Origin of the sequence: Formosa algae, from assembly GCF_001439665.1 — a bacterium.
GTDB classification, from domain to species: Bacteria; Bacteroidota; Bacteroidia; order Flavobacteriales; family Flavobacteriaceae; genus Formosa; species Formosa algae.
Window position 1 is genome coordinate 57672 of record NZ_LMAK01000019.1, and the last position, 57671, is coordinate 115342.

Sequence of the window (57671 nt, forward strand, 5' to 3'; positions counted from 1 at the left end):
GTTTTTGGTAATTTAGCGTTAATCTTTAAAGTATATTTGCAATCTAAATTACATCACTTAAAACGTTATTTCATTGATTTCAAAATCTTCCATAGACACTGTATTTGAAGCTTCACGATTAGAAGAAGTTATTGGCGATTTTGTTCAGCTTAAAAAAGCAGGGAGCAATTATAAAGGACTTAGTCCGTTTAGTGACGAGCGTTCTCCTAGTTTTGTAGTTTCTCCAGTAAAGCAAATTTGGAAAGATTTTTCTAGTGGAAAAGGCGGAAATGTTGTGGCCTTTTTAATGGAGCACGAACATTTTACCTATCCAGAAGCCATTAAATATTTGGCAAAAAAATACGGGATAGAAATTGAAGAAACGGAACAAACTAACGAAGAAAAAGAAAAGCAAGATACGCGTGAGAGTTTGTATTTAGTAAGTGAATTTGCTAATACACATTTTCAGAAAATTATGCATAAAACCGATGCCGGTCAAGCCATTGGTTTAAGCTATTTTAAAGAGCGTGGATTTACTCCTGAAACCATTAAAACATTTGGTTTAGGGTATGCTTTAGATGAGTGGCAAGGCTTTTCAGACGAAGCATTAAAGAAAGGTTATAAGTTAGAATTTCTAGAAAAAACAGGACTTACTATTGTAAAAGGAGAAAAGTATTTCGACCGTTTTAAGGGGCGTGTTATGTTTCCTATACAAAGTATGAGTGGTCGTGTGTTAGGATTTGGTGGTCGTATTTTAACTAATGATAAGAAGGCTGCAAAATACATGAATTCTCCGGAAAGTGAGATTTACTATAAAAGTAAAGTACTGTACGGAATTTACCATGCTAAGCAAAGTATTGCCAAAGAAGATAATTGTTTTTTGGTTGAAGGCTATACAGATGTAATTCAGTTTCATCAAACAGGAATTACCAATGTAGTTTCTTCTTCAGGAACGGCTTTAACTCCAGAGCAAATACGTTTAATAAATAGGCTTACAAAAAACATTACGGTATTATTTGATGGTGATGCCGCTGGAATGCGAGCTTCTGTTCGTGGAGTTGATTTAATTCTAGAACAAGGTATGAATGTACGTGTATGTACATTTCCGCAAGGAGAAGATCCCGATAGTTTTGCCAAGCAAAATACAGAGGAAGAATTGCGAGCTTATTTAGAATCTAATTCTAAAGATTTTATTCAGTTTAAGGCCGGTTTATTGGTTGAAGATGCTAAAAACGATCCCATAAAAAAAGCAGAGACCATTCGTGATATTATTCAGAGTATCTCTAAAATTCCAGATCGTATTAAACAAGAGGTGTATTTGCAAGAATGTGCCAGAATTATGGATATTAGCGAATCTGTATTGTTTAGCTCTTTAGCCCAAATAAGTAATAAGGAGACTAATAAACCTTCTGGAGGTAATAACAATAATAATAAAAGTAGTAGTGGTAGTAGTTATGGAGGTGGGTATGGTAGTAGTCAGGAACCACCACCAGATTTCTTTGAAGTTATTAGAAACGAAGATCAGCCTAAAAAGGTGGACGTACAATACCTTTTAGAACGAAAAATTATTGAAATCTTATTGCTTTATGGGAATAGAACTGAAGATTTTGAAGATTTAATTTTAAAAGAAAATGATAAAGGCGATCTTGAATTAGAACCCGTTGTACAGCAAGCCAAAGTTTTTGAAAAAATATTTTTAGACTTGCAAGAAGATGAAATGCAGTTTGGAAATGAAACGTTTAAAACCTTATATTATACTATAATTGAAAAATTAAATCTAAACCCAGATTTTGTTTTAGAGCAATTTGTAAATACGGTAGATCAGCAACTGTCACAAGAAATAACAAGTATTTTAATGGAAGACGAACGCCATACGTTACACGATTGGGAACGCAATAATATTTTTCCGAAAGCGAAAACAGAAGGTGTTGCGCAATTGGTAAGTGAAACTATTTTAAGTTTGCGTTGTTTTTTAATCGATCAAAAAGTACTTGAATTTCAACAATCAACTTTAGAACACAGAAACGAAACCAATAGAAATGTTCTAGAAGAGGTTAAAGATTACTATGGTCTAAAGATGTTGTTGTCTAGAAAATTAACACGTGTGTTATGATTCTAATAATTTTGCTTGATTTAGTAACTCGACTAAGTTAGACGCTTGTAATTTTTTCATTAAACGCGCTTTGTAAGTGCTAACCGTTTTTTCATTAATATCTAATTCCTTAGCGATTTCCTTATTTTTCTTTCCAATAGAAAGCAATTTAAGTACTTCGACTTCTCGTGTAGATAGTTTCTTGTAAAAAGAACCTGTTCTATGTACGCGTTCTCCAAAAGCTAAACGATGGGTTAAGTCGTTACTTAAGTAAATACCGCCTTGGTCTATTTTTAAAATAGCTTCTCTAAGGGTTAAAATATTAGCTGTTTTAGAAATGTATCCAGAAGCGCCAGCTTTAATAGAACTCATAGCATAAACCTCTTCTGGGTGTGTGCTAAACATTAAAACTTTAAGATTTGGATATTCTTTTTTTAAACGTCTTAAGGCTGTAATGCCGTTTAGTTTAGGTAAATCAATTTCTGATATTAATATATCTACAGTGTTCGATTTTAAAAAATCGAATATAGATTCTCCGTCATCTACACCGCCTTCCACTTTAATCACAGGCGATGTTAAGAACAATAACTCAAGTCCTTTCCGAATAATAGGGTGGTGATCCGCTACCAACAGTTTTATCATAATTTATATAGTTTGGTTTGTTTGCTTACTTGTAATAAAAACGACTGTAGGGGCGTAGTTCAATAAAGAAACCAGTCTATGTAAATATAGAAAAAAACTATTTTATAAGCTAGTGTTTACATTAAATTGTCAGGTATGTTGCACACGGGTATCGGATCCATTTTATGTTTGTTAGACGTATTGTATCTTTTATATATGGTAAAAACCTCTTTTTCTCTACCAGAGAAATCATCAACGGTTTTACCTGAGTCTGCCATTTTCATAGCCCATTCTAGTTCTGGATAAGATGCACCTATTTGATCTTCGTCACTTCTAGCATCTCCAAATAAACCATCGCTAGGAGTTGCTTCAATAATAGATTGTGGTACATTTAATACCTTTGCTAATGCATAGACTTCAGATTTCATTAAGTCTGCTATCGGACTCAAATCTACACCACCGTCTCCGTATTTTGTGTAAAATCCTACTCCAAAATCTTCAACTTTATTTCCAGTTCCTGCAACCAAAAGACCTTGTAATCCTGCATAATAGTATAACGTAGACATGCGTAAACGGGCTCTGGTATTGGCTAATGCCATGGCTACTGTGGCTTCTTTCCCTTCTAAAGAGACTTCTGTTTTAAACTCTTCAAACACAGGTGTTAAATCTACGCGTGTGTCTCTAACATTAGAAAATCTATCACGAAGTTGGTTAATATGTTCTACGGCTCTAGACACGTGGCTTGGTGCTTGGTGAATAGGCATTTCTACACATAATACATCTAAGCCGGTTAAGGCACAAAGTGTAGAGGTTACAGCAGAGTCTATTCCGCCAGAAATACCAATAACAAAACCATTTACGTTAGCATTTGTCGCATAATCTTTTAACCAATTTACAATGTGATCAACAATTTTTTCTGTTTGCATTTTTTGAAGGTTTTAATGCAAAGAATCTTACCTTTGCCTAACAAAAATAACAGAATCGTTTAAGTAATAAAAATTAACGGCATTTAGTTTTCTATGAAATATCTAAGTTTTTTCCTTTTAATAATAATCACTATAGTTTCTTGTAAAAATGATAGTAAAGTCACTGATGAAATTTCAAAAATTGAAATGCCAGTACATATTGAACGTTTCGATAAGGAATTTGCAACAGCAACGGCAGCAGATTTAAAAGGATTACAAGCTAATTATCCGTTTATGTTTTCAAAATCGTATCCAGATGCATTTTGGCTTGATAAGATTCAAGATACTATACAGCAAGAATTATCTGCAGCAGTATTAAAAACCTTTTCAGACACTGAGACTATCGAAAATGAGATTTCGTATTTATTTCAGCATATAAAATATTATTATCCAGAATTTAAAGCACCACGTGTGGTGAGTACAACCTCTTATGTAGATTATCGCAATAAAGTTATTGTAACAGATTCTATAGATATAATTGCACTAGATACGTATTTAGGTCCAGAACATGAGTTTTATCTTGGTGTTCAAGAATACATTAGATCTGGATTTACTAAAGAACAAATAGTGGTCGATTTGGCCAATGCGTATGCAAACTATTATATTTTACCCACAAAAAATAAAACCCTATTAGACGAAATGATTTCTGCAGGGAAGCGTCTATATTTTAAAGATGTGATGATTCCGTTTAAAACAGATGCAGAAAAAATAGAATATACTACGGCACAATTACAATGGGCAGAAACTAACGAGGCTTACATTTGGCAATATTTTGTAGAGCGCGAATTGTTGTTTAGTACAGATTCTAAATTACCATCACGGTTTATAAATGCCGCACCATTCTCTAAATTTTATTTAGCAGAAATAGATAACGAGTCTCCAGGTAGAATAGGAGAGTACATAGGCTGGCAAATTGTAAAAGCGTATATGGAACACAATACAGAAGTATCTTTTAAAGACATGTTTAACATGAGTGCTGAAGATATTTTTAATCATTCAAAATTTAAACCTAAGAAATAATGGCAAATCTTAAATCAACGATACAATTAACAGTAGAATTAGACGAAAACCGTGTTCCTGAAAAATTAAATTGGACAGCAGAAGACGGCGGTATTACAAACGAAGAGGCTAAAGCAATGATGCTTTCTGTATGGGATAGCAAAGCACAGGAATCTCTTAGAATAGATTTGTGGACCAAAGATATGCCGGTAGACGAAATGAAAGTGTTTTTCCACCAAACTTTAGTCGCAATGAGTGATACGTTTAATCGTGCGACTCAAGATGAAAAAATGACGGCAACAATGAAAGATTTCTGTGATTATTTCGCCGAAAAATTAGAATTGAATAAAGACTAAAAAAGAAAATAGTATTTAAAATGCCCTTTATGTTGAAGTGTAATTTCAATATAAAGGGCGTTTTACTATCTAGTGTGTGCTATACAGTGTTTAAAACGTCTCGTTTAAACGTAAATAAAATCCTGAAGTTCCGTAACTCCCCCAAGCATAATCTAACCCTAAATTAGTTCTTGCTTTCTGATTTATATTCAACCTTAATCCTACGCCATAACCCGGATTTATATATTTAAATAAACTAATATCGTTGTCTGAGGCATTTGCAGTTGTTAGATTTAAATAGGCTACAGCCCCTAAAAGACTTGGATTCTTTTTAGAAGCATATAAATGTTTCCTGTATTCTGTTTCTGCGTATAGCATGTTTTCTCCTCTAAAACGCCCTTGTGCATAAGGTCTACCGGATTTAGCAAATTGGTCGTAACCAATAGCAGGCAAACTCATATAGGGTAAATCTCCAGAAGTTGTAAAATTACCCCAAGCCCAAAAGCCTAAGATATTATGATTGTCTTGTGGGGTGAAATTTAAGTAGTCGCGATATTCTAACCAAAGAGAGGTAGAGGATTTGTCGCTACCTATAAACTCAGGGTTAATTTTAAAAGAAGCATATGCATAGCGGCCCGTATAAGGATTATTTTGATTGTCTCTAGTATCATAAATACCATTTAAAGATATGCCGACTAGGGTATTGTCTTTGTTATCGAAACCATATTTTTGGTTGTAGGCATAAAAACTAGTGATTAATGGGTCTTCGCTGTCAAGATCCAACAATTGGTCGTTCATATTATAAAATTTATCAAAATGAACACCAACTCCTGCATAAACACCGGTTTTTATCTTTTTTAAAGCAGTCTGATAAAAGCGAATAAAGTTGAATTCCATCATTTGAGCTTCATCAATGCCGTCTGAAAAACTACCGTCATCAAATTCAAATCCGTTACCCACTAATTTAGCAGATTGTGGTCCTGTTCCCAATCCCCAAGTTGGTTGAGAGGAGTCTAAATAGCGCCAATCACTAATTAAAAACCAGTTGTTATTTTCGGTAAAAACAACATTCTTTATGGTGAAAATAGTTTGACTTTTAGTTGTAAATGCTAAACCAGCTAATGAAGATGATAATCTAGTGGTTTCTGGATCTCCTAAATAACCACTAGTTGCAGCGCCTACACCATAGATAAATCCGAATGCTGGGTTAGATCCAATAATAGGGAGCGGTGAAAAGTAAATATCTCCTTTTTCTGGGGGTTTATTTTTCTTAGCTTCTTTGGCCTCTTTTTTAGCAGCCTTTTTTTCTACTTTGGTTAATTCCTGTCCAAAAGATTGTATTGAGAAAGAAATTAAGAGCGAACATGCTATAAAATATTGTATGATGTTAGCTTTTTTCATGTGGTTTAAATTGGGTGGTTATTTTATAAATGTATTGTATTTGCTGTGTTGTTTTTAATTCTGATAATGCATAGTACCTTTATGTAACTGCTATTTTATCGTAAATACATAAGATTTATATAAATGTAGTCTTTTTATTCGATTTATTGCAAGTGTAAAATTTTATTGTGGTAAGGGTATGTGCTTCAAAGTGTTTACGTTAGCTCTCATAATAGATAAAAAATTACCAGTATCTGGTGTACCCGAAAGCGGAGCAATTACCACACTCGTAATTCCCATTTCTTGAAGTGTTTTTATACTTTCAGCCTGGGGTGAAGCTTCCCAAATTAAGGTTTTTACAGCTTGTTTTTCAATAAGATGTTCTAAATCTTGAAGCTTGTCGTGGTCTAACGTATCTGTAGGTTCCCAATGTAAACTTTGGCCGTGTATGCCATAAGCACCCATAAAATATTGGTATACTGGATGCGAAAATAATACAGCATCATGCATTTGTTCTCCTACACTTTTAAATTCTTGATCTAATTGTAATAAATCGATGGATAAGCTTTTGAAATTAGTATTGAATTGCGATGCTAAAGCTGGAAATTTTTCAGATAAGGCGATTTTAATAGCTTCGGCCTGGGCATTTGCATATTGTAAATTTAACCAAGTCGTATAAGCTGTTTCTGTATGAGAATGCGCTTCTTCATCGCCATGAGTGTGGGTGAAAATTTCTCCGTTTCCAAGTAATTTGTCTTCAAAAGATGCGCCTGTGTTCACAATCAGATCTTCAGGAAGCGACACGTTCATGAGCCATTTTTCGTAAGTTGCCCCATTTATAAAAACAAAATCGGCCTGTTGCATAGCAGCGATGGTGTCGGTTTTAGGTTTCCAATTTGCAGGTTCGGTCATATTGGAAGCTGGGAAATGTAAATGAATGACGTCGCCACCAATACGATCTGCGAAATAGTATAACGGATAGTTTGATACATATACCACAGGAGTGTGTGCTTCTTCAGGAGTCGTTGCTGTGGCTTTTTTATTGTCTTTACAAGACGTAAAAGTAAAAGTGAAAATGATTAGAAAAATAGGTGTAATTCTCATAATAATTAGGCTAAAAAGGAGTCGTTTACAGACAGTCCATAATGATTTTATAAAACACTATAAAGTAAAGCCAAAAGTATATTAACAGCAATAATTAAAATAATTTCTATCGCTAAAAGCTGAAAAATAAAACCATTGGACGCATCAATACGTTTCATGGTTCTAAGCTCTGCGGTTCTCAACTGAGCCGATAGTATTAGTACTAAGCCATGTAGAAGAGTTGTGTTATATAGCAAAATCTTTTACATCTATTACACGTTCAAAATGTTCTAAAATATCGTGATCATGCGTTACTATAATTAAGGTTGTTTTTTCACAACCACTAAAAAAAAAGGCTTAAGTTTTAAACTTAAGCCTTTTTTCTAGTAGTTACATAAAATTATTCTTCGTCTTTAACTTCAACAATTTCGTACATGTCTTTACCATCTACTTGTACCGGTTGGTAGTAGGTGTCACCAAACTGAACGTAAGTCTGATCTCCAATTTTTGTTTCTTCACCACCTTCTGGTAAACTAGGAACAATAGTACCCGCAGTTGCTGGAACTACCGTATATCCGTTAGCATCTTTTTCGTAATATGCTCCGCCGTAGTAATAGTTGTTTGTGGTTTCATTAACCTCTACAGTTGTAGCTTCTTTAGGTAGCGTTTGTACAGTCGCACCTACAGGAGCTTGTACAACAGTATACCCATCGTTTTCGGCTACATAATACACGCCGTTGTCGTAGTGGTATTTTTGATTCTCTACGCTAACAATAATGGCTGTTGTTGCCAATGTTGTAATAAAGAATCCCCATGGGTGCCAAGCTGGTCCCCAATAAAACGGACGGTAAGGATGATAATAATATGGTCTGTGACAGTAATACCCACGACCTCCATATCTGTATGGCGGACGGTTGTAATGTCTTGGACTATGTCTAACAGCTGTATTTCTTCTGTTAACATTTGAATGTCTGCTGTTGTTTACATTAATGTTGACATTATTTTTACTATTATTAATATTAACCTTATTGCCAGATTTGTTTTTAATATTAGACGTTTTTTTGTTTCCTAAATTTGTAGTTTTCTTATTCCCTAAGTTTGTAGTCTTCTTTTTTATTCCAGAATTACTTGTTTTATTAGGTAGTCTAGAAGTTGAACCTGTTGTTTTTTTAGGTAAATTTCTAGAAGATGATTTATTAAAACCACCATTGATACTAGATTTTTGTCTGGTAGAAGTTGATTTAGCTCTAGACATGCTGCTAGATCTTGAAGGTGTAGAACGGTGTGTTGATGCTCCTCCACGAGATGCTCCACCACCACCGCGACTAAAGCGTTGTGCTTGTAAATCGATAGGGTTTAAAAATGCCAATAATAGCACGACTAAACCTATTTTTATATGAGTATGTATATTTTGAATTTTCATGAGATTAGTTTTTTAATTTGTTGTTAATGTTAAGATTTAGCAATTAAAACGCTAATTAGTCGAGCACTTGCAGGAGGTGTGAAATCAAAAATATCGTCATTTAATTCAGGGCTTAATTGCCAGTCGCTAAATGTGGCTTGAAACTTTAAATTGTCTTTCTTTTTGTAAGTAATTTCAAACTGCTTTGGAAGGGTGTGTGCTTCATCTGAAATCCAAATTTTTACAATAACATTTTCATTTTCTATTTGTGTTAAATTACATTCTTCTCCTCCTAAAAGGTCTAGTCCGATGTAAGTTATAGTGTCAAAATTTTCAATAATATCGTCTGTAAACGTTGGGTAAAAGAAATCTGCTGCAGGAAAATCCATAGAGAAATTATCGTGCATAAAATCAATCATGTCAATAATATTATCTGGAGCATCTACTGTAATGTAGTTATTCTCACTAAAAGAATAATAGGTAATCACTTCGCCGTTGTAGTAGTATGCACTATGCTTGTCTTTACTGTGTTGCTTCACAGATAATTTATCTGGACCAACCATTTTAACATCGCATTCGTTGTATTTATTTACTGTTTTTTTATCGGCATCAAATTCTTCAGTGATGGTACTTAAGTGAAAGGATACGGAGCTTAATTCTCCGATGGCTTCTCCCATTTGATCGTAAAGCATTATAGCATCAAGATCAATTTTTTTGTCTTCGTTTTGTGCAAACGTCGCGTAAGGCAAAACACTTAGAACAAATAATGTAATGTATTTTTTCATTGTTTTCATTTTATATTGGATTGGTTTGTTAAAAGATTTAGCGTCTAAAGCCTCCGAATCTGCCAGAGGATCTGCTCATACTACTAGGTCTAAAAGAAGATCTGGTTCTAGTTGGCGAAGTAAACGGTCTGGTTGAGGTTCTATTGAAATTTTTAGAATTAGTGCGATTAAATTTCGCATTGTTATTTAAATTAATATCACGCTTATTAGTCATGCCTGCATTTCTTTTTGCAAAAGATTTTCCAGGATTTTTTTTCTGAAAATCTTTATGACTCACAGATTTTTGTAAACGTTTAGCGTTGTGGTTGCGTTTTACGTGATCGTGATTATATCTATTATGGGCATTAATATGTCCATGTACATTATTGTGATAAATATGTGGAGGAAAAGGTCTCCAAGGACTAAAATAAGGCGGATAAAACCCCCAATACCAAGGTGACATCCAAGGGTTATACATTGGCCCCCAAAACCATCCAAAAATAGGAGGTGTTATGCCAAAATAAGGCGAGATAAAATAGTTGGGACCGTAAATATAAGCATCTCCTGTAATAATAACTTGAGTGTCTTCTCCAGATTTTTCAACATCAATAGTTGCTACATCTTGATACTCATTTTCGGCTAGTACAGATTGAATCGTTACTACATGTGTATGGTCTTCCGAAACTTCAAGAACTCTTAAATAATCTACATTGCCGTCTTCGTTTAAGTCTAAATTAGAAATTTTAGATTCCGGATTATTTAGTCGTGTTTCAAAATCTTCTAAATCTTTAGATTCTCCAAAAACAGAAGCAACGGCTTCTAAATCTAGATTAAGACTAATATCTGTACTTGTTGCAGATACTGTGGTTGTAGTGGTTTCTTGAGCTTGAATACTAATAATAAAGAGAACGCAAATTGAAGCTAAAAATCGTTCTTTAAAATTCATAAATGTTTAGTTTTTAATGTTTTGTTGTAAATTTTGAGTAAATATAAATTAAATATTTAGTTTCGCTATGCATTGAGATTTTTTTTGTCTCACCTGTTCTAAAGTTAATGTAAAATGAATTAAAATTATAAAGTTTTAAAAATGTTATGTATTTGTAATTGATTTTATTGAGGTTTTTATACATTTATTTCCATTAATTTTAGCCAAAATTGTACTCTAATAAATATGTAATGATTCATAAATTACAACATGCAACACCTTGTTTTCATAGCGAATTGAAAAGTTATGTACTTCAGGTTTTATGTGTGATTTGTTTCTTTTTCTTTAATAATAAGATCCATGCACAAGTGGACGACGAAAGTGTTATTAGTGATAATGATTTTACTAGTCAATTGTGGTTTGATCTTAATCCGAGTTGGGATGTTGGTTCTGGTCAAAAAATAAATGGTGAGTTTGGGTATAGAACCATTTGGCCTAAAAGTTGGCAGAGGTTTATTGTTAGAGGATCTTTTCAGTCGGTTTTAGAAAATCCGCTATTATTTAAAAACACAAAACATACAGAAACAGTAGTTTTTGGTACAGGACTTTTTTTATTAACGAGTAAAACATCGCATAATTCTTTCGAGGTAAGACCTTTCCAAGGCTATAAGTTTGCCTTTAATATTAGTCCGCGATTTGTATTACAGCAATATTTTAGAGCCGAACAACGGTTTGTGTTTTCTGGCGCAGAGGATAATCAAATAGTAGGTTTGCGAATGCGTTATCAGGTTAAGGGAATCATTAATTTAGAGGGTGTTTTTTTTGAAGATGATATGGGTTTTTATTTACCCGTTTCTATCGAAGGATTCTTTAACCTTATACAAGCCTCTCAGTTTAATGATGTTATTCGTGTCACTCCAGGTTTAGGCTATCAGTTTAATTCAGATTTTAAGTTAGAAGGCAGTTTGGCTTATCACTATACCCGACAAGATTCTGAAAAATTAGTACGTACAAACGATATTGTTTTCAGATTTAGAATTATTAAAACTTTCCGTTAGCTACTTGTAGAATTTTGTGCTTATTGTGCTTTTATCGTATTTAATAGTGGAATAAACTCATCTGGTCTACTTAAGTAATGTATCTGTTCCGAGATTGAGGTTAGACTTTCCGCATTTTCAACATATCCAGAAACGATGATAGGAACGTCTAATTGGCTACTTAAGTTTCTAAGTCTTGTTTCAATAGTTTTAGCAGTTTGCACAATAAACATAGTAACCAAAACATCGGGTTTTGTAATGTCTGCAACCATTTTTAAATTTTCTATGGGTACATTTTGTCCAAGGTAATACACGCGCCATCCAATTTTTTGAGCAATGTAAGAGGCTAATAAAAGGCCTATTTCATGATTTTCATTTTCAGTTAAAAATAACACCGCCTTTGGAGCATTGGCTAATGGTTTTGGAAGTAGCTCTATGGCTGTGAAAATTTTTTGTCTAATTAAATTAGATATAAAATGTTCCTGCGCCGGCATAACTTTGTTAACACCCCAAAGTACACCAACTTGTGCTAAAAACGGATAAATTAGCCCTGTAATTGTAGATATTAAGCCGGTTTTAATGATTTCTGCATTTACCGTTCTATCAAATTCATCTTCATTTAAGGTCATTACGCTTAGTATTAATGCGCTAATCTCATCTTCTGGAGAACCTTCTAATAAAATTTTAGAAACTTGTGCATGCATGTCAGCTTCAGACATGCCGTCTATTTTAGAGATCCTATATCCATTACGTGTGAGTATACCAATGTTTAATAGCTTCTTAAGCTGCTCATCGGTATAATATCTAATGTTTGTGTCTGTACGTAATGGTTCAAGGAAATTGTAACGACTTTCCCATTTTCTTAACGTATGCGATTTTATGCCTGTTAAAGACACAATTTGCGCCATAGTATAATTACTCATGTCTAAGTATTTGTAAGGCAAAGTTAAACAAAAAAAAGACTTTTAAAAATTTTACACAAAATACATTTGTCTAAATATTTTTAAAATAAGTTGGACAAAAGAAAATAATAACATAGTTTTGTATAACATTAACTATAAAAAACATAGACATGAAAACAACATTAAAATACGTATTAGCATTTTTTAGCTTAGTTTTAATAGTCGCATCTTGTGATAGTGATGATGACGGCGTAGAGATGACAGCCGACCAAAATATTGTTGAAATAGCTCAGGAAACGTCAGAGTTAAGCAATTTAGTTGCCGCATTAACTTTAGCAGATTCAGGTACAGACAGTAATTTAATTGCCACTTTAAGTGGAGACGGACCATTTACAGTTTTTGCTCCAACGAATCAGGCCTTTGTAGATTTATTAGCCCAATTAGATGATTATAATAGTTTAAGTGACTTTGATACAGATGAAGGAAAAGCCATGTTAACTACAATCTTACAATACCACGTTGTAGCCGGTGCAGCTGTATCTTCTAGTGCATTGACAGATAATCAGGAGATTACAACCGTGCAAGGAGAAACCGTAATGATAGATTTAACAGATGGTGTATATATTGAAGACGCTACAGAAGTTTCGGCCATGGTTACTACAGCAGATATTGAAGCAAGTAACGGAATCATTCATATTATAGACAAAATTTTATTACCACAAGAAATTATTGATATGATTAATGCTGAAACTTTAGTTGAACTTGTTTCAGGCAACGAGGATTTATCAATTTTAGAAGCCGCAGTTATTAAAGCAGATTTGGTAGATACCTTAAATAGTGATGGACCATTTACTGTATTTGCACCAACAAATGATGCGTTTGTAGCTTTACTAGATGCATTAGGAGATGATTATAATAGTTTAGACGATTTTGATACAGATGAAGAAATGGCATTGTTAAAAAACATTTTATTATACCATGTTATTCCATCAGAAATTTATGCCGCAGATCTCACAGAAACTTCTGTAGAAACGGCTTATACTGGTAATAATTTAAGCGTTGTAGCGTCTGGAAGTAGTTTCGTTATTCAGGATGCCACAGGTGAAAATGCTAATATTTTGGCAGCAGATGTTATGGCATCTAATGGTGTTGCGCATGTTATAGACCGTGTGCTTTTGCCAAATTAATATATGTGTAGTAAGAAATATATTCTTATATTGAGTTGAAATACAATTAATTAATAGGTTAGTTAAAGGTGAGTATTCCTGCAGCTCATTTTAGTAGTTGCAGGATTATTTAAAGATTTTAAAACATATGCAAAACAAAAAAGTTGTTATTATTGGTTCGGGATTTTCATCGTTAGCTTCTAGCTGTTACTTAGCTCAGGCAGGCTTTGATGTTACTATTCTAGAAAAAAATAATACCATTGGTGGTCGTGCTAGACAATTTAAAAAAGACGGTTTTGTCTTTGATATCGGACCAACATTTTACTGGATGCCAGATGTTTTTGAGTCTTTTTTTAATGATTTTAAAACTGCGACAACCTCATATTATAAGTTAGAGAAATTAAATCCTGCTTATAAAATTTATTTCAATAAAGAAGAATCTATTGCTATCGAAGATAGTTTAGAAAAAATAAAATCAACGTTTGAAGCGGTAGAGCCTCATAGTGGTAAAGCGCTTCAGAAGTTTATAAATAAATCTGAAGACAATTATAATATTGCAATTAAAGATTTGGTATATAATCCAGGAGAAAGTGTTTTCGAGATTATAAATTGGGATACTATAATAAAATCAGGTGCTTTTTTAACGACCATTAAAAAACAAGTGGCGAGCTATGTAAAGCACGAATCACTTCAAAAAATATTAGAGTTTCCAGTATTATTTTTAGGAGCAAAGCCTAGTAATACACCTTCGTTTTATAATTTTATGAATTATGCCGATTTTAAATTGGGTACCTGGCATCCTATGGGAGGCATGTACGAGGTGGTAAAAGGTATAGAAAAATTAGCCTTGAGTTTAGGAGTTAAATTCGAAACACAGAGTGCTGTAACTTCCATTAATTTAGAGGGTAAACAAGTTAAAAGTGTGTCTACTCAGAAACAAGATTATGTTTGCGATGTTTTACTAAGTGGAGCAGATTATCATCATACAGAAACGTTATTACCACAAGCGTTTAGACAATATTCTGAGCAGTATTGGGATAAAAAGACTTTTGCGCCTTCAGCCTTATTGTTTTTTGTCGGTTTCGATAAACCTTTAGAACATGTAACACATCATACTTTGTTTTTTGATACTGATTTTGAAGCCCATGCAGAAACGATTTACGATACGAAAACATGGCCAGAGAAACCTTTATTTTATGCTAGTTTTCCAAGCAAAACAGATCGTGTTGCAGCTCCAGAAGGTAAAGAAGCGGGTATCTTTTTAATGCCAATAGCACCTGACTTAGAAGATACACCGGAAATACGAGCGCAATATTTCGATAAACTGATGTCTAGGTTAGAACAAACAGTTGGAACTGAAGTGAAATCGCACATATTGTTTAAAGAATCATACTGTGTTAATGATTTTAAAGAGGATTATAATTCATACAAAGGTAACGCTTACGGATTAGCAAATACATTAATGCAAACGCATGTGTTACGTCCAAAATTAAAAAGTAAAAAAGTAGATAATTTATATTTCTGCGGACAGTTAACTGTGCCTGGTCCAGGAGTGCCTCCTTCTCTTATTTCAGGTAAAATTGTAAGCGAATTAATTTTAAAATACTCTAAATCATGAAGGCACTTTTCGACACATCTAGTTTAAAATGTAGTAAAATAATTACTAAAGAATACAGTACTTCGTTTTCTTGGGGTATACAATTATTCGCACCGTCTATTCGTCCACATATATATGCCATTTATGGTTTTGTACGTTATGCAGATGAAATTGTAGATTCTTTTGAAGGGTACAATCAAGAGGAATTGTTTTATGAGTTCGTAGCAGATTATCATAAAGCTTTAGAGCGAAAAATTAGCTTAAATCCTATTATTAATACATTTCAAGAAGTAGTTAGAAATTATAATCTAGAGACTTATGTTGAAGATTTCCTTAAACGGATGGAATGCGATTTAAAAGTTACTGAATACGACACCGACGAGGCGTATAAAAATTACATATATGGTTCTGCAGATGTTGTAGGATTAATGTGTTTACGTGTGTTTGTTAATAACGATGAAGCGCAGTTTAATGCATTAAAAGAATCGGCTAAATATTTAGGTTCAGCGTTTCAAAAGGTGAATTTTTTAAGAGATATAAAAGATGATACCGAAGTTTTGGGACGGTCTTATTTTCCTAATGTGAACAAGAATGGATTAACAAACTTAGCTAAAGAAGATATTATAAAAGATATTGAATCTGATTTTGATGAAGCTTATAAAGGTATCGTGCAATTGCCTATGGAAAGTCGTCTGGGTGTATACTTAGCCTATAAGTATTACTTGAAATTATTGCATAAATTAAAAAGATTAGATTCTAAACACTTATTATATGAACGAATTCGTATCTCAAATCCGTTAAAATTGGTTATTTTAACCAAAGCATATATAAGGTATAAACTCAATGTTATTTAAATCGATACTCATATTACTTTTTTTTACAATGAATTCAGGAACAGATTGCAATAAAATGCCTAAGGTAAGGTCGGAGTTCCATGCCATAATCACCGAAGATGAGCTTGACTTATTTTTGGATAATGTAAAAACAGTAGATTGCGATTTAAAAACACCATATCTAGCATCTGCTATTATGAGACAAGCAGAATTTACTAATTGGCCTTTTAGAAAATTGAATTATTTTAAAGAAGGTAAAGATGTATTAGAAGATTATATAGCAGAAAATCCGAATAATATTGAAGCGCGTTACATGCGATTACTTTGTCAGCTTAATGCACCTAGCTTTTTAAATTATGATGATAAAGAAGAAGATAGAGACTTTATTAATACGCATATAAAAACCGCTAACTTACCAGAAGACTTTAAACAAACCATGTTGTTTAATATTAAAAAACATACAAACAAATAATGATTCAAATCCTATTATATATAGTTGTTACGATAGTTACATTTCTAATTATGGAAGGTATCACTTGGCTAACGCATAAATTTGTAATGCATGGATTTTTATGGTATTTACATGCAGATCACCATCAGCCTAAATATCCACATGTGTTCGAAAAAAACGATATATTTTTTGTCATTTTTGCAATTCCGAGTATTGCATTAATGTATTTTGGAATCGAACCAGAGTTAAACGTCTTATTCTTTATTGGTTTAGGAATTATGTTTTATGGTATGGCCTATTTTTTAGTGCACGATGTCTTAATTCATCAACGTTTTAAATGGTTTAGTAAGACTAAAAACAAATATTTAATCGGACTTAGAAAAGCACATAAAGTACATCATAAACATTTAGGTAAAGAAGATGGAGAGTGTTTCGGCATGTTAAATGTACCTAAAAAATATCATGAGCAATACCAAAAGAAATGAAATCACTTACCTATCTTTTAATCGATTTGGCTTGTGTTTTTGTTCCGTTGGTTGCTAGTTTTTATCCTAAACATGCTTTCTACAAACGTTGGATGTCTTTCATTAAAGCAAATTGTATAGTCACTATACTATTCTTAATTTGGGATTATATTTTTACAGCTATTGGCGTTTGGGGTTTTAATCCAGAGTATTTAACCGGTATTTTTATTGGGAATTTACCGCTGGAAGAGGTCTTGTTTTTTATTTGTATTCCGTTTTGCTGCGTATTCTCATACTTTGCTTTTACTTATCTTGTTAAAAGAAGTCCTTTTACTTCGGTACAGCATCATATTACAACTATTCTAATCGTTGTTTTTACTATTCTGGCTGGTCTTTATTTTAATCATTGGTATACGGTTACTGCCTGTGGTTTTACAGCATTGTACTTAATGTACTTAAAGCTTAAAAAAGTAGATTTAGCGTTTCACTATTTAACCTTCCTATTTATATTACCGTTCTTTTTTGCAAGTAACGGTTTACTTACGGGTTCGTTTTTAGATGCTCCAATTGTTTGGTATAATGATGCAGAAAATATGGGAATTCGTATGTTTACAATTCCTATTGAAGACAGTATCTATGGCTTGCTACTTATCTTTTTAAATATAGAAGGCTTCCGTTATTTTGAAAACAAGCGTATTTAAGATCTTATACCTTCTTTATAAACATCTAATGCACGAAGACGTGCTGTTTTATGATCGACCATAGGTTCTGGATAGGAATCTGTACCATATTCTGGAATCCATGTTTTTACATATTCTAAATTTTTATCGAACTTTTCTAATTGAGTAATCGGATTGAAAATCCTGAAATAAGGCGCAGCATCGCAACCGGTTCCAGCAGACCATTGCCAGTTGCCGTTGTTAGAGGCTAATTCATAATCTAATAAATGCTTTGCAAAATAGGCTTCCCCCCAAGTCCAATGCACTAACAAATGCTTACATAAAAAAGCTGCAGTTACCATACGTACACGATTATGCATATAACCGGTTTTGTTTAATTGGCGCATACCTGCATCAACCATCGGATATCCGGTTTTACCTTCGCACCATAATTTAAATTCATCTTCGTCATTTCGCCATGCGATATCATCGTATTTATTTCTAAAGTTATTGTGCACAACATGTGGAAAGTGAAACAAGATTTGCATGAAAAATTCACGCCATATTAATTCACTTAAAAAAGTACTGTCTTCAGGTTTTAATTCTGAAATAATTTCTCGAATACTCACTGTTCCAAACCTTAAATGCGGACCTAAATAGCTACCAATATCTTTATTAGGGTAATCTCTAAACTTAGCATAGTCGCTAACTTGGTCTAATTGAAATGCTTTTACCGCTTTGTTAGCGTTTTTAAAATCTATAGATTCTAAACTAGGAAAATCAAATGCGTTTTGGTATAAATTTTCAAATTCTGGTTTGGTGTGTAATGCGACACCTTTAAAGTGTTCTAACCATTTATTTTTAAAAGGAGTATAAACCGTATATGGATTTCCGTCTTGTTTTAAAATGTCGTGAGGTTCAAAAATAACTTGATCTTTAAATGTGTGAAAAGAAATGTTATTCTCGGATAACAGAGATTCAACTTCAGCATCACGTTGTTTTGCGTAGGGTTCATAATCTGTGTTGGTATAAACGGCTTCAATATTATAATCTGAAATAAGCTGTTTCCAGAGTTCTAAAGGGTTTCCTTTTAAGCACAATATGGAAGATTTATAGTTTTTTAGTTCATTATTTATGTGCTCAAGACTTTGATGAATAAATTGAACACGCGCATCGTCAGCTTCCAACTCATTTAAAATCTTTTCATCAAAAATAAAAATAGGAAGTACGTTTGTATTACTTTTTAAAGCTTCAAAAAGTCCAGTGTTATCTGTTAGTCTTAAGTCGCGTCTAAACCAAAAAATGGTATGTGTCATAAATAATTAAATTATAATAATTGTGTGTTTAAGCTGTCAGGTGTTTCAACATGTTTTTAAAAATAAAGCCGTGAAAAGGAAGTACGCTGTACCAATATAAACGGCCAGATATGCCTACAGGTCTAAAGGTTGCGGTTTGCACCAAAGTGTTATCTTTAATTTTAAATTCTAACCATGCATCTCCAGGCAATTTCATTTCGGCTAGTAAAAGTAATCGGCCTTCAGCTTTATTAGCATAAAGTACGCGCCAAAAATCTAAGGCATCTCCAGCATGTAATTCGTTTACATGTGTACGGCCACGTCTTAATCCAACACCGCCATAAAGTTTATCTATAAACCCTCTTAATTTCCATAAACCGTTGCCGTAATACCAACCAGTTTCTCCACCTATACGCCAAATCCGGTCTATACATTCTGCTCTATCTGTAAATTCACGTTCGCGTTTATCGATAAAGCAACCGTGTGTAGGGATTTGAATAAAGTCGGACATATTAATTGCCATTGTACCACTACTTAAAGCATCTTTCCAACTGGATATTATTTCATTAGTTTCAATTTTTTTAAATGCTTTATCTAAGGCTTCTTCATAAGAAATAGGAGTCACATCTAAAATTTTATTGATTTTATGGTCTCTGCAAACTACTTCAACTTTCATACTATTTACTAAAGCGATTGCCAATTTGTATGATGTAGAGGTTACAAAATATAACCAATATGATGATAAACGAGGCGTCATGACAGGTACAATGTAAATGTGTCGTTTTAATCCGCGCGCTTTCGCAAATTTAAGCAGCATTTCTTTATATGTTAAAATGTCTGGACCTCCAATATCGAAATTTTTATTAAATGTTTCAGTATTGTTAAGCGATTTGCATAAAAACAAAATAACATCTGTAATACCTATGGGTTGGCATTTGGTGTTAAGCCATCTAGGCGTAACCATAATGGGGAGTTTTTCCACTAAATCTCTAATAATTTCAAAAGAGGCACTTCCAGAGCCAATAATTATTCCTGCTCTTAAAGCGGTTAAACTGTATTTGCCTTTATCTAATTCGTGTTCTACCGTTTGTCTTGAACTTAAATGTTCAGACAACGTATCGTCATTCACAATACCGCTTAAGTAAATAACTTGTTTGGCTTGCGTTTTATTAATGGCTTCTCTGAAGTAGACTGCAGATTGTTTCTCTAATTCTTGATATTTGCTAGATGCCGACATAGAGTGCACCAAATAGTAAGCAGCTTCTATATCTTTAGGAATGTTTTCTAAGCTTTCTTCGTCTAAAAGATCTATGGTAACTACACTAATTTTAGGAGCTATTGATTCCGGCGGATTAAAACGTTTTGGGTCTCTTACGCCACAGACAACATCGTGACCTTGAGCTACCAAAACGGGTAGCAAGCGTTTTCCAATGTATCCAGTAGCACCAGTTAAAAGTATTTTCATGAAATGGTATAAAATATGAGAGTTACTCTACCATAGAGTGCTATAAAGATAAGAGAAAAGTTTCTTTGTCTTTAACACTAAAGCTACATAAAAGTGCTCAATTCATATATTATTTAGAAACTTTTGCTCAATTTTGAAAATACTTGTGTTTGCATGGATTGCTGACCAATAATCGGGTTTGTCATGGTTTTAACACCTGTTTCTAAAAGATAAGTTTTCATTTCGGTTTTTATTCCAGTTCCAAATTCTGATTGTAAAAAGAATGGATTCAGTCGTAAATTATCTGGGTTATCACCTAGAGGTTTGCTTAAATGTTGATTGTAAATGTAGGGCTGAATATAATCTGTGATAGCGTAAGATAATTCGGCGCGATAATATAAATGTAAGTTTGGTGGCAGCGGACTAAAAAAAGACTGTTGTAGGGCAGGTCCACCTTCTACAGTTATTTTTAAATTTGGTAATGGCTCTGCAGTGAACGCATTACTAAAAATGGAATACTGACCCAACGCATAATTATTCCTAACCGTAGTATGTTGTGTGTAAGTTAAAACCTTAAAGGGATTGTAAGTTGTAGTTCCCGTAGCAATATCTTGTGATACACTTTGTTTGTTTTCAGAATTTGTGTCTGTGTTTTGAGCGAATACACTTGTAGAAAAACTTGTAATTAATACATATAAATAGTACAACACATGTTGTTTTGTGAGAATGGGAACGGTGTAGTTTTTTAACATAGACATTATGGTGGTTAATACGGTTATAATGCTCTACAAGATAGTGTGTTAAAGTGTTTTGTATGTTAATTTATTTATGTTTAACATTTTATTATGTTTAGCGATAAGATTGGACTACACGTGTTGGTCTATTAAAATGGGGTTACCGTCTGGATCCATAATAATGATGTTGCCTGGTCCTGTAGTTGTTTCATCTACTTCAGAAGATAAAGTAATGCCTTTTGATTTCAGTTCTTTTTGTATGTCCCTAACATCGATAAACGATTCTAGTGTTTTTGCGTCTTGGTCCCAACCCGGATTGAATGTTAAAATGTTTTTATCGAACATATCCTGAAACAATCCAATTAAAGTGTCACCATTTTTCATGATGAGGTAGTTTTTTTCGAGATCACCTGCGAAAACAGTGAATCCCAATGTTTCATAAAACAATTTGGATATTGAAAGATCTTTTACATTTAAACTAATAGAAAAAGCGCCTAAAGCCATAAGAGTAATTTTAAGTTGAATTTTTAAACTTAATAAAAAAACCCTGAAATATTCAGGGTTTTACATGCTTTTTATAATTGTAAGTATTTTACAATACAACTTCGTTTTCTAGAGATTCCTCGTTTTGATAAGCTAAAAGATTCCCTAAAGTAACTTCTGCAATTTTATCTAAAGCTTCATGAGTTAAAAAACCTTGATGCGATGTAATAATAACGTTTGGAAATGAAATTAAGCGTGAAATAACATCGTCCATTATAATGTTTTCAGACAAATCTCTGAAGAATAATTTTTCTTCCTGTTCGTAAACATCAATTCCAAAATATTCTAAAGTTTGATTTTTTAAGGCTTCAACAGCATCTATTGTATTTATTAAACCACCACGACTTGTATTAATTAACATGGTTCCTTTTTTCATTTTAGAAAAGGCTGCTTCATTAATTAAATGATGCGTGTCTTCGGTTAAAGGGCAGTGTAACGAAATTATATTAGAAGATTTTAATAATTCATCTAAAGAAAGATACGTAACGCCTAAGGCTTTTAGTTCTTCGTTTGGATATAAATCGTATGCAATAATTTTACATCCAAAACCCAACATAATTTTGCTGAAATATTGTCCAATTTTACCAGTACCAATAACACCTACCGTTTTGCCATACATATCGAAACCTGTTAAACGCTCTAAAGAAAAGTTTCCGTCGCGTACACGATTGTAAGCTTTATGTGTCTTTCTATTTAAAGTCATAATTAAGGCGGTTGCATGTTCTGCAACAGCCATTGGCGAATAGGCAGGGACACGTACAACTTTTATATTTGCAGCTTTAGCCGCTTTTAAATCTACGTTATTAAATCCGGCACAACGCATTGCAATAAGTTTTACGCCATATTCACTAAGTAACTTTATCGTTCGCTCATGTAAATGATCGTTCACAAAGGCGCATACCGCATCGCAACCTTGTGTTAATTTTGCGGTTTTTGTATTTAAAGTACTTTCATAAAAAATAATATCATGCGCACCTGTGTTGTGTTTCTCGAAAGAAGTAATGTCGTATGATTTTGTGCTGAAAAAGGCTACTTTCATAAGATGTAATTTTTAAACTTTTAAAGACTAAAGATACTTTAAAAATGCCATTTTATAAACAAAAATCAATGTAGAGTTAACCTAGTAAAATCAAGGATTCATGTGGTGAAATTAACAGTTTTTTATAGTTAAAAAAGTATAAATAGTAGTATAGTATTATTGCACAAAACAACTTTCAATAAAATCTATAAAAGTCTGTTTTCCTTTAGTTAAAGTGCCACGAGGTATGCGTTCGTTTACGTTGTGTATATATTCTAAATAATGACGCTCTAATGCAATTGGTGTAAAACAGTACGAGCTAATGCCTTTTTCTCTAAATAAACTAGCATCGTTGTAATTAGGTACAGACGCACTTAATGTATTGGCTTCTGGATAGTTTTTTTTGATTGCATTATTAATGTTGACGAAGAATTTGGATTGATCATCTGAAGGCGGAACAATAGGAGACTCTTTTATGACTTTAATTTTGATCCGTTTATTTTTTAATTGTTTTTTAACTGAAGCAACAAATTCGTCGTTGGTTTGATGGGGCAATAACCTGCAATCTAATAGTGCGGTAACTTCATCTGGAATTACATTTATCACATTGTTATGACTGTCAACACTTGTTAGGGTGATAGAGTTTGAAAATAATGAAAAGAGTTCGGGTTTGTTTCTTAAAACAGGTGCCAATAACACTTTAAAAAGTCTAGGGTGTTTTAGGACTAAAGATCCCATGCCTTTTTCTAACCGCCCTAATTGTTTTAAAATATTAATATTTGTTTCGTTATATACCGTTTTCTGTTTCTTTTCTATAAGATTATCTAGGGCTTTTATCATGCCTTTATTCGCATAATTTATTGGCGTGATAGAACCGTGTGCAGATGTTTTAACTTTTAAAGATAGCTCTAACCATAATGGTCTTTTGTTTGTTACAGAAATACCAAATAAAATCTGATCGGGATCAGATTTTAATATGCCATTAAAGCCAGGAGGTCCTTCGCCTAACACAACAATAGGGTTTAAAGTATCCAAATAATGTTCTAATACATATTCCGCACCGCCACCATCACATTCTTTTTCTTCGCAAGATACAGCAAGAAGTGACACATTATAAGGCATTTTGTCTTTGCCATATTTATTTAAGATTTCAATCAGACTAAATAAATGCATGATGCCATTACCTTTATTATCGAAAGCTCCACGACCCCAGATTTCTGTATCGGTAATATCTCCTGAAAATGGTGGATGTTCCCATTTTGTAAGGTCACCAGTAGGCACAACATCAATATGATTTAATAAAATTATATTTGGAAGATTGCTGCTTAACGGATAAACAGATGCTGTGAAATTATAATTGCCATTAGTGTCTCCCATTTGTTCAACATGCAAACCATTTTCTATGCATATTGATTTAAACCACTCTCCAGCTTCTATTTCATCACCACTTATAGACTCAAATTGTAAATATTTACTGAGAGCTTGTTCTATATTTAAACTTTTACCATGATCTTGAATTATCGTTTTTGAAGACGGATTCTGACTTTGAGTCTGAAAAGTAATACATAAAAAGAATAATAAGTATCTAAGCTCTTTGCTCATAATAGCACGTTTATAAAACAATAATTTTGTCAGTAAGATGTCTTAAAATTAAGATATTGCTATTAACAAACAATTAATAATTATTGTTTTTTTTAAGCTATTGTGTTTTATTTTATTTAAAATAAGAGTTAAAATTTTAAGAATTAATAATATGCTACCATTCGTTAATTCTATTAGAATCTAATTTTATAAAAATGAAAAGTAAAATAGTAAAGCCCCAAAGACCTGAACCTCCATAACTAAAGAACGGCAGCGGGATACCAATTGTTGGGATAAGTCCCATAACCATTCCTATATTTATCATAAAGTGAAGAAACATAATTGATGCTACTGCGTAACCGTACATGCGACTAAATTGCGATTTCTGGAGTTCTGCAAGATGGAGAACCCGAAGCATTAATAATATAAAAAAGATAATGACGAACGCGCTACCAATAAATCCCCATTCTTCGCCAACGGTACTAAAAATATAATCGGTGTGTTGTTCGGGAACAAATTTTCCGGTAGTTCGTGTACCTTCCATAAAACCACGTCCCTTTATACCTCCCGAACTAATTGCTTTTTCAGATTCGTATAGATTGTATAAAATATCACGACGCATTTCCGCAATTTTTGTCGGATCTTTTTCTAATCTTAACCATAAACTTATTCGGTCTTTTTGATGCGCTTGAAGTACATTACTATAAAAGAATTGTACACCAATAGACATGGCAATAGCAATAATTGTGATGATTATTGGCTGGACAATAATAGGCTTTTTTTTGTTTAAAAAATATTGTGTAAACACAATTAAAGCGGCTAAAATAGAGGTGATTACTGGTCCGAATTTTAAAGATAAGATGGATATAAAAACGACACTTACAGCAAGCGTTAAGTAAATTTGAGGTAAGCCTTCTCTATACAATACAAAGAAAAAGGCACCATATACAATCGTACTTCCAGCATCGTTTTGTAATAGTATTAAAAACGCAGGAATTAATATTATGATAAAGGTTTTAATCTGGTCTTGAAACTTGCGAATATCTGTTTGTAAATCGCTTACATATTTAGCAACCGCTAATGCCGTGGCAGCTTTAGCAAACTCGCTGGGTTGTATAGTCATACCACCTATGCCGTACCAAGATGTCGCTCCGTTTACATTCTTTCCAAATATAAAAAGTCCAACTAGGGATAGCATAGATATAATATAAATTACACTGGCAAAACGCTCGTAAAATTTAGCCTCTATAGCTAGAATAATAATGATTAAACCTATTGTTAAACCAATAAACATAAGTTGTTTGCCGTAAGGTTGTGAAAAATCAAAGTAATCTAAAGTTTCTCCAACATGAGAAGATGATATTATATTTAACCAACCAAAACCTACCAATAGCATAAAAATAATGATGGTTATCCAATCGAAAGAAAAATGTCTATTAGTTTCTCTAATCATAGTTAAGATTTAGCAGGTAATAAATGGTCATGATTAATTACTGTTGGTTCTACAAGTTCTAGAGTTGTACCACGATTAATTTTAAATGGTTCTCCAGAATATGGTTTCTCATATTCATGTTCTAAGCTATGGCTTAAAATCCATTTTTCTAAATCGGTTCTAGATATTGTACCATTTATGTATTTTTCAATCATTAAAGTTGCAATTCTACCAGCAAATCGACTTCCCCAATATCCATTTTCTACAAATACTGCAATAGCAATTTTAGGATTGTCTTTAGGTGCAAAAGCCACAAATATGGAGTGGTCTGTAAGTTGAGTTTTTACACCATCAATTTTTGTAAAGTTTTCTGCTGTTCCTGTTTTTCCACAAATTTCTAAACCTTTTACTTGTAAACTAACGGCTGTTCCTTTGTTATACACATCATACATTCCCTGAACTACAGGTTCAAAATTCTCTTTGTCAATTGTGGTATGTCTTGGTGTGGTATAATGCGCATCTATTTCTTGTCCTTCAATTGTTTTAATAATATGAGGTGTATAAAAATAACCTCGATTTGCAATGGCAGCGACCATATTTGCTAATTGTATTGGTGTCGCTTCAATTTCTCCCTGTCCAATGGCGTTAGATAAGGTAAAGGTTGTTCTCCAACGGTTTTTTCCATACCATTTATCGTAAAAATCGCCACTAGGAATACGTCCTGGGCTACCAATTTTAAGGTCGTATCCCAAGTAATCACCCAAACCAAAACTCGTTACATGTTTATTCCAAACATTCATGCCTTCATAAGGTGTATCGTATTTCTCAATAATACGGCGATACACATTTGCAAAATAAGCATTACAAGATTCGTAAATCCCTACGTTCATGGCCAATGGACTAACGTGGCCGTGACATCCCATTTTTCTGTTTCCGTAACTATAGCCATGATTACAAGTGAATTTATCTTCAGTAGTCACAACACCTTCCTGTAACCCAATAAGGGCATTTAAAACTTTAAAAGGGGAACCTGGAGGATATTGTGCAAGTAAACTTCTGTCGTAAGTAGGTTTAGAAATCGAGTCGTTGTATAGTTTTGTGAAATTTTGAGAACGCTTTCTTCCTACTAGAGAATTTGGATCGTAAGTTGGAGCAGAAATCATCGCTAATATTTCGCCTGTACTAGGTTCTATAGCTATAATGCCACCATGTTTATGTAGCATTAATTGTTCGCCATAGGCTTGTAATTGGGCGTCGATAGTAATTTTTATATCTTTTCCGGGTTCAGGTAATGTATCAAACTTTCCTTCTTTATAAGGACCTATATTTTTATTGAATCTGTTTTTTTGAATGAATTTAATTCCTTTTTTCCCTCTTAATTCATCTTCATAAGACAATTCTACACCTTGTTTTCCAATTAAATCACCCATTTTGTAATAAGGATTTTTATTGATAATGGCATTGTTTACCTCTCCAATGTCTCCTAAAACATTTGCACCAATAGAGGCTTCGTAATGACGAAGTGAACGTTTTTGAATGTAAAATCCTTCATATTTTCTCATTTTTTCTTGAAGTACAGCATAGTCTTCTTTAGATAAATGGGATACAAATACAGATGGTAATCTTGGGGAATAGTGGTAGGCTTTGTTGTATGTTTTTTTGAATTTCTCTTTATCAATTTTTAATAAATTACAAAATTCTAAGGTGTCTAAAGCTTTGACTTCGCGAGGAATAACCATGACATCGTATGATGATTGGTTAGATACTAAAAGGGTGCCGTTTCTGTCGTATACAAAACCACGTTTCGGGTAATCGTATACTTTTCGAATGGCATTATCATCATATAAATTATTAGCTGGAGAGCTGTAAACTTGTAAATAAAACAGTCGAGATATAAATATGATCCCAACCGTAATTATGGTAAAAAATAATAAAAATTGTCTCATTTAGAACGTTTGCTGAAAATAATAGTAACTATAACACATAGAAGGATGGTAAAGATACTAGAAAATAACGTTTTTTGGAGAGTTAAAAGTGTTTCTGAAAAGTTAAATACTTCTAAAAGAAAAAGGACTAAATGGTGAATAACTGTTAGGAGACTAAAATACATGAGTTTGGAACCAAAGTCTACATTGTTAAATTTTATAGTTTGATGTTCGTAAACCGTACCAAAAGACCATTTTAAAACTAAAGGGCGTAAATACGCAATAGTGACACAGGCTGCGGCATGAATACCACCTGAATCGGAAAATACATCTACTAATATGCCTAATAAAAAACTTAAAAGCATAAAAATCATGCGGTCATTTTTAACTGGATATAGTACTACAAATAAGATGTACAAATACGGATTAATGTATCCTAAAAAATTAATATGATTTAGAATGACAACTTGCACTAATATTAGTGTAATAAATTTAAGTATTTGAGATATAACGTTACTGTTCATTAGATAAATTTAGTAAGTTATTAATCTCTGGAGCGTCTAGGTGTTCTATAATATAGGCGTGTTCAATATTGGTCATGTCGTTAAACAGTCCTACATTTATTTCATAATTGTTTTCTGCAGCATCAAGTTTAAAGCTTTCAATAGTTCCTATCTGAATGCCTTTAGGGAAAATAACCGAGCGTCCAGACGTTACTATAGTATCACCAATTTGTATAGGTGCAATTTTTGGAATGTCTACAAGTTGAACAACTTTAGGCGATTTTCCATCCCAAGTTAATGTTCCAAAATGATTTGTCTTTTTTAACTGCGCGCTAATTTTACTTTTAGTATTTAGGATTGAAATTACTGTCGCATAATTAGGACTAGTATGGTCTACAATTCCTAGAATTCCTCTTGGAGTGATAAGTCCAAAATCTTGACTGATACTGTCGTTATCACCTTTGTTAATGGTTAAAATATTTGTTGTAGCAGCGTAGCTGTTCTTAATAACTCGTACAGGTCTGAATAGGTAAGAACCATTAAAATTAGTAGTGTCTACATAATTTGTATCTAGAGCAATATGATAGTTTTGAAGCCTGTTTCTAAGACGTGCGTTTTCTTCAGATAAGTTTTCGTTCTGACTTTTTAAGCTTAAATATTGATCGATACTATTAAGTTGCGTATAAATACCGCCGCTTAAAAAATTAGCAGAATTTATAAACTTACTTTTATGGTAAGAGTGCGTTTGTACAGTAAAAAACACAGCCAACGACATAAGCAGCACGTACAACAAAAAGTTTTTGTTGCGGATAATAAAATTTAGGATTTGCTGCATGCTTTAAGGCTATTTTATCAAGACGCTCTTAAACTTTGGTAAGTTTTTTAGCGTAATTCCTGTTCCACGAACAACAGCGCGTAGTGGGTCTTCTGCAATATACACTGGTAAATCTGTTTTTTGAGATAGACGTTTATCCAAACCACGTAACATAGAACCACCACCGGCTAAATAAATACCTGTATTGTAAATATCGGCAGCTAATTCTGGAGGTGTTTGCGATAAGGTTTCCATTACGGCATCTTCAATTCTAAGAATAGATTTGTCTAATGCTTTTGCAATTTCTCTAAACGAAATTTGCACTTGTTTTGGTTTTCCAGTTAATAAATCACGTCCTTGAACACTCATGTCTTCAGGAGGAAGTTCTAAATCTTCTGTTGCAGCACCAATCTGAATTTTAATTTTTTCTGCAGTACGTTCACCAACATACAAGTTATGTTGGGTACGCATATAATATATAATATCGTTTGTAAAGACATCACCAGCAATTTTAACCGATTTGTCGCAAACAATACCACCTAAGGCAATCACTGCAATTTCGGTAGTTCCACCACCTATATCTACAATCATGTTTCCTTTAGGTTGCATAATATCTACACCAATACCTATGGCCGCAGCCATAGGTTCGTGTATTAAATAAACTTCTTTTCCGTTTACACGTTCGCAAGATTCTTTTACAGCTCGCATTTCTACTTCGGTAATACCAGAAGGAATACAAACCACCATACGAAGTGCAGGAGTAAACATTTTTTTCTTTAAAGCAGGAATGTTTTTAATAAACAGACTTATCATCTGTTCAGACGCATCAAAATCTGCAATTACGCCATCTTTTAAAGGGCGAATTGTTTTAATGTTTTCGTGTGTCTTTCCTTGCATCATGCTCGCTTCTTTACCAACGGCAATGATTTTACCGCTAACACGATCACGAGCTACTATTGAAGGACTATCCACCACAACTTTATCATTGTGAATAATAAGTGTATTGGCTGTTCCTAAGTCAATAGCTATTTCTTCTGTAAGGAAGTCAAAAAATCCCATGCGTTATATGTCTTTTTTTGCTTTAATTAAAATGAGTATTGTAAAAGTAATGAAATTAATGCTTGAAATGACGCGTTCCTGTAAATACCATAGTAACATCGTTATCATTACAATAATCTATGCTTAACTGATCTTTTATTGATCCTCCAGGTTGGATTACAGCAGTAACTCCAGCATTTTTTGCAATTTCTACACAGTCAGGGAAAGGGAAAAAGGCATCACTTGCCATAACAGCACCTTTTAAATCGAAATCGAAAGACTGTGCTTTATGAATGGCTTGATTAAGCGCATCTACACGACTTGTTTGTCCTGTTCCGCTAGCACATAACTGGTTGTTTTTTGCTAAAACAATAGTGTTAGATTTGGTATGCTTACAAATTTTAGAAGCAAAGATTAAATCGTTTAATTCACTATCACTAGGGCCATTTGTTGTCGCATTAGATAAATCTTCTAAAGCATCTGTAATATTATCTTTTTCTTGCACTAAAACTCCGTTTAAACAAGATCTTACATTTGTTTTAGGTAATTCTATATCGTGAAGAATTAAAAGAATCCTATTTTTCTTTCCTTTTAAAAGTGCTAAAGCATCTTCGCTAAAAGAAGGTGCAATCACAACTTCACAGAATAAACTGTGAATATCTTCAGCCGTTGCTAAATTAATTTCAGTATTAGAAATTAAAACGCCACCAAATGCAGAAACTGGATCTCCAGCTAAAGCATCTTTGTAAGCTTGTTTTAAAGTGTCGCGTTGTGCAACACCACAAGCATTATTGTGTTTTAAAATGGCAAACGTAGGTTTGTCACCTTTAAATTCGTTTATTAAATTCACAGCAGCATCAACATCTAAAAGGTTGTTGTAGCTTAATTCTTTACCGTGAAGTTTTGTAAAAATATCGTCAAAGTTTCCGAAGAAGAATCCTTTTTGGTGAGGATTTTCTCCATAACGTAACACTTGTCCGTTTTGTTCACTAATTTTTAAAACAGTTTCTTCGCTGTTTTTATTAAAGTAGTTAAATATCGCAGAATCGTAATGAGACGATACGTTGAATGATTTTCTTGCAAAATCTTTACGTTGTTCTAAAGTCAAGGTTCCGTTTTGTTCAGAAATAATATCTAAAAAGTTAGAATAATCGTTAACAGAAGATACACAAACTACATCTGCGTAATTTTTTGCAGCAGCACGAATTAATGAAATTCCACCGATATCAATTTTTTCAATTATATCTTGTTCACTAGCTCCAGAAGCTACTGTGTTTTCAAAAGGATATAAATCTACAATCACTAAATCGATTTGAGGGATATCAAATTCTGCTAATTCAGTACGGTCTTGATCATTGTTTTGACGATTTAAAATACCTCCAAAAACTTTTGGGTGTAATGTTTTTACGCGTCCGCCTAAAATTGAAGGGTAAGATGTTACGTCTTCTACAGGGACAACATCTATGCCTAAGTCGTTAATAAAAGCCTGAGTTCCACCAGTTGAATACATGGTTACTCCTAATTCATTTAACTTTTTAATAATAGGTTCTAAACCATCCTTGCTAAATACAGATATTAATGCAGATTTGATTGTTTTTTCGTTGCTCATTAGTGTTGTGTTATATTAATGCGCAAAAGTAAGGATTTAGAATAAAATTTTTACAGTTTGTTTCGTGTTTTGTTTTTATTTTTTTTGTAACAAAACTATAATTTAAACGTCATATCTTTAAATCTCAGAATTTTTAATAAAAGCACTTCTAAATGATTTTATATTTAAGACTTTTTAAAGAAAGTTTTTCGTTTGCTATTAATGCTTTACGAAACAATAAATTAAGAACATTTTTGTCTCTTTTAGGAGTGACTATTGGTATATTTTCTATTATAGCAGTATTAGCCGCAGTAGATTCTTTAGATCAAAGTATTAAAAGCCAGTTGTCTGGGTTAGATAAAAATACCATTTATTTAACCAAGTATTCTTTTGGGCCTACAGAAGTGCCTAGATGGCAACGCGACAATTACCCACAAACAGAAAATGATGATTACGAATTTGTAAATCGAAATATTCCAAATATTAAATCGAGTGCTTATGTTATTTTTGGAAATTCTGAAACCATAAAATATCAAGATAATGCGATTAGTAATGTAGGTGTTACTCCAGCATCTTATGGTATTTACGATATTGAAGATTTAAAAATAGGAGAAGGGCGTTTTTATAGTGAATCCGAATCGTCTACCGGAGCACCAGTTGTGGTTGTAGGTGCTGGATTGGCAGAGAATTTATTTGAAAGTGAAAATCCGATAGGCAAACAAGTGCGTATGTATGGCCGAAAAGTTACGGTTATAGGTGTGCTTAAAAAAGTAGGATCTTCTCTTTTTGATTCTCCAGACGAAAAAGCATTTGTGCCTTCAAATTTTGTGAGACAATTTACCAATGGTGGCGCAGATGGTATTCCTGGTGCTATTGTAATTAAACCCGAAGCGGGAGTAGATATTGCTGCTTTTGAACAGGTTTTAAAACAACGTTTTAGAATACATAGAGGATTAAAGGCTGATGAACCTGATAATTTTTTCGTGAATAAATTATCTGGAATGACGGATGCTATAGATAATATTATAGGCGTCATGAATCTTGTAGGCTGGATTATTAGCGGATTCTCTCTTTTAGTTGGTGGCTTTGGAATTGCAAATATTATGTTTGTGAGTGTAAAAGAGCGTACCAATTTAATTGGGATTCAGAAATCTTTAGGTGCTAAAAATAAATTTATACTGTTTCAATTTTTATTTGAAGCTATTATTTTAGCTGTAATTGGAGGATTAATCGGACTACTATTTGTGTGGATTATTTCTATGGTAGCTTCTTTAGCGGTAGATGATTTTGAATTTGTTTTATCGTTTTGGAATATGCTAATCGGATTTTCTTTATCGACATTTATTGGGTTAATTTCAGGAGTTTTACCAGCGCTTTCTGCCTCTAAACTAGATCCTGTTGAAGCTATCCGTACGGGAATGTAAATATTAAACATACTGGTTTTAAATTTGTGAACAATACCTCTCGTTAAACCATGCAAGCTAATTACAAATAGAAAAGTTTCGACTTTAATCATTTAATGATTAAAGTCGAAACTTTTTTTATTTAAGATACTATATAGTTAAGCAAGTTGTTTGGCAACTTCTGCACAAACAAACTCTAAGAAACGTTCGTCTTCAGCAGTAAACGGGTCAGGAGTATTCGAATCGATATCTATTTGACCAACATTTTCGCCATTTACAAATAATGGTACTACAATTTCTGCTTTTACCGTAATACTACATGCAATATAATTGTCTTGTGCTGCAACATCTGGTACAACAAAGTTTTCATTGCTTACAGCAACTTGTCCGCAAATCCCTTTTCCAAATGGAATAATGGTGTGGTCTGTAGGTGCACCAACGTAAGGTCCAAGTTTAAGCTCATTTTTATCACCGTTTTTAAAGTAAAATCCAACCCAATTATAGTAAGAAACTTCTTGATCTAATAATTCGCAAACAGCTAAAAGACGTTCGTCTAGAGTTTTGTTTGTCTGTGTTAATATGGTTTCTACTTGAGGTTTTAAAGACGCTAAAGACATAGTTTTGATTTTTTTGTAAAAGTATTTAAAAAGCAGCGATTATAGAACTTCATTTTTATAAATTTATCATCTTATATAAATACCTTTTATTTGAAGACCTTATTTAAAACATATAAACCTGTAATTCGTTTTGTAATCACGTTTTTAGCTGTGTATTTTATCATGTCTCTATGTTATAAGTGGTATTTAGATGTATCTAAAACAACGCAATTTCAGCCCGACTATATCACTTATCAAGTGGCAGAACAATCGCAAGCCGTTTTAAATGTTTTTGGTTTTAAGTCTACTATACAATTGCAAGAAGGCGAGCAATGGGTAAGATTGTATTTAAACGACACTTATATTATTCGCGTAATTGAAGGTTGTAATGCTATAAGTGTTATCATCCTTTTTATGGCGTTTATTATGGCATTTGCATCCACAATTGAAAAAACGGTGTTATATGTTTTAGCCGGAACAACCTTAATTTATATGGTTAATGTATTGCGAATAGCTCTAATTTCTATAGCCTTATATTATTACCCAGAATCTGAACACTTAATACATGGTGTTATATTTCCTTTAATTATTTATGGGATGGTTTTTTTATTATGGGTATTTTGGGTGAATAATGTTGTGAAACCTAAAAAGAAATATGCAGAACATTCAACGGTATAGTATTATATTCTTACTATTTATAGGCTTGGTTTTAATAAGAGCTTTTGAAACAGATTTGTTTTACGATCCTTTTTTAGAATTCTTTAAGAATGATTATTTGTTTCTGGATGCTCCTGTTTTTGATACTCTAAAACTAATGGCATTTACAAGTTTGCGTTACCTTATAAATACCATATTGTCGTTGGGTATAATTTATTTCGCTTTTAAGAATGTTGGCGCTTTAAAATTTTCAGCTGTGTTTTATGCTGTAGCTTATGTGATTTTAATACTTATATTTTTGTTTTTAGTTTTACATGCCAAACAGAATAATTATTTCTTTCTGTTTAATATCCGTAGATTTTTAATTCAGCCCCTATTATTGTTGTTGCTTTTACCTGCTTTCTATTATCAGAAGCACATTAAGAACTAAAATAAAATACTTTTTAAACATAAAAAAACCGAAGCTTTTAAGACTTCGGTTTTTAATTTTATAAGATGTTAGGATTACATCATACCTGGCATACCACCACCCATTGGAGGCATAGCCGGAGCATCTTCTTTAATATCTATTAAAGCACACTCTGTTGTTAAAATCATTCCAGAAACTGAAGCTGCATTTTCTAATGCAATACGGGTTACTTTTTTAGGATCGATAATTCCTGCAGCAAGCATATCTACATATGTTTCTGTTTTGGCATCGTAACCAAAGTTACCTTCACCTTCTAAAACTTTAGACACAACAACACTTCCTTCTCCACCAGCATTTTCAACAATAGTTCTTAAAGGCGCTTCAATAGCACGAGCTACAATTTGTATCCCTGTTGTTTCGTCTAAGTTTACCGTAGTAATTGCTTCTAGTACAGCTTTAGCTCTAACTAAAGCTACACCACCACCAGCAACAATACCTTCTTCTACAGCTGCTCTCGTAGCATGTAAAGCATCATCTACACGGTCTTTTTTCTCTTTCATTTCAACTTCACTTGCAGCACCAACATAAAGTACAGCCACACCACCTGCTAATTTAGCAAGACGTTCTTGAAGTTTTTCTTTATCGTAGTCGCTAGTTGTTGCTTCAATTTGAGATTTAATTTGATTTACACGATTTTTAATCATGTCTTTCTCACCTGAACCATTAACAACTGTTGTGTTGTCTTTATCTATAGTAACACGCTCTGCAGTACCTAACATGTCAATAGTAGCATTTTCTAAAGTAAATCCTCTTTCTTCAGAAATTACAGTACCACCAGTTAAGATTGCGATATCTTCTAGCATTGCTTTACGTCTGTCTCCAAAACCAGGTGCTTTTACAGCTGCAATTTTAAGAGAACCACGTAATTTATTTACGACTAAAGTAGCAAGTGCTTCACCATCTACATCTTCAGCAATAATTAATAAAGGCTTACCTGATTGAGCAACTGGCTCAAGAACTGGTAATAAATCCTTCATTGTAGATACTTTTTTATCGTATAATAAAATGTATGGATTGTCTAAATCAGTGATCATTTTTTCACTGTCTGTTACAAAGTAAGGCGATAAATATCCTCTGTCAAATTGCATACCTTCAACAACATCTACATATGTATCTGTTCCTTTAGCTTCTTCAACAGTGATTACACCTTCTTTACCAACTTTTCCAAAAGCTAAAGCGATTAGATCTCCAATAACATCGTCGTTGTTAGCAGAAATTGCTGCAACTTGTTTAATTTTATCTGAAGAATCTCCAACTTGTTGTGTTTGTTTTGCAAGGTCTGCAACAATAGCTTCAACAGCCTTGTCGATACCACGTTTTAAATCCATAGGGTTTGCACCTGCGGCAACGTTTTTAAGTCCTTCTTTAACAATAGCTTGAGCTAAAACTGTAGCGGTAGTTGTTCCGTCTCCAGCTAAGTCGTTGGTTTTAGAAGCTACTTCTTTTACCATTTGTGCTCCCATGTTCTCAAGAGCGTCTTCTAATTCGATTTCTTTAGCTACAGAAACACCATCTTTAGTTACAACTGGTGCTCCGAAAGAACGACCGATAATTACATTACGACCTTTTGGTCCTAAAGTTACCTTTACTGCATTTGCTAGTGCGTCTACACCACGTTTTAAACCGTCGCGTGCTTCAATATCAAATTTTATATCTTTTGCCATTTTATTATTTTTTCTTTAAGCATAAAAGCGGTTGGCTTATGCTTAACTGTTTAACTTGTGTTATGCGTTTGTTTTGAAGAATTTCGTTTTAGGAAATAAAAATTAGATAATTGCCATAATGTCGTCTTCACGCATCATTAGGAAATCTGTACCTTCTAATTTTAATTCAGAACCAGAGTACTTTCCGTAAAGAACTTTGTCGCCAATTTTTACAGTAAGTGGTTCATCTTTTTTACCGGTACCAACAGCAACAACAATTCCTTTGTGTTGTTTTTCTTGAGCTGAATCTGGAATAAATAATCCTGATGCTGTTTGAGTTTCTGCAGGAAGTGGTTCAACCAGAACGCGGTCTGCAAGTGGTGTGATGTTTACTTTACTCATGTTATTATAATTTTAAAATAGATTAATTTTTATGATTGTATGTATTTCGAAAATTGTGCCAAGTCTATTGGACTGACAAACTTTCAGCAACAAAAAATGCCAACTGTAAAAGTTGGCATTTTTAATAGTATATATATGAGTATATGTTGTTTATTCTGCAGCGTCTTCTGTTGGTGTAACAGGTGTAGTTGCTGGTGCAGCAGGAGCTGTAATAGGTAAAGGTTGTGCTGTAGTTTCAGTATCTAATGCTTTAGATTCTAATGTTCCAGAACCTCTGTTTATTGCAACGTTAGATAATAAAATTAAAACTAACATTACTCCAGCTAATGTCCATGTACTTTTATCTAAAAAGTCAGTGGTCTTTTTGACACCACCAATTTGTTGAGAACTGCCTCCTCCAAGAGAAGAAGATAATCCACCTCCTTTAGGGTTTTGTACCATAATTACTACGATTAATAAAAATGCTACTACAACGATTAGGAATAAAAATATTGTAAACGTACTCATTAGTTCTTCTTATTTTGTTCTTGTATTTGTTTTACTGCTTTAATTCGGTCTGCAAAGAAACCACTTTTTTCTGGATATTTCAAACTTAATATGTTATAAGATTGAATTGCCTTTTTGTAGTTTTTTTGTTCGACATAAATTCTAGCTAAAGTCTCTGTCATCAGAGATTCAGGTTGTAGCACATGCGACTCTGCTAAATTCTGCGATACTCCCGAAGATTTTTTAGGATCGATTTTGGGGTTTGTAGATATAAATTTATCTATTAAAGCAAACTTTTTAACTTGTTCTGGAGAAGGTGTTATGTGTTCTGGTTCTTGCTTTGGAACTTCAGCTTTTGGCAGAATGCTTTGTGGTGCAATAGTTACAATGTCTTCTTCTGCTACCTTAATATCTTCTACATCTTGATTAGGTGGAGTAGGTTGTGTCTCTGAACGATTAACAGGATTAAAAGACGTTAGCTTTAGCCACTCGTTAAAGGAATGGGTTTCATTATTATTGAAATCTAAGGGTTTACCTATTTCTAAAATAGTTTCTGGAGTTTCTTCAGAGGTAACAACGTCTTCTGCTTTTGTGACTTGTTTATCAGAATTAGCTTGGCTAGTGTTTTCTAAAGCTTCAGAATGTTCTTCTGTAAAATGAACTAATTTTGCGGGTGTTATTTTTGGCTGAAATAATTCTGGGTCTAACACCCCTTGTGTATCCTCAATATGTTGGTCTATTATATCGTCTCCAGTTTTACTACTGCCAACAGATATGTCAACCACATCTACATCTATATTTTTTAAGTGTAGAGTGTTTTGTTTTATAAATTGAGAAATTTCATTTTGAACAAATGCTTCAGAGGTAATAAAGTCGAATAAAATACTACGATCGGTAGTGTATGCCGCCGTGGTTTTTAATTCTTGATTGTATTTAAAGCTTTCGTTGGTTTTTAAACCTTTTAAATATAGTGCACGAGCTGGCTGAAAGTATGGAAATTCTTCTATAATACTTTTTAAATGTCCAGCTTGTTCCGGTATTAAGGCTTCTGGTTCTTGTAATATGTGTGAAAAATCTGTGCTTGTCATGGTTACCATTGCGCTAAAGACGCATTAAATATGTCTTGAGTTATTTGGTCGAATATTTCTTCTATAGCTGTTGTTTTTATTGTACCAATAAGTTGCGAGGTACCATCGTAATCATAAAAGAATGAAAAACGTTTTTCAAACTCAGCTTCTTCATCTTGTTTATTATAAAAACGAACGTTTACCGAAATGGTTAAACGGTTTTGTGCTGCAGTATCATCGGCAGTTGCTGTTGTTGGGGAAATTCTGTATTCTACAATTTCACCTTCGTAAACCAAATCTCCGTTAGATTTTACATTGTCTAAACTGGTCTGATTTATAAGTAAATCTGTTAATGCATTAGTGAAATCTAAATCTAATCCAGGTTCTATTAAAGCGGCATTATTCTGAAAATAATTAACCTGAAAGGTTTTTGTATTCGAATTAACTTTTGCTCCAGTAAACGAATACGAACCACATGCTGTAAAGCTTAAAGCTGTGATTAAAAGGATAAAATAGTGTTTTATAGTCATGATTTATAAATCGTACTGTTTAATTTTTCTATATAAAGTGCGCTCGCTAATTCCTAATTCTGCGGCTGCCAATTTACGTTTTCCTTGGTGGCGTTCCAATGATTTTTTAATAAGCTCTAACTCTTTGTCTTGTAAAGATAAGGTTTCTTCTTCCTGAATTTCTTCAGCAAAATGATATTTATCTAACGGGTTTATAGAAGGATCTACTAAAGATGTAGGTGTTGGTTCTGGTATAGAAAGGATTTCTAAATCGTCTTCTGTCTCGTCGTATTCGGCATCAGACTCGTCTCCATATATTTTCTGAATTAGACTTTCGTTATTTTTCTGCACATCTTTATCGTTGCCATGTTTCATCAATTCGGCAGTTAACTTTTTAAGGTCGTTTAAATCTGCTTTCATATCAAATAACACTTTGTAAAGTATTTCGCGCTCACTACTAAAGTCAGAGTCTGATTTTGTATTCGATATCACAGCGGGTAAATTTGTAGCTGTATTTGGTAAATAACCACGAATAGTTTGTCCGTTAATCGTTCTGTTTTCTTCTAAAACAGAAATTTGTTCAGCCACGTTTCTTAACTGACGGATATTACCGTTCCATCTAAACTTTAAAAGTTGTAAAGTAGCATCGTCTGTTAGTTTTATTGTTGGCATTTTGTATTTTAGAGCAAAATCACTAGCAAATTTTCTGAACAATAAATGAATATCGTCTTGACGATCGCGTAAAGGTGGCAAGTGAATTTCTATCGTACTTAAACGGTAGTACAAATCTTCTCTAAATTTCCCTTTTTTAATGGCTTCAAACATATTCACGTTTGTAGCGGCTACAATACGCACATTTGTTTTTTGAACTTGACTAGAACCTACTTTTATAAATTCTCCATTTTCTAAAACACGAAGTAAGCGCACTTGTGTGGTGAGTGGTAATTCTCCAACTTCATCTAAAAATATAGTTCCGCCATCGGCAACTTCAAAATACCCCGATCTGGTTTGTGTTGCTCCAGTAAAAGCCCCTTTTTCATGGCCAAAAAGTTCACTGTCTATCGTGCCTTCAGGAATGGCACCGCAGTTTACAGCAATATATTTGCCATGTTTTCTATGCGATAATTGATGAATTATTTTAGGGATGCTTTCTTTTCCAACCCCGCTTTCTCCTGTAACTAATACAGAAATATCCGTAGGCGAAACTTGTATGGCTTTTTCTATAGCACGATTAAGTTTCTGGTCGTTACCAATAATTCCGAAACGTTGTTTTATGGCTTGAACTGATTCCATATAATAATGTATTTAGCTTTAGTGTGTTGGTCTACGTTTGCTTATAAATTAGATAATGCTATACCTTCTCCTATAAGTGTAGCACTAGTACAGTCGTTAATTTTTACCGTTACAAAATCTCCAACTTTAAAGTCGGCTTTAGGGAAAACAGCAACAATATTTTGCGATGTTCTTCCCGACCAATGTTGGTCTGATTTTTTAGACGATCGTTCTATAAGTACTTCAACTTCCGTATTTACATACGCTTTGGTTCTAAATTCGCTGTGTTTACGCTGTAGTTGTACTACATCGTCTAAACGTTTCTTTTTAATTTCTAATGGGATATCATCTTCCATTTTACGTTCTGCCAAAGTCCCTGGACGTTCAGAATAATAAAACATATATCCGAAATTATATTTTACATAGTCCATAAGACTCAAAGTGTCTTGATGGTCTTGTTCTGTTTCTGTAGGGAATCCGGTAATCATGTCCTGACTTATAGAACAATCTGGAAGGATGCGACGAATATTGTCTATTAATTCAAAATATTCTTCGCGTGTGTGTAAACGGTTCATGGCTTTAAGAATACGGTTACTTCCACTTTGAACCGGTAAATGAATATGGTTGCAAATGTTTTTGTATTTGGCCATGGTTTCAATAACATCTAGTGTTAAATCTTGTGGATTAGATGTCGAGAAGCGAATACGCATTTTAGGATACGCTTTCGCACATAATTCTAAAAGTTTCGCAAAATTAACCGCTGTCGCAACTTGCATGTCTGTCGCTTTTTCAAAATCTTTTTTAAGTCCGCCGCCATACCATAAATAGCTGTCTACGTTCTGACCAAGAAGTGTAATTTCTTTAAAACCACGGCTCCATAAATCTTGTATTTCTTCTAAAATACTTTGAGGTTCGCGGCTACGTTCGCGTCCACGTGTAAATGGTACTACGCAAAAGGTGCACATGTTATCGCAACCTCTAGTAATAGATACAAATGCACTTACACCATTACTATTTAGGCGTACAGGAGAGATGTCTCCGTAGGTTTCATCTTTAGATAAAATAACATTTATGGCATCTCTACCTTCATCTACTTCTGCAAGTAAGTTGGGTAAATCTTTATAGGCATCTGGCCCCACAACGAGGTCTACAATTTTTTCTTCTTCTAAGAATTTACTTTTAAGACGTTCTGCCATACAGCCTAAAACGCCTACTTTCATCCCTGGGTTAATGCGTTTTACGGCATTGTATTTTTCAAGACGTTTACGTATAGTAAGTTCTGCTTTATCTCTAATAGAACAAGTGTTTACTAGTACTAAATCGGCGTCTTCTAAATTTTGAGTTGTGTTATAACCTTGGTTATGTAGTATAGATGCAACTATTTCGCTGTCACTAAAATTCATAGAACAGCCATAGCTTTCTATAAAAAGTTTACGTGAATTTTCTTTCTTTTGGTCTAATACAAGGGCTTCTCCTTGTTTGCTTTCGTCAATTGTCTTCTCCATAATGTTGCTGAAAATAAGTATCAGTCAATAAGTTTGCAAAGATACAATTAAAATTAAGTTTATGACAAAGTGTCAGTTTAATTTTTCTAGTAATTTTGTTAAAATATGCGTCCTTTAGGCGTAACAAAACCCAACCATATGTTTATAAACGAATTTGAAACAAAAGTAAATCAGGCAAAATCTTTAGATTTCGGAATTATTTTTAGTGAATCGATAGAACTTTTTAAAAAAGTATGGCTACAAGGTTTAGTCACATTACTACTTACCGTTGTTATCATTATTCCTTTTTACCTTATTATATATATACCTCTAATCGCATTAAGTATAAATCCTGAAATGATTCACGCTAATGACAGTGTAAACCCGTTATTTATTATAGGAATGGTGTTGTTTTTTATGTGTTTTGGTACTGTAGCCTCAGCAGTAAGTATTGGAATGAGATCGGCATTTTATAGAATCTGTAAGCTCAAAGATTCTGGAGCTTTAGTGTCTGATGATTATTTTTATTATTTCAAAAAACCGTATTTCATGAAATTAATAGTGCTCTCTGTAGTCATTATGCTAATTTCTTTACTTGCAACATTGTTGTTTGTATTGCCTTTGTTTTATGCTATCATCCCATTGTCGTTTATTAATGTGGTTTTTGCGTTTAATCCAGATCAGAGTGTCTCAGATATTATAAAAGCCAGTTTTAAATTGGGTACAAAAAAGTGGTTAATTGCATTTGGTTTAATGGTAGTCTGTGGGTTTTTGGCAGAGATTATTGGGGTTATGATGTGTTTTATAGGCGTGTTTGTAACTGTGTCTTTCGCATATATACCTTTATATATAATTTATAAGGAGGTAATTGGGTTTGAAAATTCAGAAGACGAAACTGTTTCCATTGAAACCTTAGCATAATTCGTAAAATTTTAATAATTAAGTTGAAAAAATAGAGGTTCAAAATCGAAGTTTTTAACCTTTCATCGTACTGAATACTCATAAAATTAGGATGATGTTGCTTTTTTGATATACATTTGTAGCACCAAAAAAATAAAAATGGCGAAGAATTTAGTAATAGTGGAGTCACCTGCAAAGGCGAAAACGATCGAAAAATTTTTAGGTAAAGATTATAAAGTAGAGTCAAGTTTTGGTCATATTGCCGATTTGCCTTCTAAAGAATTAGGGGTAGATGTTGACGGTGATTTTAGTCCGAAATACGAAGTTTCCTCCGATAAGAAAGCAGTTGTTAAAAAGCTTAGAGATTTATCTAAGAAGGCCGAAATGGTTTGGCTAGCAAGTGATGAGGATCGCGAGGGTGAGGCTATTGCTTGGCATTTAGCCGAGACTTTAAAATTAGATAAAAATAAAACGAAACGTATTGTTTTTCACGAGATTACTAAAACAGCAATTCAAAAAGCAATAGAGAATCCGCGTGGTATAGACTATCATTTAGTCGATGCGCAACAAGCCCGTCGTGTGCTGGATAGAATTGTTGGTTACGAATTATCTCCAGTATTATGGCGTAAAGTAAAAGGTGGGTTATCTGCCGGACGTGTACAGTCAGTTTCTGTAAGATTAATTGTAGAACGCGAACGTGAAATTCAAGATTTTAAAGCTGTAGCATCTTATAGAATTGATGCAGAATTTTCTAATGAAAGCGGACAATCATTTAAAGCTAAGTTACCAAAATCATTCACATCAAAAGCAGAGGCTTTTAAATTTTTAGAAGCTAATGTGTCTGCCGATTTTAAAGTAGCCGATTTAGAAAAGAAACCCGCTAAAAAATCTCCAGCGGCACCATTTACAACATCAACACTTCAACAAGAAGCAGCACGTAAATTATATTTTTCAGTAAGTAAAACTATGACTATGGCACAACGTTTATACGAAGCCGGTTTGATTACTTATATGAGAACAGATAGTGTGAATTTATCTGACGAAGCAAGAAAAGGAGCGAAAGCAGAAATTGAAAATGCTTACGGAAAAAAATACGCTAAAGAACGTAATTATAAAGGAAAGGCTAAAGGCGCACAAGAAGCTCACGAAGCCATCCGACCAACAGATTTTGCATTGCATTCTGTAGATATTGATCGTGATCAAGCACGTTTATATGAACTGATTTGGAAACGTGCCATCGCATCGCAAATGAGTGAAGCGCAATTAGAACGTACTAGCGTTAAAATTTCAGCTTCAACACATAAAGAATTATTCTCTGCAAACGGAGAAGTTATTACGTTTGAAGGGTTTTTAAAAGTGTATTTAGAAGGAACAGACGACGAAGATTCTGAACAAGAAGGAATGTTGCCTGCAATGAAAGTAAACGAAACACTTTTAAACGAATACATTACAGCTACAGAACGTTATACAAGACCGCCTTACAGATATACTGAAGCTTCTTTAGTAAAGAAGTTAGAAGAGTTAGGTATTGGTCGTCCGTCTACGTATGCACCAACTATTTCAACCATTCAAAACAGAAATTATGTTGAGAAAGGTACTGTGGAAGGCGTAGAGCGTGAGTATACCCAAATTACATTAAAAGCTGGAGAAGTTAAAGATGCATTACTTATAGAAAAAGTAGGATCTGATAAAGGGAAGTTAGTACCTACAGATATTGGAATGATTGTAACCGACTTTTTAGTGAATCATTTTGAAAGCATCTTAGATTATAACTTTACAGCAAAAGTTGAAGAAGATTTTGATGATATTGCTGAAGGGAAAGAGAATTGGACAGAGATGATGAAGACGTTTTATGCTAAATTTCATCCGCATGTTAAAGATGTTCAAGAAAATGCAGATCGTGAATCTGGAGAACGCATCCTTGGAACAGATCCTAAAACAGGACGTCAAGTTAGTGTGCGTTTAGGAAAATTCGGTCCAATGGCTCAAATAGGAGCAGCTGAAGAAGAAGATAAAATATTTGCAAGTTTGTCTCCAGACCAACAATTAAATACCATTACGTTTGAAGAAGCGTTAGATTTATTTAAACTTCCTAAAGATTTAGGGGTGTACGAAGATCTTCCGGTTGTTGTGAATAACGGACGTTTCGGACCATATGTTAAATTTGGAGATGCTTATGTGTCCTTGCCAAAAGGTGTAGATGCGTTAAGTGTAGAGTTAGAAGATGCTATTGTTTTAATAAAAGAGAAACAAGAAGCAGATGCTCCTATATATATGTATAACGATTTGCCTGTACAGAAAGGTAAAGGGCGTTTTGGGCCATTTATAAAATGGAACAATATGTTTATTAACGTAAACAAGAAGTATGATTGGGATAATTTATCTGATGATGATATTGTGACGTTAATTGAAGAAAAAATTCAGAAAGAGATTGATAAAGTCGTTCACAACTGGGAAGATGAAGGTATTCGTGTAGAGAAAGCGCGTTGGGGAAGACACAATGTTATTAAAGGAAAAATTAAAGTAGAATTAGATAAAACAGTAGATGCAACAAAGCTAACTTTAGATAAAGCAAAAGCGTTAATAGAGGCTAAAACGCCTAAACGTAAAGCTCCAGCTAAAAAGAAAGCAGCCACTAAGAAAAAGGCTCCAGCAAAAAAGACAACCACTGCTAAAAAGAAATAATTCATGGCCGACCTTAATTTTTTGGCTCCAGTACCCGATGTCGTAGTAGCGTATACAGAGTTATTATCGCCACAAGCCATCGGAAAAAAAATAAAAATACATTCTAAACAACACGGTATTCCAAATCTAGAAGGAGTTGAAATTGTACTATTGGGTGTTTTAGAGAATCGTAACGATGTTAATTATATAGGTGAAGATTTCAATTTAAACGAAGTCCGTAATGCATTCTATAAATTATATCCAGGCAATTGGTGTACAACCATGGCCGATTTAGGCGATATATATAAAGGAGAAACTGTAGAAGATACGTATTACGCTTTAAAAGAAACCGTTTCCGAGTTAGTAAAACTAAATATTATTCCTGTTGTTCTTGGCGGAAGTCAAGATCTTACTTACCCAATGTATCGTGCCTTCGATAAGATTATACCAATGGTTAATCTTGTAAATGTAGATAGTAATTTTGATTTAGGCGATTTAACACAACCCATTAAGAATACAAGTTATGTAGGGAAAATTATCTTAGAAGAACCTTACAACTTATTTAATTATGCTACTATTGGCTATCAAACCTATTTCAATTCTCAAGAAGAAATAGACTTGATGGAAACATTATATTTTGAAGCCTATCGCTTAGGGCAGGTATCTAACGACATTACGTTAGTAGAGCCAGTGATGCGAGATGCAAATATTGTGACTGTAGATTTAGGCTCTATTAAAGCCTCAGAAGTAAGTTTAAACCAAAAGGTCTCCCCAAATGGTTTAGACGGTAAAGAAATATGCGCTATTACAAGATACGCTGGTATTAGTAATAAGGTAAGCGCGCTTGGGCTATTTGAATACAAGCCTTCGCAAGACGATGAGATCACTTGTGTCTTAATCTCTCAAATGATTTGGTACTTTATTGAAGGCCTGAATAATAGAGTTGAAGATAGTGATTTTAAAGACGAGCATATTTACCAAAAATTTATTACCTTAGTCGACTCCCAAGAACTCAATTTTTACAAAAGCATCAAGACTGGACGCTGGTGGATTGAGATCCCTTTTTTAAATGAAATCAATAATAAATTAAAAAGACACACGTTATTACCGTGTATGCATCAAGACTATTTAGATGCATGTAACAATCAAATTCCTCAACGTTGGTTCAAAGCATATCAAAAAAATTGCGTTTAAATGACAAAAAAGATAGACGAAACGCAGTGGCTATCGACTAAAAGCACTTTTTTACGATGAAATGATTAATTTTTCCTCAAAAAAATTGTTTTTTAGAAAATATATAAATATGTTTACAGTCTTAAAATTTAGGTACCAATTATAACCTCAAGTTTTCTATGGATATGAAAAAATTAGTATTATTAACAGTTGTTTTAACAGTAATAATGAGTTGTGGCTCCGGTGATAGGGGTGAGCTTATTGGAGTTCAAGGAAAAAGGTGGCATCCAGAAAAACCTTACGGAATGGCATTAGTTCCTGGTGGGTCTTTTATAATGGGTAAAGCTGATGACGATTTAGCAGGCATACAAGATGCGCCTTCTAAAACAGTAACAGTGCGTGCATTCTATATGGATGAGACTGAAATTACAAATGGTGAATACAGACAATTTGTAAATTGGGTTCGCGATTCTATTGTTAGAACTAAATTAGCCGTTTTAGCAGACGAAGTTGGAAAAACTCCTGAAGATGGAGGAATTGGTGAATTTGCATTTACCGATGCTGACACCGCTAGTATGACTGTATATGAAAAGTATATGTTAGATAACTATAGCGGATTAGGTCCAACAGGTAATGAAGGAAGAAAATTAAATAAGCGTGTAGATCTTATTTATGACGAAGCCGATTACCCAGACGAGCTTTACGCTGAAGTTATGGATTCTATGCATATTCCTTTAGAAGAGTCTTATAACGGACAACGTACTTGGGATGTAAATAAATTCAAATTTCAATACACGTATTTAGATATACAAAAAGCGGCTAAAAACAGAGATCTTAAACGTAGTGATGTTATTGTGCAAGAAGAAGTAGAGGTCTATCCAGATACTACTGCTTGGATTAGAGATTTCTCTTACTCTTATAACGAGCCAATGCATAACGATTATTTCTGGCACGATGCTTATGGAGAATATCCTGTAGTAGGTGTAAGCTGGAAACAAGCTAATGCATTCTGTCAATGGAGAACATTATATAAAAATGCTTACCAAAAAGATAAAAGAAAGCAATACGTAAACTCTTTCAGATTGCCATCTGAAGCAGAGTGGGAGTATGCTGCTCGTGGTGGTCTTCAAGCTGCAACTTTCCCATGGGGAGGACCTTACGCTAAAGATGATAGAGGATGTTTCTTAGCAAACTTTAAACCTTTAAGAGGTGACTATGCAGCAGATCAAGCTTTATATACTGTTGAAGCTAAATCTTACGAACCAAACGATTTTAACTTATACAACATGGCTGGTAATGTCGCAGAATGGGTTTACTCATCTTACGATCCAGCTTCATACGAGTATTCATCAACAATTAACCCAATTGTAAACGACAACTCTAATCAACGTAAAGTTGTGCGTGGTGGATCTTGGAAAGATGTAGCCTACTTTTTACAAGTAAGCTCAAGAGACTACGAATATGCTGATTCAGCAAGAAGTTATATTGGATTTAGAACTGTTCAAGATTATATGGGAACAGACATTACAAGTAACTCAGCAAGATAATTATTTAACTTAACCTTAACTTAATCATTATTAATCAACCTTTTAAGGAGACACCTTAAAACAAAAAAAATTAGAAATTATGGCACAATCAAAAGCAGGAAAAAGATTTATAAACATGGCCTACGGTCTTGGAGCATCAGTAGTAATTATTGGAGCACTATTTAAGATTACTCACATTGAATTTGGTCCAATTACGGGTAACTTAATGTTAACAATTGGTCTTGTTGCAGAAGCAATTATTTTCGCAATATCTGCATTCGAACCAGTAGATGACGAATTAGACTGGTCTAAAGTTTATCCTGAATTAGCAGGTGGAGCACCTACTGCAAAAGGTAAAAAAGAAGAGCCTAAAGATGCTGAAGGTTTATTATCTAAAAAATTAGATAACTTATTAAAAGACGCTAAAATCGATGCAAACTTAATGGCAAGTTTAGGTACAAGCATTAAAAACTTCGAAGGCGCTGCTAAAGGTATTAACCCAACTATCGATTCTATCGCTTCTACTAAAAAATACGGAGAAGAAATGTCTATCGCTGCATCTCAAATGGAATCTTTAAACAGTCTTTATAAAGTACAATTAGAGAGTGCAAGTCGTCAAACTTCAATCAACAAAGAGTCTGTAGAAAACGCTCAAAAATTAAAAGAACAAATGCAATCATTAGCGTCTAACTTATCATCTTTAAACGGTGTATACGGTGGAATGCTTTCTGCAATGGTAAAAAAATAATCACTAATTAGAATATAAAGTTCTATACATTATTAACTTAAAAACTAATTAGAAATGGCAGGAGGAAATTTATCCGCAAGGCAAAAAATGATTAACTTGATGTATTTAATCTTCATCGCGATGTTAGCGTTGAATATGTCAAAAGAAGTGCTTTCAGCATTTGGATTAATGAACGAAAAATTGGTAGAATCTAACCAATTAGCAACAGGACGTAATCAAGCATTATTATCTAATCTAGCTGTAAAAGCAGATGAGAACCCTGAAAAGTTTAAATCACTAAAACAAAAAGCAGACAAAATAGGATCTTTAGGTAATGACTTAAACTCGTATCTTGAAGATTTAAAATCTAAAATGACTGCAGACTTAGATGATGCAACAGATTACGAAACTATGGATAAAGGTGATTTCTTAGACAATCACTTCTTCCAAGGAGATTCTCATAAAGAAGAAGGTGAGAAATTCTTAAGTGAAATCGCTAAATTTAGAGATCAGACCGTTGCAATTTTAGAATCAGACCCAAAATTAGCACCAATGGCTGCTGATGTTAAAAAGAAATTTAGTACCGACGAAGTTGAAAACAGAGATGGTATTAAAGTAGACTGGTTAGAATATAACTATAAAGGATATCCTTTAGTTGCATCTTTAACAAAGGTTACACAATTGCAATCTGATGTTAAAACTACAGCTTCTGAAGTGTTAAATAATATGTTAGCAGGGTCTTTAGCAGCAGATGCTTCTATGACTAACTATACTACATTATTAGAAACATCTAAATCGGCTTACTTTAATGGAGAAACTTTTGACGGAAACATTGTATTAGGTCGTAAAGATGGATCTACAAAGCCAAATAAAGTTGAATTAACATTAGATGGTAGACCTTTAACTGCAGAGCAATATACTGTAGAAGATGGTAAAGTGAAATTAAACTTTGGAACAGGAAGTGCTGGAGAACACGTTATTGAAGGGAAATTAACATTCTTACAAGATGGTGAGTCTGTAGAAGTTCCTGTAAAATCAACATTCGCTACTATTTCTAAACCAAATGCAGCAACGATTTCTGCAGACAAAATGAATGTAGTATACCGTGGTGTTGCTAACCCAATGACTATTACATTTGCAGGTATTGCAGATAGTAAAGTTGTCGCTACAGGATCTGGTTTAAGAAAAGGTACTGGAAGTGGTAAATATATTATGAATCCTGGTACAGGAAGAGAAGTTACTATTAACGTAAGTGGAACTTTACCTGACGGAAATAAAGTGTCTGATAAAGCAACGTTTAGAATTAAAGATATTCCAAGTCCTACAGGAACAATCCGTGGAGAGTCTGGAAACGTATCTATGCAACGTAATAGTTTATCATCGGCTACTATTGGGGCTCAATTAGAAGATTTCGATTTCGATTTACCATTAAAAGTAACCTCATTTAAAATTAAAATTCCTGGACAACCAACCATTACTGTTGGAGGAACAAGACTTAACAGTAGAGCAGAAGCTGCTTTACGTAAAGCAAAACGAGGTGAATCTGTAACTATTTTCGATATCTCAGCTCAAATCAATGGTAATTCATCTTATAAATTGAAAAAAGTATCTCCAATTATAATAGAGCTTTCTAACTAATATATAGTTTAGTCATCTCAAAAAATAGATTAGCACAACATTTTAAAATTTTAAACAATGAATTATAAAAGTTTTTTATTAACCCTATGTAGCATATTTGTTGCTTCAGCTTCTTTTGCGCAAGCCAATATATTAAATGCAAAAAGCCCAGAAGAAATCGGTTTAAGAACTGATGCTCAAAAAACATTAGATAATGATAAGCCGTTAGAATATGGTTATGTAGATGACCGTGACCTATTGTTTTCTAAAATGGTTTGGGAAAAAGTTGTGTTAGACGAGCGTGTAAACTTTCCTTTATACTATCCTGTAGATACAAATAATATTGGAAGCAATAGACGTTCTCTTTACGATGTTCTTATGAAAGCTATTAAGCAAGGAAAAATCGAAAATATTTACGACGATTCTTACTTTACAACAAAAAGAACATTAGGAGATATTCAAGATGCCTTAGTCTTAGTTGATACAACGAATATGGGGTATGAGCAATATAACGCAGAAGGTGTTGTAGATGAACAATATATAGATAGAAGACAAATTTCTTCTTACGATGTTGCTGAATACTGGATTAAAGGATTATGGTATTTTGATAAACGCCAGTCTGAATTAAAGTACCGTTTATTAGGTATCGCTCCAGTTGCACCAGATGTTAACTTCCTTGACGATCCAGAAAATAAAGAGTTAATTCCTTTATTTTGGATTTTCTATCCAGATGCTCGACAAGTGCTACACGAAGCTAAAGCGTTTAACGACGATAACAGTGCCGTACCGTTCTCTTTCGATCACATCTTAAACTCTAGACGTTTTAATGGATATATTTTTAAAGAGGAAAATGTTTTTGGAGACAGACAAGTTACCGAATACATTGCAGATAACGCTTTAATGCAGTTATTAGAATCTGATAGAATTAAAGAAAGTATTAGAAATTTTGAATTAGATATGTGGTCTTACTAAACCATAGTATTATAATCTTATAAAAAAGGCTCGCAATTTGCGAGCCTTTTTTGTTTGCTCAGATTTTAAACACCGTATCTTTGACATATGAAAGAAGTAGATTACTTAATTGTCGGTTGCGGATTAGCAGGGATATCTTTTACAGAAGAGGTCAAACAGAATAACGGTTCTGTGTTGGTTTTCGATAACCAATCGCAACAATCATCAACAGTGGCAGGAGGTGTTTATAATCCAGTTGTTTTAAAGCGTTTTACGGCTGTTTGGAAAGTGAAAGAGCAATTGGCAATAGCCTTACCGTTATACCATAAACTAGAAACTAGATTAGGTGTTAAATTAGATTATACCACGCCTGTATATCGTCGTTTTTTATCTTCAGAAGAACAAAATGATTGGTTTACAGCTTCAGATAAACCTAATTTAGGCGAGTATATTTCAACCCAATTAATTAAAAATTCTACTTCAGGTATTGATGCTGATTTTGGTTATGGCGAAGTGCTTGAATCTGGAAGAATAGATACTGCCCAGCTAATTTCTGCCTATAAAGCAGAATTAAAATTACATGGTGAATTAGAGGAAAGCGCATTTCAATATCAAGACTTGCAGATTACAGATTCGGGCTTCAAATATCAAAATGTAAAAGCTAAGCACTTAATTTTTGCTGAAGGTTATGGAATTCTAAATAACCCGTATTTCAATACACTTCCTATGGTTGGTGCAAAAGGCGAGCTGTTAGTTATACATGCGCCAGATTTAAAAATGGAGTTTCTTTTAAAAGCGAGTTTGTTTTTAATTCCACTAGGCGACGACTTATATAAAGTAGGGGCTACGTACCAGTGGACAGATAAAACAAATGCTGTAACCGAAGCAGGTAAAACAGAACTGTTAACTAAATTAAACACCTTTCTAAAATGCGATTTTACGGTCGTAGAACATTTAGCAGGAATACGTCCTACCATAAAAGATAGACGTCCTATAGTTGGAGTACATCCAGAATACAAGAATATGTATGTGCTAAATGGATTAGGAACTCGAGGTGTGTTAATTGGGCCTTATGTATCTAAACAACTTTATAATGCTATTGCACATGGCGTAGATTTAGATTCTGAAATTAATATACAAAGATTTATTAAGGCTTAGACTCTTGTTTTTTTACTAAGTTTTTATCGTAACTCATAAACATATTTATCCATATGTTACGGGATAAACGCATTATTACAGGCGTAAATACAATTAATGTACAGACAATTGCAATAAAAGAGGTTACTAATCCCGTCCCTATAAATAAATAACTAATAACAAAAGCGGCTACGGCAAAGGCGATACCTACGGCATAACTCACATACATGGCGCCGTAAAAAAAAGAAGGCTCAATTTTATATTTAGTATGACAATGCGAACAATGTTCGTGCATTTTTAAAGTGTCACTAAGTATATATGGATTTTTAGTAACGTACATAGATTCTTGGTGACATTTTGGGCAAACACCCGTTAACATACTATATAGTTTCGATCCTTTTGTAAACATTTTATTTAATGTATTTTTACAACTTAATTTAAAACACAAACTTAAGATTTAATCTCTTAACGTTTGGTAACATTTGTAACAATTCTATGCTTAATATACATAACCTATCTATTTCATTTCAGGGTGAATATTTATTTGAAGAAATAACCTTTAAATTAAGTCAGGGCGATCGCGTTGGTTTAATTGGTAAAAACGGTGCAGGTAAATCGACCATGCTGAAAATTATATCAAAAGATTTAGAACCAGATTCTGGACAAATATCTGCTGATAAAGATTTGAAAATAGGATTTTTAAGACAAGACATAGATTTTGTTTTAGGACGTACTGTTTTAGAAGAAGCTTATCAGGCCTTTACCGAAATTAAAGATCTAGAAGCTAAGATGGAGTATATAAACGAACAGTTTGTAACTCGAACAGATTATGAAAGTGAATCGTATCATCAATTAATGATAGATTTAAACGATTTACAACACCAATACGAAATTGTTGGAGGTTATAATTATCAAGGTAACACAGAACGTATTTTACAAGGTTTAGGATTCCAGCGCGAAGATTTTGAAAAACTAACAGATACCTTTTCTGGAGGTTGGCGTATGCGTATAGAATTAGCCAAGTTATTACTTCAAAATAATGATATTTTATTACTTGATGAGCCTACAAACCACTTGGATATTGAGTCAATAATTTGGTTGGAAGGGTTTCTTAAAAACTATCCAGGAGCTGTGGCTATTGTGTCTCACGATAAGATGTTTTTAGACAATGTTACCAACAGAACCATAGAGATTTCGTTAGGTAGAATATACGATTATCCTAAAGCCTATTCTCAATTTTTAGTTTTGCGTCAAGAAATTAGAGATCAGCAAATTGCCTCACAGAAAAATCAGCAAAAACAAATTGAGCAAACCGAAAAATTAATTGAAAAATTCCGTGCTAAAGCGTCTAAAGCTACCATGGCACAATCACTTATTAAAAAGCTTGATAAGATTGATAGAATTGAAGTTGATGAGGATGATAATAGCGTAATGACTTTAAATTTCCCGGTATCTGTAATACCAGGAAAAGTAGTGGTCGAGGCTAATGATATTGTAAAAGAGTACGGCGATAAAAAAGTGCTTCAAGGCGTAAGTTTACATATAGAACGCGATAGCAAAACAGCTTTTGTTGGACAAAATGGGCAAGGGAAATCGACTCTTGCAAAAATTATTGTTGGCGAACTAGAGCACGACGGACATTTAAAACTAGGACATAATGTACAAATCGGATATTTTGCACAAAATCAAGCAGAGTATTTAGACGGAAATAAAACCGTTCTAGACACCATGATAGATGCTGCTAACGAAAAGAATAGAAGTAAAGTTAGAGATATTTTGGGATCCTTTTTATTTCGAGGTGAGGAAGCCGAAAAATATGTACGTGTACTTTCCGGAGGTGAAAGAAACCGTTTGGCATTAGCTAAATTAATGCTTCAGCCGTTTAATGTATTGGTTATGGATGAACCTACCAATCACTTAGATATAAAATCTAAAAATGTCTTAAAAGAAGCTCTAAAACGCTTCGAGGGAACTTTACTTTTAGTGTCTCACGATCGTGATTTTCTTCAAAATTTAACGGATAAAGTTGTCGAGTTTAAAGATCATAAAATAAAAGAATATTTAGGTGATATCGATTTTTACTTAGAAGAACGTAATGTTGAAAATTTAAGAGAGGTTGAAAAACGTAATGTTATTAAAGATCAGCCTAAAGAAAAAAAGGCAGCCTCTTATGAAGATCAGAAGAAATTAAAATCACTTAAAAATAGATTAAGTAAGATTGAATCTCAGATTAATGAATTGGAAAAAGACATTAAAAAACTCGATTTAGATTTGGCTTCAAATTATGATGAATTAGCAGCAAAACCAGACTTTTTCGATGCATATAATAACAAAAAAAAGAAGCTTAAAACATTAATGTCAGATTGGGAAGATGTGCAAATGGAACTCGATATTTTAGAAAGTTAACAATTGATGTAGTTGGTCGAAAAAATTTGAATTTGAACAGAGATTTATTTAACATTGTTATCTAATAGCCCCTAAATCCCTTTCAAAATGAAAACAAGACTACTTGCTCTTATTTGTTTATTTTCATCCTTTATTTCCCTCGCAAGCGTACCTTTTAGCGAGAAAAAAGCTTTAGTAAATTTGTACTATGCCACAGATGGCGAACATTGGACAATCCCTTGGGATTTAAATGCTCCAGTAGAGACTTGGTATGGTGTTAAAATAAGCGATGAACATGTGGTGTCTCTTAATTTACATAGCAACAATTTAAGAGGAGAATTACCCGCAAGTATTAGTGAGTTAACGTATTTAACAGAATTAAATTTAGCATCTAATAAATTAGGCGGTACAATTCCGCGTTCTATTGGAGAACTTAGAGATCTTAGAAGTTTAGAATTGTTTTTAAATGAATTTGTAGGTTTTCTACCTGTAGAAATAGGGAATTTAGATCAACTAGAATTTTTAAGTTTATATCATAATAAGTTTAAAGGACCAATCCCTTCTACATTTAACAAACTTGAAAATTTAGAAATTATACAATTGGGACGAAATCATTTTTCAGGATATTTCCCAGTTCAATTATGTGAATTAAAAAAACTAGAACATTTAAGTTTACACGATAATTTATTTGAAGGTGAATTGCCAGCCGAAATCGCACAATTATCGAACTTAGAAGAGTTAATTATTACCAATAATAAATTTTCAGGTTATTTACCGTTGTCTTTAAATAAATTAAAGCACCTTACAACCTTAATGTTAAAGAAGAATAGTTTTACTAAAGACTATCATAGTTTTACAGATCATATGCCAAAAGACTATTTGTCTTTAGAACCAGGTTCTGTAGTTACAGATTATTAATTAATAGTCTGTGAAATGTATGTCATACACTATGTTAACTATCGTAGTGACAACTATAAAGGCCCTATTTTCATATTTTAACGTAGTTATAATTTGAAATTTACTGTTTGTTATTAGTCGTAATGATGTTTAATAGATTTTAAAACCACTTTTTTAATTGTCAATATGCAGTGTATCAGTTGGGTAAAAAATAGTTTGAATATTTTTTATAAAAACACTTGAAATATCAAAAAAGGGTCGTATATTTGCAGTCCGAAACAATTAGGTCAGTAGTTATGAACTGAAAGTTAAAAGCTAAGTTAATTGATTTAGAATTATATCGCGGGATAGAGCAGTAGGTAGCTCGTCGGGCTCATAACCCGAAGGTCACTGGTTCGAGTCCAGTTCCCGCTACTAGATTAAATTAATCCTTATAAACATACGTTTGTAAGGATTTTTTGTTTTACATAGGTTTTAAAATTGCAAAAGAAGTTGGTTGGATTGTACTCAAGGATCCGTTTTTGCATTTTTAGCATTGTGGGTTTGCTTTCTCTTGCTTCAGTCAAAGAGGTAAATTCTGTGCTTTAAACACATTTATAAATTCAGTAATTATCAAAATATGTATGCTTAAATAATATAAATATTCTTTTTTATTTATTTAAGTATTCAATACGTAAAAAATTAGTGCGGTTATCCATGTTTATTACTTTTTAAGTAGATTTGGTCTTTGTAATTTAATTTAAAGCAAGTGTCCTCTCCCGAAAATGTATATACCTTGTCCTTAAAATCGTATAAGGATGTTTACGATACATTATATGTTTCGTTATGCATTTTTGCAAAAAGCTATGTCGATAATCTAGATATAGCGAAAGATTTAGTTCAGGACGTTTTTATAAAGGTTTGGGAGGAGAAAATTGAATTCAAAAATGAGATTGCCGTAAAGTCGTATTTATACACTTCTGTGAAAAATAAATCGATAGACTTTTTAAAAAGCAAACGCTATAAATCTACAGATAATATGTCTGTTAAAGATATAGATGCATTAAATAAAGATTCTTTTTATTTAAAAGAAGTGGTTATAGAAGAAGCGGCTTCAAGAATAGAAGAAGCCATAAATACATTGCCCAACAAGTGTGCTCAAATTATAAGATTAAGCATAAAAGATCTAACAAACACAGAAATAGCTCAACACTTAAATATTTCTGTAAATACCGTTAAAGCTCAAAAAAAAATAGCGTACAAAAGATTAAGACCTTTATTGAAAAATTACTTCGTCTTAATCGCTTTTGCATTCGATTCTACCCATTAAAAATTCTCATAATCCAGCCTATAGTCAGTCTCTAAATGTTAATATTTTACGTCTTGGTTAAAAATAATAATATTTTTTTAACCCTATCTTAATGTTTTGTCGTCTTAGGTGTAAATAGTTATTGTAAGTCATGTTAAACTTTAATAAAATCATATTATTATCTAAGCAAGTAGCCTCTTCATTATTAAAAGATGAAAAGGTAAAGGCGTTAGAATCTTCAGAACTATTCTCGGATCAAGAAAAAAAAGAAATTATAAATAGACTTACAAAAGAATCCGAAGTTACATCTCGATTACACTTAAAATCTAAGATTGATAGTAAAGCAGATTGGAAAAAACTACAGTCTCATTTAGTTATGCCAAGAAAAACCTATTACTGGCAATATGCCGCTGCAGCAGTTGTTGCTTTAGGATTGATGACAACTATATACTTCTCTCAAAATAATGATTTAAATAGGAATAATATCTCTCCAATTATTGTCGACAACCAAATAGAACCAGGTGTAGATAAGGCGATTTTAACCTTAGAAAGCGGGGAAACTATTCAACTTGTTAAAGATGTAAAATATAAGGCTAAAAATTTACAAACAAACGGTGAGGAGCTTGTCTATGATGAAGATGCAAATACCGAAATAAATCCTGAAGCAATTGCTTATAACTATTTAACAATTCCAAGAGGAGGTCAATTTAAAATAACATTAGCTGATGGGACTCAGGTTTGGTTAAATTCAGAATCTAAAATAAAATACCCTATACATTTTATACCAGGAGAAACTCGTGTAGTAGAACTTGTTTATGGTGAAGCCTATTTTGATGTTTCTCCGAGTAC

Annotated in this window: 54 protein-coding genes and 1 tRNA gene (1 of these 55 only partly in view); 26 read left to right on the forward strand and 29 right to left on the reverse strand. The window is 33.3% G+C overall.

Going from position 1 to position 57671, the window contains the following annotated elements; translation table 11 throughout:
• Positions 1-73 precede the first annotated feature (73 nt).
• Positions 74-2092 carry a DNA primase gene (gene dnaG / locus AST99_RS07735; RefSeq protein ID WP_057781071.1) on the forward strand — a complete coding sequence of 673 codons (2019 nt, stop codon included), beginning with the start codon at positions 74-76 and terminating at the stop codon, positions 2090-2092.
• On the opposite strand, the gene AST99_RS07740 is transcribed toward dnaG, so the two are convergent.
• Entirely contained in the window at positions 2087-2713 is a 627-nt protein-coding gene (locus AST99_RS07740) for a response regulator (RefSeq protein ID WP_057781074.1), read from the reverse strand. The genes dnaG and AST99_RS07740 overlap by 6 nt on opposite strands.
• A 116-nt stretch (positions 2714-2829) precedes the next feature.
• Positions 2830-3618 (reverse strand): NAD(+) synthase, encoded by a 789-nt coding sequence (gene nadE, locus AST99_RS07745; RefSeq protein ID WP_057781077.1) that lies wholly within the window; start codon positions 3616-3618, stop codon positions 2830-2832.
• 93 nt (positions 3619-3711) lie between these two features.
• On the opposite strand from nadE, the gene gldB reads away from it, so the two are divergent.
• Together gldB and gldC are read left to right on the forward strand one after the other, a co-directional pair.
• The gene (gene gldB, locus AST99_RS07750; RefSeq protein WP_057781080.1) at positions 3712-4677 is read left to right on the forward strand and encodes a gliding motility lipoprotein GldB; all 966 of its coding nucleotides are present in this window, start codon (positions 3712-3714) and stop codon (positions 4675-4677) included.
• Entirely contained in the window at positions 4677-5012 is a 336-nt protein-coding gene (gene gldC, locus AST99_RS07755) for a gliding motility protein GldC (RefSeq protein WP_057781082.1), read from the forward strand. Before gldB ends, gldC begins: the two co-directional genes overlap by 1 nt.
• A 90-nt stretch (positions 5013-5102) precedes the next feature.
• Here the strand turns inward: gldC and AST99_RS07760 are convergent, their stop codons facing one another.
• The 5 genes from AST99_RS07760 to AST99_RS07780 form a co-directional block, all read right to left on the reverse strand.
• Positions 5103-6392: a BamA/TamA family outer membrane protein gene (locus tag AST99_RS07760; RefSeq protein ID WP_157486326.1), complete on the reverse strand. Its 1290-nt coding sequence runs from the start codon at positions 6390-6392 to the stop codon at positions 5103-5105.
• Positions 6393-6554: 162 nt separating this feature from the next.
• Positions 6555-7475: a metal ABC transporter substrate-binding protein gene (locus tag AST99_RS07765; protein WP_057781085.1), complete on the reverse strand. Its 921-nt coding sequence runs from the start codon at positions 7473-7475 to the stop codon at positions 6555-6557.
• A 379-nt stretch (positions 7476-7854) separates the two neighbouring features.
• On the reverse strand, positions 7855-8877 hold the full coding sequence (locus AST99_RS07770; protein WP_057781088.1) for a DUF6515 family protein: 1023 nt from the start codon (positions 8875-8877) through the stop codon (positions 7855-7857).
• Positions 8878-8906: 29 nt separating this feature from the next.
• Complete coding sequence (locus tag AST99_RS07775; RefSeq protein WP_069727824.1) at positions 8907-9641, reverse strand: DUF2092 domain-containing protein; 735 nt, start codon at positions 9639-9641, stop codon at positions 8907-8909.
• A gap of 37 nt (positions 9642-9678) precedes the next feature.
• Positions 9679-10566 (reverse strand): hypothetical protein, encoded by an 888-nt coding sequence (locus AST99_RS07780; protein ID WP_057781095.1) that lies wholly within the window; start codon positions 10564-10566, stop codon positions 9679-9681.
• 230 nt (positions 10567-10796) lie between these two features.
• On the opposite strand from AST99_RS07780, the gene AST99_RS07785 reads away from it, so the two are divergent.
• The gene (locus tag AST99_RS07785) at positions 10797-11603 is read left to right on the forward strand and encodes a DUF2490 domain-containing protein (RefSeq protein WP_057781097.1); all 807 of its coding nucleotides are present in this window, start codon (positions 10797-10799) and stop codon (positions 11601-11603) included.
• A 20-nt stretch (positions 11604-11623) separates the two neighbouring features.
• On the opposite strand, the gene AST99_RS07790 is transcribed toward AST99_RS07785, so the two are convergent.
• On the reverse strand, positions 11624-12505 hold the full coding sequence (locus AST99_RS07790; RefSeq protein ID WP_057781099.1) for a MerR family transcriptional regulator: 882 nt from the start codon (positions 12503-12505) through the stop codon (positions 11624-11626).
• 149 nt (positions 12506-12654) lie between these two features.
• On the opposite strand from AST99_RS07790, the gene AST99_RS07795 reads away from it, so the two are divergent.
• The 6 genes from AST99_RS07795 to AST99_RS07820 all read left to right on the forward strand — a co-directional run bounded on the left by AST99_RS07795 (position 12655) and on the right by AST99_RS07820 (position 17696).
• Positions 12655-13671 carry a fasciclin domain-containing protein gene (locus AST99_RS07795; protein WP_057781102.1) on the forward strand — a complete coding sequence of 339 codons (1017 nt, stop codon included), beginning with the start codon at positions 12655-12657 and terminating at the stop codon, positions 13669-13671.
• 127 nt (positions 13672-13798) lie between these two features.
• Positions 13799-15268, forward strand: a complete 1470-nt coding sequence (locus AST99_RS07800) for a phytoene desaturase family protein (RefSeq protein WP_057781105.1) — start codon at positions 13799-13801, stop codon at positions 15266-15268.
• The gene (locus AST99_RS07805; protein ID WP_057781108.1) at positions 15265-16101 is read left to right on the forward strand and encodes a phytoene/squalene synthase family protein; all 837 of its coding nucleotides are present in this window, start codon (positions 15265-15267) and stop codon (positions 16099-16101) included. Before AST99_RS07800 ends, AST99_RS07805 begins: the two co-directional genes overlap by 4 nt.
• Positions 16102-16129: 28 nt before the next feature.
• Positions 16130-16552: a hypothetical protein gene (locus AST99_RS07810; protein WP_157486327.1), complete on the forward strand. Its 423-nt coding sequence runs from the start codon at positions 16130-16132 to the stop codon at positions 16550-16552.
• Positions 16552-17016 carry a sterol desaturase family protein gene (locus AST99_RS07815; protein WP_057781114.1) on the forward strand — a complete coding sequence of 155 codons (465 nt, stop codon included), beginning with the start codon at positions 16552-16554 and terminating at the stop codon, positions 17014-17016. Before AST99_RS07810 ends, AST99_RS07815 begins: the two co-directional genes overlap by 1 nt.
• A complete protein-coding gene (locus AST99_RS07820) occupies positions 17013-17696 on the forward strand; it encodes a lycopene cyclase domain-containing protein (RefSeq protein ID WP_057781117.1) in 684 nt (227 codons plus the stop codon). The genes AST99_RS07815 and AST99_RS07820 overlap by 4 nt, the downstream gene beginning before the upstream one ends.
• On the opposite strand, the gene AST99_RS07825 is transcribed toward AST99_RS07820, so the two are convergent.
• The 12 genes from AST99_RS07825 to purH all read right to left on the reverse strand — a co-directional run bounded on the left by AST99_RS07825 (position 17693) and on the right by purH (position 31590).
• Positions 17693-18970: a cryptochrome/photolyase family protein gene (locus tag AST99_RS07825; protein WP_057781120.1), complete on the reverse strand. Its 1278-nt coding sequence runs from the start codon at positions 18968-18970 to the stop codon at positions 17693-17695. The genes AST99_RS07820 and AST99_RS07825 overlap by 4 nt on opposite strands.
• A 28-nt stretch (positions 18971-18998) precedes the next feature.
• Complete coding sequence (locus tag AST99_RS07830) at positions 18999-20414, reverse strand: SDR family oxidoreductase (protein WP_057781123.1); 1416 nt, start codon at positions 20412-20414, stop codon at positions 18999-19001.
• A 113-nt stretch (positions 20415-20527) separates the two neighbouring features.
• Entirely contained in the window at positions 20528-21151 is a 624-nt protein-coding gene (locus tag AST99_RS07835; RefSeq protein WP_057781126.1) for a hypothetical protein, read from the reverse strand.
• 108 nt (positions 21152-21259) lie between these two features.
• Positions 21260-21631, reverse strand: a complete 372-nt coding sequence (locus AST99_RS07840; RefSeq protein ID WP_057781129.1) for a VOC family protein — start codon at positions 21629-21631, stop codon at positions 21260-21262.
• Positions 21632-21719: 88 nt separating this feature from the next.
• A complete protein-coding gene (locus AST99_RS07845; RefSeq protein WP_057781132.1) occupies positions 21720-22709 on the reverse strand; it encodes a 2-hydroxyacid dehydrogenase in 990 nt (329 codons plus the stop codon).
• Positions 22710-22865: 156 nt separating this feature from the next.
• A complete protein-coding gene (locus AST99_RS07850) occupies positions 22866-24290 on the reverse strand; it encodes a M20/M25/M40 family metallo-hydrolase (RefSeq protein WP_057781135.1) in 1425 nt (474 codons plus the stop codon).
• A 154-nt stretch (positions 24291-24444) separates the two neighbouring features.
• Complete coding sequence (gene rodA / locus AST99_RS07855; protein ID WP_057781138.1) at positions 24445-25722, reverse strand: rod shape-determining protein RodA; 1278 nt, start codon at positions 25720-25722, stop codon at positions 24445-24447.
• A 2-nt stretch (positions 25723-25724) separates the two neighbouring features.
• Complete coding sequence (mrdA, locus tag AST99_RS07860) at positions 25725-27647, reverse strand: penicillin-binding protein 2 (RefSeq protein ID WP_057781141.1); 1923 nt, start codon at positions 27645-27647, stop codon at positions 25725-25727.
• Positions 27644-28150 (reverse strand): rod shape-determining protein MreD, encoded by a 507-nt coding sequence (gene mreD / locus AST99_RS07865; RefSeq protein WP_057781144.1) that lies wholly within the window; start codon positions 28148-28150, stop codon positions 27644-27646. Before mreD ends, mrdA begins: the two co-directional genes overlap by 4 nt.
• Positions 28140-28964: a rod shape-determining protein MreC gene (gene mreC, locus AST99_RS07870; protein WP_057781148.1), complete on the reverse strand. Its 825-nt coding sequence runs from the start codon at positions 28962-28964 to the stop codon at positions 28140-28142. Before mreC ends, mreD begins: the two co-directional genes overlap by 11 nt.
• A gap of 9 nt (positions 28965-28973) precedes the next feature.
• Positions 28974-30002 carry a rod shape-determining protein gene (locus tag AST99_RS07875; RefSeq protein ID WP_057781151.1) on the reverse strand — a complete coding sequence of 343 codons (1029 nt, stop codon included), beginning with the start codon at positions 30000-30002 and terminating at the stop codon, positions 28974-28976.
• A gap of 55 nt (positions 30003-30057) precedes the next feature.
• The gene (gene purH / locus AST99_RS07880; RefSeq protein ID WP_057781155.1) at positions 30058-31590 is read right to left on the reverse strand and encodes a bifunctional phosphoribosylaminoimidazolecarboxamide formyltransferase/IMP cyclohydrolase; all 1533 of its coding nucleotides are present in this window, start codon (positions 31588-31590) and stop codon (positions 30058-30060) included.
• Positions 31591-31742: 152 nt separating this feature from the next.
• Here purH and AST99_RS07885 point away from each other — a divergent pair, with 152 nt between their 5' ends.
• Positions 31743-32993, forward strand: coding sequence for an ABC transporter permease (locus AST99_RS07885; RefSeq protein WP_057781158.1), 1251 nt, complete (start codon positions 31743-31745; stop codon positions 32991-32993).
• 137 nt (positions 32994-33130) lie between these two features.
• Here AST99_RS07885 and AST99_RS07890 read toward each other — a convergent pair whose 3' ends face one another.
• Positions 33131-33589, reverse strand: a complete 459-nt coding sequence (locus AST99_RS07890) for a GAF domain-containing protein (protein ID WP_057781160.1) — start codon at positions 33587-33589, stop codon at positions 33131-33133.
• Positions 33590-33679: 90 nt separating this feature from the next.
• Between AST99_RS07890 and xrtF the strand changes: the two genes are divergently transcribed.
• Together xrtF and AST99_RS07900 are read left to right on the forward strand one after the other, a co-directional pair.
• The gene (gene xrtF, locus AST99_RS07895; RefSeq protein WP_069727822.1) at positions 33680-34246 is read left to right on the forward strand and encodes an exosortase family protein XrtF; all 567 of its coding nucleotides are present in this window, start codon (positions 33680-33682) and stop codon (positions 34244-34246) included.
• Positions 34224-34655 (forward strand): exosortase F system-associated membrane protein, encoded by a 432-nt coding sequence (locus AST99_RS07900; protein ID WP_057781163.1) that lies wholly within the window; start codon positions 34224-34226, stop codon positions 34653-34655. The genes xrtF and AST99_RS07900 overlap by 23 nt, the downstream gene beginning before the upstream one ends.
• Positions 34656-34729: 74 nt before the next feature.
• Here the strand turns inward: AST99_RS07900 and groL are convergent, their stop codons facing one another.
• From groL to miaB, 7 genes are all read right to left on the reverse strand, one after another.
• Positions 34730-36358, reverse strand: a complete 1629-nt coding sequence (groL, locus tag AST99_RS07905) for a chaperonin GroEL (RefSeq protein ID WP_057781166.1) — start codon at positions 36356-36358, stop codon at positions 34730-34732.
• Between the two features lie 102 nt (positions 36359-36460).
• Positions 36461-36739: a co-chaperone GroES gene (locus AST99_RS07910; RefSeq protein ID WP_057781169.1), complete on the reverse strand. Its 279-nt coding sequence runs from the start codon at positions 36737-36739 to the stop codon at positions 36461-36463.
• A 150-nt stretch (positions 36740-36889) separates the two neighbouring features.
• Complete coding sequence (gene secG / locus AST99_RS07915) at positions 36890-37246, reverse strand: preprotein translocase subunit SecG (RefSeq protein ID WP_057781172.1); 357 nt, start codon at positions 37244-37246, stop codon at positions 36890-36892.
• Entirely contained in the window at positions 37246-38313 is a 1068-nt protein-coding gene (locus tag AST99_RS07920) for a hypothetical protein (protein WP_057781285.1), read from the reverse strand. Before AST99_RS07920 ends, secG begins: the two co-directional genes overlap by 1 nt.
• A 2-nt stretch (positions 38314-38315) precedes the next feature.
• The gene (locus tag AST99_RS07925) at positions 38316-38822 is read right to left on the reverse strand and encodes an LptE family protein (RefSeq protein ID WP_057781175.1); all 507 of its coding nucleotides are present in this window, start codon (positions 38820-38822) and stop codon (positions 38316-38318) included.
• A gap of 3 nt (positions 38823-38825) precedes the next feature.
• The gene (locus tag AST99_RS07930; protein WP_057781178.1) at positions 38826-40094 is read right to left on the reverse strand and encodes a sigma-54 interaction domain-containing protein; all 1269 of its coding nucleotides are present in this window, start codon (positions 40092-40094) and stop codon (positions 38826-38828) included.
• Positions 40095-40135: 41 nt separating this feature from the next.
• The gene (gene miaB / locus AST99_RS07935; protein ID WP_057781181.1) at positions 40136-41578 is read right to left on the reverse strand and encodes a tRNA (N6-isopentenyl adenosine(37)-C2)-methylthiotransferase MiaB; all 1443 of its coding nucleotides are present in this window, start codon (positions 41576-41578) and stop codon (positions 40136-40138) included.
• Between the two features lie 138 nt (positions 41579-41716).
• On the opposite strand from miaB, the gene AST99_RS07940 reads away from it, so the two are divergent.
• The 8 genes from AST99_RS07940 (at position 41717) to AST99_RS07975 (ending at position 52273) form a co-directional block, all read left to right on the forward strand.
• Positions 41717-42478, forward strand: a complete 762-nt coding sequence (locus AST99_RS07940; RefSeq protein WP_057781288.1) for a hypothetical protein — start codon at positions 41717-41719, stop codon at positions 42476-42478.
• A 138-nt stretch (positions 42479-42616) separates the two neighbouring features.
• Positions 42617-45142, forward strand: coding sequence for a type I DNA topoisomerase (gene topA / locus AST99_RS07945; RefSeq protein WP_057781183.1), 2526 nt, complete (start codon positions 42617-42619; stop codon positions 45140-45142).
• A 3-nt stretch (positions 45143-45145) separates the two neighbouring features.
• A complete protein-coding gene (locus AST99_RS07950; protein ID WP_057781186.1) occupies positions 45146-46315 on the forward strand; it encodes a formimidoylglutamase in 1170 nt (389 codons plus the stop codon).
• 164 nt (positions 46316-46479) lie between these two features.
• Complete coding sequence (porK, locus tag AST99_RS07955; RefSeq protein WP_057781291.1) at positions 46480-47841, forward strand: T9SS ring complex lipoprotein PorK/GldK; 1362 nt, start codon at positions 46480-46482, stop codon at positions 47839-47841.
• A 79-nt stretch (positions 47842-47920) separates the two neighbouring features.
• The gene (porL, locus tag AST99_RS07960; protein ID WP_057781189.1) at positions 47921-48568 is read left to right on the forward strand and encodes a type IX secretion system motor protein PorL/GldL; all 648 of its coding nucleotides are present in this window, start codon (positions 47921-47923) and stop codon (positions 48566-48568) included.
• Positions 48569-48622: 54 nt separating this feature from the next.
• Entirely contained in the window at positions 48623-50185 is a 1563-nt protein-coding gene (gene porM / locus AST99_RS07965) for a type IX secretion system motor protein PorM/GldM (RefSeq protein WP_057781192.1), read from the forward strand.
• Between the two features lie 57 nt (positions 50186-50242).
• Positions 50243-51136, forward strand: coding sequence for a type IX secretion system ring subunit PorN/GldN (gene porN / locus AST99_RS07970; RefSeq protein WP_057781195.1), 894 nt, complete (start codon positions 50243-50245; stop codon positions 51134-51136).
• Between the two features lie 87 nt (positions 51137-51223).
• Complete coding sequence (locus tag AST99_RS07975) at positions 51224-52273, forward strand: NAD(P)/FAD-dependent oxidoreductase (RefSeq protein WP_057781198.1); 1050 nt, start codon at positions 51224-51226, stop codon at positions 52271-52273.
• On the opposite strand, the gene AST99_RS07980 is transcribed toward AST99_RS07975, so the two are convergent.
• Positions 52263-52661 (reverse strand): DUF983 domain-containing protein, encoded by a 399-nt coding sequence (locus AST99_RS07980; RefSeq protein ID WP_057781200.1) that lies wholly within the window; start codon positions 52659-52661, stop codon positions 52263-52265. The two genes, AST99_RS07975 and AST99_RS07980, sit on opposite strands and share 11 nt — an antisense overlap.
• Positions 52662-52747: 86 nt before the next feature.
• Between AST99_RS07980 and AST99_RS07985 the strand changes: the two genes are divergently transcribed.
• The 5 genes from AST99_RS07985 to AST99_RS08005 all read left to right on the forward strand — a co-directional run.
• A complete protein-coding gene (locus AST99_RS07985) occupies positions 52748-54658 on the forward strand; it encodes an ABC-F family ATP-binding cassette domain-containing protein (RefSeq protein ID WP_057781203.1) in 1911 nt (636 codons plus the stop codon).
• An 87-nt stretch (positions 54659-54745) separates the two neighbouring features.
• The gene (locus tag AST99_RS07990) at positions 54746-55555 is read left to right on the forward strand and encodes a hypothetical protein (protein WP_057781205.1); all 810 of its coding nucleotides are present in this window, start codon (positions 54746-54748) and stop codon (positions 55553-55555) included.
• A 320-nt stretch (positions 55556-55875) separates the two neighbouring features.
• Positions 55876-55948, forward strand: a tRNA-Met gene (locus tag AST99_RS07995).
• A gap of 334 nt (positions 55949-56282) precedes the next feature.
• Complete coding sequence (locus AST99_RS08000; protein ID WP_069727823.1) at positions 56283-56843, forward strand: RNA polymerase sigma-70 factor; 561 nt, start codon at positions 56283-56285, stop codon at positions 56841-56843.
• Positions 56844-56973: 130 nt separating this feature from the next.
• Positions 56974-57671 carry the 5' portion of a FecR family protein gene (locus AST99_RS08005; RefSeq protein ID WP_057781207.1) on the forward strand. The gene runs 475 nt beyond the window's last position, so 698 of the gene's 1173 nt are visible here — the first part of the coding sequence; its start codon is at positions 56974-56976; its stop codon lies beyond the right edge, outside the window.

Bases quoted from the DNA above. Each gene is read 5' to 3' on its own strand.
- AST99_RS07740 (WP_057781074.1), bottom strand. From the start codon at position 2,713: ATGATAAAACTGTTGGTAGCGGATCACCACCCTATTATTCGGAAAGGA.
- nadE (WP_057781077.1), bottom strand. From the start codon at position 3,618: ATGCAAACAGAAAAAATTGTTGATCACATTGTAAATTGGTTAAAAGAT.
- gldB (WP_057781080.1), top strand. From the start codon at position 3,712: ATGAAATATCTAAGTTTTTTCCTTTTAATAATAATCACTATAGTTTCT.
- gldC (WP_057781082.1), top strand. From the start codon at position 4,677: ATGGCAAATCTTAAATCAACGATACAATTAACAGTAGAATTAGACGAA.
- AST99_RS07760 (WP_157486326.1), bottom strand. From the start codon at position 6,392: ATGAAAAAAGCTAACATCATACAATATTTTATAGCATGTTCGCTCTTA.
- AST99_RS07765 (WP_057781085.1), bottom strand. From the start codon at position 7,475: ATGAGAATTACACCTATTTTTCTAATCATTTTCACTTTTACTTTTACG.
- AST99_RS07770 (WP_057781088.1), bottom strand. From the start codon at position 8,877: ATGAAAATTCAAAATATACATACTCATATAAAAATAGGTTTAGTCGTG.
- AST99_RS07775 (WP_069727824.1), bottom strand. From the start codon at position 9,641: ATGAAAAAATACATTACATTATTTGTTCTAAGTGTTTTGCCTTACGCG.
- AST99_RS07780 (WP_057781095.1), bottom strand. From the start codon at position 10,566: ATGAATTTTAAAGAACGATTTTTAGCTTCAATTTGCGTTCTCTTTATT.
- AST99_RS07785 (WP_057781097.1), top strand. From the start codon at position 10,797: ATGATTCATAAATTACAACATGCAACACCTTGTTTTCATAGCGAATTG.
- AST99_RS07790 (WP_057781099.1), bottom strand. From the start codon at position 12,505: ATGAGTAATTATACTATGGCGCAAATTGTGTCTTTAACAGGCATAAAA.
- AST99_RS07795 (WP_057781102.1), top strand. From the start codon at position 12,655: ATGAAAACAACATTAAAATACGTATTAGCATTTTTTAGCTTAGTTTTA.
- AST99_RS07800 (WP_057781105.1), top strand. From the start codon at position 13,799: ATGCAAAACAAAAAAGTTGTTATTATTGGTTCGGGATTTTCATCGTTA.
- AST99_RS07805 (WP_057781108.1), top strand. From the start codon at position 15,265: ATGAAGGCACTTTTCGACACATCTAGTTTAAAATGTAGTAAAATAATT.
- AST99_RS07810 (WP_157486327.1), top strand. From the start codon at position 16,130: ATGAATTCAGGAACAGATTGCAATAAAATGCCTAAGGTAAGGTCGGAG.
- AST99_RS07815 (WP_057781114.1), top strand. From the start codon at position 16,552: ATGATTCAAATCCTATTATATATAGTTGTTACGATAGTTACATTTCTA.
- AST99_RS07820 (WP_057781117.1), top strand. From the start codon at position 17,013: ATGAAATCACTTACCTATCTTTTAATCGATTTGGCTTGTGTTTTTGTT.
- AST99_RS07825 (WP_057781120.1), bottom strand. From the start codon at position 18,970: ATGACACATACCATTTTTTGGTTTAGACGCGACTTAAGACTAACAGAT.
- AST99_RS07830 (WP_057781123.1), bottom strand. From the start codon at position 20,414: ATGAAAATACTTTTAACTGGTGCTACTGGATACATTGGAAAACGCTTG.
- AST99_RS07835 (WP_057781126.1), bottom strand. From the start codon at position 21,151: ATGTCTATGTTAAAAAACTACACCGTTCCCATTCTCACAAAACAACAT.
- AST99_RS07840 (WP_057781129.1), bottom strand. From the start codon at position 21,631: ATGGCTTTAGGCGCTTTTTCTATTAGTTTAAATGTAAAAGATCTTTCA.
- AST99_RS07845 (WP_057781132.1), bottom strand. From the start codon at position 22,709: ATGAAAGTAGCCTTTTTCAGCACAAAATCATACGACATTACTTCTTTC.
- AST99_RS07850 (WP_057781135.1), bottom strand. From the start codon at position 24,290: ATGAGCAAAGAGCTTAGATACTTATTATTCTTTTTATGTATTACTTTT.
- rodA (WP_057781138.1), bottom strand. From the start codon at position 25,722: ATGATTAGAGAAACTAATAGACATTTTTCTTTCGATTGGATAACCATC.
- mrdA (WP_057781141.1), bottom strand. From the start codon at position 27,647: ATGAGACAATTTTTATTATTTTTTACCATAATTACGGTTGGGATCATA.
- mreD (WP_057781144.1), bottom strand. From the start codon at position 28,150: ATGAACAGTAACGTTATATCTCAAATACTTAAATTTATTACACTAATA.
- mreC (WP_057781148.1), bottom strand. From the start codon at position 28,964: ATGCAGCAAATCCTAAATTTTATTATCCGCAACAAAAACTTTTTGTTG.
- AST99_RS07875 (WP_057781151.1), bottom strand. From the start codon at position 30,002: ATGGGATTTTTTGACTTCCTTACAGAAGAAATAGCTATTGACTTAGGA.
- purH (WP_057781155.1), bottom strand. From the start codon at position 31,590: ATGAGCAACGAAAAAACAATCAAATCTGCATTAATATCTGTATTTAGC.
- AST99_RS07885 (WP_057781158.1), top strand. From the start codon at position 31,743: ATGATTTTATATTTAAGACTTTTTAAAGAAAGTTTTTCGTTTGCTATT.
- AST99_RS07890 (WP_057781160.1), bottom strand. From the start codon at position 33,589: ATGTCTTTAGCGTCTTTAAAACCTCAAGTAGAAACCATATTAACACAG.
- AST99_RS07900 (WP_057781163.1), top strand. From the start codon at position 34,224: ATGCAGAACATTCAACGGTATAGTATTATATTCTTACTATTTATAGGC.
- groL (WP_057781166.1), bottom strand. From the start codon at position 36,358: ATGGCAAAAGATATAAAATTTGATATTGAAGCACGCGACGGTTTAAAA.
- AST99_RS07910 (WP_057781169.1), bottom strand. From the start codon at position 36,739: ATGAGTAAAGTAAACATCACACCACTTGCAGACCGCGTTCTGGTTGAA.
- secG (WP_057781172.1), bottom strand. From the start codon at position 37,246: ATGAGTACGTTTACAATATTTTTATTCCTAATCGTTGTAGTAGCATTT.
- AST99_RS07920 (WP_057781285.1), bottom strand. From the start codon at position 38,313: ATGACAAGCACAGATTTTTCACACATATTACAAGAACCAGAAGCCTTA.
- AST99_RS07925 (WP_057781175.1), bottom strand. From the start codon at position 38,822: ATGACTATAAAACACTATTTTATCCTTTTAATCACAGCTTTAAGCTTT.
- AST99_RS07930 (WP_057781178.1), bottom strand. From the start codon at position 40,094: ATGGAATCAGTTCAAGCCATAAAACAACGTTTCGGAATTATTGGTAAC.
- miaB (WP_057781181.1), bottom strand. From the start codon at position 41,578: ATGGAGAAGACAATTGACGAAAGCAAACAAGGAGAAGCCCTTGTATTA.
- AST99_RS07940 (WP_057781288.1), top strand. From the start codon at position 41,717: ATGTTTATAAACGAATTTGAAACAAAAGTAAATCAGGCAAAATCTTTA.
- topA (WP_057781183.1), top strand. From the start codon at position 42,617: ATGGCGAAGAATTTAGTAATAGTGGAGTCACCTGCAAAGGCGAAAACG.
- AST99_RS07950 (WP_057781186.1), top strand. From the start codon at position 45,146: ATGGCCGACCTTAATTTTTTGGCTCCAGTACCCGATGTCGTAGTAGCG.
- porK (WP_057781291.1), top strand. From the start codon at position 46,480: ATGAAAAAATTAGTATTATTAACAGTTGTTTTAACAGTAATAATGAGT.
- porL (WP_057781189.1), top strand. From the start codon at position 47,921: ATGGCACAATCAAAAGCAGGAAAAAGATTTATAAACATGGCCTACGGT.
- porM (WP_057781192.1), top strand. From the start codon at position 48,623: ATGGCAGGAGGAAATTTATCCGCAAGGCAAAAAATGATTAACTTGATG.
- porN (WP_057781195.1), top strand. From the start codon at position 50,243: ATGAATTATAAAAGTTTTTTATTAACCCTATGTAGCATATTTGTTGCT.
- AST99_RS07975 (WP_057781198.1), top strand. From the start codon at position 51,224: ATGAAAGAAGTAGATTACTTAATTGTCGGTTGCGGATTAGCAGGGATA.
- AST99_RS07980 (WP_057781200.1), bottom strand. From the start codon at position 52,661: ATGTTTACAAAAGGATCGAAACTATATAGTATGTTAACGGGTGTTTGC.
- AST99_RS07985 (WP_057781203.1), top strand. From the start codon at position 52,748: ATGCTTAATATACATAACCTATCTATTTCATTTCAGGGTGAATATTTA.
- AST99_RS07990 (WP_057781205.1), top strand. From the start codon at position 54,746: ATGAAAACAAGACTACTTGCTCTTATTTGTTTATTTTCATCCTTTATT.